Origin of the sequence: Geobacillus sp. LEMMY01 (assembly GCF_002042905.1) — a bacterium.
Classification (GTDB): Bacteria; Bacillota; Bacilli; order Bacillales; family Anoxybacillaceae; genus Geobacillus; species Geobacillus proteiniphilus.
Map to the genome: position 1 here is coordinate 1 of NZ_MVKA01000018.1, position 47,557 is coordinate 47,557.

At 52.3% G+C, this 47,557-nt stretch carries 53 protein-coding genes, 1 tRNA gene and 1 pseudogene; 11 read left to right on the plus strand and 44 right to left on the minus strand.

Annotated elements, in window-relative coordinates; genetic code table 11:
* Both B1A75_RS10115 and B1A75_RS10120 read left to right on the plus strand, forming a co-directional pair.
* Nucleotides 1-286, plus strand: a 286-nt coding sequence (locus B1A75_RS10115) for a transposase (RefSeq protein ID WP_176202402.1), incomplete at its 5' end; no start/stop codon positions are given.
* Between the two features lie 226 nt (nucleotides 287-512).
* On the plus strand, nucleotides 513-1,970 hold the full coding sequence (locus B1A75_RS10120; protein ID WP_011229486.1) for an IS66-like element ISGka4 family transposase: 1,458 nt from the start codon (nucleotides 513-515) through the stop codon (nucleotides 1,968-1,970).
* Nucleotides 1,971-2,117: 147 nt separating this feature from the next.
* Here the strand turns inward: B1A75_RS10120 and B1A75_RS10125 are convergent, their stop codons facing one another.
* From B1A75_RS10125 to B1A75_RS10200, 16 genes are all read right to left on the minus strand, one after another.
* Nucleotides 2,118-2,471: a hypothetical protein gene (locus B1A75_RS10125; protein WP_254866622.1), complete on the minus strand. Its 354-nt coding sequence runs from the start codon at nucleotides 2,469-2,471 to the stop codon at nucleotides 2,118-2,120.
* Between the two features lie 18 nt (nucleotides 2,472-2,489).
* Nucleotides 2,490-2,987, minus strand: coding sequence for a single-stranded DNA-binding protein (gene ssb, locus B1A75_RS10130; protein ID WP_079936143.1), 498 nt, complete (start codon nucleotides 2,985-2,987; stop codon nucleotides 2,490-2,492).
* 89 nt (nucleotides 2,988-3,076) lie between these two features.
* A complete protein-coding gene (locus tag B1A75_RS10135) occupies nucleotides 3,077-3,535 on the minus strand; it encodes an HNH endonuclease (RefSeq protein ID WP_079936144.1) in 459 nt (152 codons plus the stop codon).
* Nucleotides 3,532-3,960 (minus strand): hypothetical protein, encoded by a 429-nt coding sequence (locus B1A75_RS10140; RefSeq protein WP_079936145.1) that lies wholly within the window; start codon nucleotides 3,958-3,960, stop codon nucleotides 3,532-3,534. Before B1A75_RS10140 ends, B1A75_RS10135 begins: the two co-directional genes overlap by 4 nt.
* 4 nt (nucleotides 3,961-3,964) lie before the next feature.
* Nucleotides 3,965-5,215 carry a replicative DNA helicase gene (locus B1A75_RS10145; RefSeq protein WP_079936146.1) on the minus strand — a complete coding sequence of 417 codons (1,251 nt, stop codon included), beginning with the start codon at nucleotides 5,213-5,215 and terminating at the stop codon, nucleotides 3,965-3,967.
* Nucleotides 5,212-5,475, minus strand: coding sequence for a replicative helicase loader/inhibitor (locus tag B1A75_RS10150; RefSeq protein WP_079936147.1), 264 nt, complete (start codon nucleotides 5,473-5,475; stop codon nucleotides 5,212-5,214). Before B1A75_RS10150 ends, B1A75_RS10145 begins: the two co-directional genes overlap by 4 nt.
* An 18-nt stretch (nucleotides 5,476-5,493) precedes the next feature.
* Entirely contained in the window at nucleotides 5,494-6,417 is a 924-nt protein-coding gene (locus B1A75_RS10155) for a DnaD domain protein (RefSeq protein WP_079936148.1), read from the minus strand.
* A 14-nt stretch (nucleotides 6,418-6,431) separates the two neighbouring features.
* Nucleotides 6,432-6,656, minus strand: coding sequence for a hypothetical protein (locus B1A75_RS10160; protein WP_079936149.1), 225 nt, complete (start codon nucleotides 6,654-6,656; stop codon nucleotides 6,432-6,434).
* A gap of 19 nt (nucleotides 6,657-6,675) precedes the next feature.
* Nucleotides 6,676-6,831 carry a hypothetical protein gene (locus B1A75_RS19900; protein ID WP_176202403.1) on the minus strand — a complete coding sequence of 52 codons (156 nt, stop codon included), beginning with the start codon at nucleotides 6,829-6,831 and terminating at the stop codon, nucleotides 6,676-6,678.
* The gene (locus B1A75_RS10165) at nucleotides 6,828-7,526 is read right to left on the minus strand and encodes an ERF family protein (RefSeq protein ID WP_079936150.1); all 699 of its coding nucleotides are present in this window, start codon (nucleotides 7,524-7,526) and stop codon (nucleotides 6,828-6,830) included. Before B1A75_RS10165 ends, B1A75_RS19900 begins: the two co-directional genes overlap by 4 nt.
* The gene (locus tag B1A75_RS10170) at nucleotides 7,523-7,999 is read right to left on the minus strand and encodes a siphovirus Gp157 family protein (protein WP_079936151.1); all 477 of its coding nucleotides are present in this window, start codon (nucleotides 7,997-7,999) and stop codon (nucleotides 7,523-7,525) included. Before B1A75_RS10170 ends, B1A75_RS10165 begins: the two co-directional genes overlap by 4 nt.
* A gap of 24 nt (nucleotides 8,000-8,023) precedes the next feature.
* Nucleotides 8,024-8,218, minus strand: coding sequence for a hypothetical protein (locus tag B1A75_RS10175; protein WP_008881991.1), 195 nt, complete (start codon nucleotides 8,216-8,218; stop codon nucleotides 8,024-8,026).
* 692 nt (nucleotides 8,219-8,910) lie between these two features.
* Complete coding sequence (locus tag B1A75_RS10185) at nucleotides 8,911-9,198, minus strand: hypothetical protein (RefSeq protein ID WP_079936153.1); 288 nt, start codon at nucleotides 9,196-9,198, stop codon at nucleotides 8,911-8,913.
* Nucleotides 9,170-9,439, minus strand: a complete 270-nt coding sequence (locus tag B1A75_RS10190; protein WP_303048389.1) for a DUF771 domain-containing protein — start codon at nucleotides 9,437-9,439, stop codon at nucleotides 9,170-9,172. The genes B1A75_RS10185 and B1A75_RS10190 overlap by 29 nt, the downstream gene beginning before the upstream one ends.
* A 13-nt stretch (nucleotides 9,440-9,452) precedes the next feature.
* Nucleotides 9,453-10,187 (minus strand): phage antirepressor KilAC domain-containing protein, encoded by a 735-nt coding sequence (locus tag B1A75_RS10195; protein ID WP_176202404.1) that lies wholly within the window; start codon nucleotides 10,185-10,187, stop codon nucleotides 9,453-9,455.
* Between the two features lie 14 nt (nucleotides 10,188-10,201).
* Complete coding sequence (locus B1A75_RS10200) at nucleotides 10,202-10,438, minus strand: helix-turn-helix transcriptional regulator (protein WP_015985936.1); 237 nt, start codon at nucleotides 10,436-10,438, stop codon at nucleotides 10,202-10,204.
* A 143-nt stretch (nucleotides 10,439-10,581) separates the two neighbouring features.
* Here B1A75_RS10200 and B1A75_RS10205 point away from each other — a divergent pair, with 143 nt between their 5' ends.
* Genes B1A75_RS10205 through B1A75_RS10215 form a run of 3 tightly spaced genes read left to right on the plus strand, consistent with a single transcriptional unit; the run spans nucleotide 10,582 to nucleotide 12,689 of the window.
* Nucleotides 10,582-11,052 carry a helix-turn-helix domain-containing protein gene (locus B1A75_RS10205; protein WP_079936154.1) on the plus strand — a complete coding sequence of 157 codons (471 nt, stop codon included), beginning with the start codon at nucleotides 10,582-10,584 and terminating at the stop codon, nucleotides 11,050-11,052.
* A gap of 20 nt (nucleotides 11,053-11,072) precedes the next feature.
* A complete protein-coding gene (locus B1A75_RS10210) occupies nucleotides 11,073-11,513 on the plus strand; it encodes an ImmA/IrrE family metallo-endopeptidase (protein WP_079936155.1) in 441 nt (146 codons plus the stop codon).
* A gap of 42 nt (nucleotides 11,514-11,555) precedes the next feature.
* On the plus strand, nucleotides 11,556-12,689 hold the full coding sequence (locus B1A75_RS10215; protein ID WP_079936156.1) for a tyrosine-type recombinase/integrase: 1,134 nt from the start codon (nucleotides 11,556-11,558) through the stop codon (nucleotides 12,687-12,689).
* 135 nt (nucleotides 12,690-12,824) lie between these two features.
* On the opposite strand, the gene B1A75_RS10220 is transcribed toward B1A75_RS10215, so the two are convergent.
* Nucleotides 12,825-12,896, minus strand: a tRNA-Arg gene (locus tag B1A75_RS10220).
* 316 nt (nucleotides 12,897-13,212) lie between these two features.
* On the opposite strand from B1A75_RS10220, the gene clpP reads away from it, so the two are divergent.
* Nucleotides 13,213-13,803, plus strand: a complete 591-nt coding sequence (gene clpP / locus B1A75_RS10230; RefSeq protein WP_011232532.1) for an ATP-dependent Clp endopeptidase proteolytic subunit ClpP — start codon at nucleotides 13,213-13,215, stop codon at nucleotides 13,801-13,803.
* Nucleotides 13,804-13,929: 126 nt separating this feature from the next.
* Here clpP and B1A75_RS10235 read toward each other — a convergent pair whose 3' ends face one another.
* The 15 genes from B1A75_RS10235 to B1A75_RS10305 form a co-directional block, all read right to left on the minus strand.
* A complete protein-coding gene (locus B1A75_RS10235) occupies nucleotides 13,930-14,187 on the minus strand; it encodes an HPr family phosphocarrier protein (RefSeq protein ID WP_011232533.1) in 258 nt (85 codons plus the stop codon).
* A gap of 14 nt (nucleotides 14,188-14,201) precedes the next feature.
* Nucleotides 14,202-15,164, minus strand: coding sequence for a DNA-binding protein WhiA (whiA, locus tag B1A75_RS10240; RefSeq protein WP_074044611.1), 963 nt, complete (start codon nucleotides 15,162-15,164; stop codon nucleotides 14,202-14,204).
* Nucleotides 15,165-15,283: 119 nt separating this feature from the next.
* Complete coding sequence (locus B1A75_RS10245) at nucleotides 15,284-16,237, minus strand: gluconeogenesis factor YvcK family protein (protein ID WP_074044610.1); 954 nt, start codon at nucleotides 16,235-16,237, stop codon at nucleotides 15,284-15,286.
* On the minus strand, nucleotides 16,234-17,130 hold the full coding sequence (gene rapZ / locus B1A75_RS10250; protein ID WP_074044609.1) for an RNase adapter RapZ: 897 nt from the start codon (nucleotides 17,128-17,130) through the stop codon (nucleotides 16,234-16,236). The genes B1A75_RS10245 and rapZ overlap by 4 nt, the downstream gene beginning before the upstream one ends.
* 18 nt (nucleotides 17,131-17,148) lie before the next feature.
* Nucleotides 17,149-17,625: an NUDIX hydrolase gene (locus B1A75_RS10255; RefSeq protein WP_074044608.1), complete on the minus strand. Its 477-nt coding sequence runs from the start codon at nucleotides 17,623-17,625 to the stop codon at nucleotides 17,149-17,151.
* A 292-nt stretch (nucleotides 17,626-17,917) separates the two neighbouring features.
* Complete coding sequence (trxB, locus tag B1A75_RS10260) at nucleotides 17,918-18,874, minus strand: thioredoxin-disulfide reductase (RefSeq protein WP_074044607.1); 957 nt, start codon at nucleotides 18,872-18,874, stop codon at nucleotides 17,918-17,920.
* Nucleotides 18,875-18,949: 75 nt separating this feature from the next.
* Nucleotides 18,950-20,422, minus strand: coding sequence for a tetratricopeptide repeat protein (locus B1A75_RS10265; protein ID WP_074044606.1), 1,473 nt, complete (start codon nucleotides 20,420-20,422; stop codon nucleotides 18,950-18,952).
* A gap of 152 nt (nucleotides 20,423-20,574) precedes the next feature.
* Complete coding sequence (gene hisIE, locus B1A75_RS10270; protein ID WP_074044605.1) at nucleotides 20,575-21,222, minus strand: bifunctional phosphoribosyl-AMP cyclohydrolase/phosphoribosyl-ATP diphosphatase HisIE; 648 nt, start codon at nucleotides 21,220-21,222, stop codon at nucleotides 20,575-20,577.
* Nucleotides 21,219-21,977, minus strand: a complete 759-nt coding sequence (hisF, locus tag B1A75_RS10275; protein WP_074044604.1) for an imidazole glycerol phosphate synthase subunit HisF — start codon at nucleotides 21,975-21,977, stop codon at nucleotides 21,219-21,221. Before hisF ends, hisIE begins: the two co-directional genes overlap by 4 nt.
* Nucleotides 21,974-22,711: a 1-(5-phosphoribosyl)-5-[(5-phosphoribosylamino)methylideneamino]imidazole-4-carboxamide isomerase gene (hisA, locus tag B1A75_RS10280; protein WP_079936157.1), complete on the minus strand. Its 738-nt coding sequence runs from the start codon at nucleotides 22,709-22,711 to the stop codon at nucleotides 21,974-21,976. Before hisA ends, hisF begins: the two co-directional genes overlap by 4 nt.
* Entirely contained in the window at nucleotides 22,711-23,352 is a 642-nt protein-coding gene (gene hisH, locus B1A75_RS10285; protein WP_079936163.1) for an imidazole glycerol phosphate synthase subunit HisH, read from the minus strand. The genes hisA and hisH overlap by 1 nt, the downstream gene beginning before the upstream one ends.
* 181 nt (nucleotides 23,353-23,533) lie before the next feature.
* Nucleotides 23,534-24,121 carry an imidazoleglycerol-phosphate dehydratase HisB gene (gene hisB / locus B1A75_RS10290; protein ID WP_074043143.1) on the minus strand — a complete coding sequence of 196 codons (588 nt, stop codon included), beginning with the start codon at nucleotides 24,119-24,121 and terminating at the stop codon, nucleotides 23,534-23,536.
* A gap of 3 nt (nucleotides 24,122-24,124) precedes the next feature.
* Entirely contained in the window at nucleotides 24,125-25,399 is a 1,275-nt protein-coding gene (hisD, locus tag B1A75_RS10295) for a histidinol dehydrogenase (protein WP_074043075.1), read from the minus strand.
* 153 nt (nucleotides 25,400-25,552) lie between these two features.
* Nucleotides 25,553-26,176, minus strand: coding sequence for an ATP phosphoribosyltransferase (hisG, locus tag B1A75_RS10300; RefSeq protein WP_074043076.1), 624 nt, complete (start codon nucleotides 26,174-26,176; stop codon nucleotides 25,553-25,555).
* Between the two features lie 178 nt (nucleotides 26,177-26,354).
* On the minus strand, nucleotides 26,355-27,539 hold the full coding sequence (locus tag B1A75_RS10305) for an ATP phosphoribosyltransferase regulatory subunit (RefSeq protein ID WP_074043077.1): 1,185 nt from the start codon (nucleotides 27,537-27,539) through the stop codon (nucleotides 26,355-26,357).
* A gap of 1,245 nt (nucleotides 27,540-28,784) precedes the next feature.
* On the opposite strand from B1A75_RS10305, the gene B1A75_RS10320 reads away from it, so the two are divergent.
* Nucleotides 28,785-29,354, plus strand: a complete 570-nt coding sequence (locus B1A75_RS10320) for a type II toxin-antitoxin system PemK/MazF family toxin (RefSeq protein WP_074043078.1) — start codon at nucleotides 28,785-28,787, stop codon at nucleotides 29,352-29,354.
* 617 nt (nucleotides 29,355-29,971) lie between these two features.
* On the opposite strand, the gene B1A75_RS10330 is transcribed toward B1A75_RS10320, so the two are convergent.
* From B1A75_RS10330 to B1A75_RS10390, 12 genes are all read right to left on the minus strand, one after another.
* A complete protein-coding gene (locus B1A75_RS10330; RefSeq protein ID WP_074043079.1) occupies nucleotides 29,972-30,670 on the minus strand; it encodes a hypothetical protein in 699 nt (232 codons plus the stop codon).
* Nucleotides 30,671-31,841: 1,171 nt separating this feature from the next.
* The gene (locus B1A75_RS10340) at nucleotides 31,842-32,339 is read right to left on the minus strand and encodes an acyltransferase (protein WP_079936164.1); all 498 of its coding nucleotides are present in this window, start codon (nucleotides 32,337-32,339) and stop codon (nucleotides 31,842-31,844) included.
* A 20-nt stretch (nucleotides 32,340-32,359) separates the two neighbouring features.
* Nucleotides 32,360-33,004 (minus strand): pyrophosphatase PpaX, encoded by a 645-nt coding sequence (ppaX, locus tag B1A75_RS10345; RefSeq protein ID WP_074043080.1) that lies wholly within the window; start codon nucleotides 33,002-33,004, stop codon nucleotides 32,360-32,362.
* A complete protein-coding gene (locus tag B1A75_RS10350) occupies nucleotides 33,001-33,939 on the minus strand; it encodes a nucleoside recognition domain-containing protein (protein ID WP_074043081.1) in 939 nt (312 codons plus the stop codon). Before B1A75_RS10350 ends, ppaX begins: the two co-directional genes overlap by 4 nt.
* Nucleotides 33,940-34,050: 111 nt before the next feature.
* On the minus strand, nucleotides 34,051-34,863 hold the full coding sequence (gene lgt / locus B1A75_RS10355; RefSeq protein ID WP_074043082.1) for a prolipoprotein diacylglyceryl transferase: 813 nt from the start codon (nucleotides 34,861-34,863) through the stop codon (nucleotides 34,051-34,053).
* Nucleotides 34,864-34,931: 68 nt separating this feature from the next.
* On the minus strand, nucleotides 34,932-35,867 hold the full coding sequence (hprK, locus tag B1A75_RS10360; protein WP_033004901.1) for an HPr(Ser) kinase/phosphatase: 936 nt from the start codon (nucleotides 35,865-35,867) through the stop codon (nucleotides 34,932-34,934).
* 155 nt (nucleotides 35,868-36,022) lie between these two features.
* Nucleotides 36,023-36,385 (minus strand): phage holin family protein, encoded by a 363-nt coding sequence (locus tag B1A75_RS10365; protein ID WP_011232553.1) that lies wholly within the window; start codon nucleotides 36,383-36,385, stop codon nucleotides 36,023-36,025.
* A gap of 111 nt (nucleotides 36,386-36,496) precedes the next feature.
* Nucleotides 36,497-36,823, minus strand: coding sequence for a magnetosome magnetite crystal formation protein family (locus B1A75_RS10370; protein WP_074043083.1), 327 nt, complete (start codon nucleotides 36,821-36,823; stop codon nucleotides 36,497-36,499).
* A 128-nt stretch (nucleotides 36,824-36,951) separates the two neighbouring features.
* Nucleotides 36,952-39,810, minus strand: coding sequence for an excinuclease ABC subunit UvrA (gene uvrA / locus B1A75_RS10375; protein WP_074043145.1), 2,859 nt, complete (start codon nucleotides 39,808-39,810; stop codon nucleotides 36,952-36,954).
* A 16-nt stretch (nucleotides 39,811-39,826) separates the two neighbouring features.
* Nucleotides 39,827-41,803 carry an excinuclease ABC subunit UvrB gene (gene uvrB, locus B1A75_RS10380; RefSeq protein ID WP_074043084.1) on the minus strand — a complete coding sequence of 659 codons (1,977 nt, stop codon included), beginning with the start codon at nucleotides 41,801-41,803 and terminating at the stop codon, nucleotides 39,827-39,829.
* Nucleotides 41,804-42,052: 249 nt separating this feature from the next.
* The gene (locus B1A75_RS10385; protein WP_062898922.1) at nucleotides 42,053-42,277 is read right to left on the minus strand and encodes a CsbA family protein; all 225 of its coding nucleotides are present in this window, start codon (nucleotides 42,275-42,277) and stop codon (nucleotides 42,053-42,055) included.
* 13 nt (nucleotides 42,278-42,290) lie between these two features.
* Nucleotides 42,291-43,463, minus strand: coding sequence for a PDZ domain-containing protein (locus B1A75_RS10390; RefSeq protein WP_062898923.1), 1,173 nt, complete (start codon nucleotides 43,461-43,463; stop codon nucleotides 42,291-42,293).
* Nucleotides 43,464-43,681: 218 nt separating this feature from the next.
* Between B1A75_RS10390 and B1A75_RS10395 the strand changes: the two genes are divergently transcribed.
* The 4 genes and pseudogenes from B1A75_RS10395 to B1A75_RS19350 all read left to right on the plus strand — a co-directional run.
* Nucleotides 43,682-44,200, plus strand: coding sequence for a MerR family transcriptional regulator (locus tag B1A75_RS10395; RefSeq protein ID WP_079936159.1), 519 nt, complete (start codon nucleotides 43,682-43,684; stop codon nucleotides 44,198-44,200).
* 168 nt (nucleotides 44,201-44,368) lie between these two features.
* On the plus strand, nucleotides 44,369-46,042 hold the full coding sequence (locus B1A75_RS10400) for a DUF6044 family protein (protein WP_074043086.1): 1,674 nt from the start codon (nucleotides 44,369-44,371) through the stop codon (nucleotides 46,040-46,042).
* A gap of 16 nt (nucleotides 46,043-46,058) precedes the next feature.
* Complete coding sequence (locus B1A75_RS10405) at nucleotides 46,059-47,051, plus strand: glycosyltransferase family 2 protein (RefSeq protein WP_074043087.1); 993 nt, start codon at nucleotides 46,059-46,061, stop codon at nucleotides 47,049-47,051.
* Between the two features lie 335 nt (nucleotides 47,052-47,386).
* Nucleotides 47,387-47,557, plus strand: a pseudogene (locus B1A75_RS19350) (IS4-like element ISGka3 family transposase); the annotation flags it as partial.

Here is a 47,557-nt window from a genome sequence, read left to right on the forward strand (position 1 = left end):
GTTCGCCGAAGGGAAGGAATKTCATGGGCTGGACCGGGCCCGAAGCCGGGGCCTGGACGCCATGGAAGAACAGGCGCTGTTGACCGCCGTCGTGCAAAATCTGAAGCGATTGTGCCGGTTTCGAAAAAAACGAGGGGGGACCGGCTCTTTGGCGTGCGCAAAAACGGAATTTGGAGCAGGAAGTCCTGCTCGTCTTCCCGTCCTTTGGCGCCAAATGGCGGGGAGAATGGTCTCCAAAATTCGACATGAGGGAAGTCTATGCCCCATTAATTCACCGGCCTTCTAGAATCTTTGGAGGAGGTTCCAGCCCTAGAGCCGCAAAGAATTGAACCTGTTTGGCCGTCAGTTCGGTTCGTTGATCATGGCCTCCGTTTTTGGAAGAAAAATGTCCAAGCAAGAGATGCTCGCATGTAACTATTCAGCCCGTACATAGAAAAAATTTACGAGAGCCGGTTTGTTCGTACCTTCCTTGTCTATACTAATTACCATCATAGACATGGGAGGTGAACACAATGGCAAATGTTGCTTTTGGCTTCCAAGAAGCGGTCTTCACACTCGAAAGCATGGTGGCAAACATCGAACGTCAAGCACAGACCATCGAAAAACTCATCAACGAAAATAAACAGTTAAGACAAGAAAACCAGCAATTGAAAGCACGTATTGCAGAATTAGAAGCCCGTACGAAAAAAAACAGTACGAATAGTCATTTACCGCCGTCCTCTGACCGGTTTGGGGCGAAATCTCCTTCTCGCCAACCGTCGGAGAAACGGCCGGGAGGACAGCCAGGGCACCAAGGAACGACGCTCCGCCAAGCACCGAATCCTGACCATCGAGTCCTTCACCGTGTGACCCAATGCAAAGGATGTGGTCACTCTTTAGAACATGTCGATCCACTTCAAGTAGACATTCGCCAAGTGTTCGACCTCCCAGTGGTTCGCATGGAAGTCACTCAACATGAGCGGGAAATCAAGCGTTGTCCGGAATGCCGACTTGTCCAGCAGGCGGAGTTCCCTTTCTATGTCACCAATCATGTACAATATGGACCGGTCATCACTTCACTCCTGTTATACTGGAATCACGCGCAGTTGATTCCGTGCGAACGGATTACGGAGATGGTGAAAACATTATTTCATCATCCCATTAGTGCCGGAACGGTCGTGAACATGACGAGACGGTGGCAGCCTGTGTTAGAAGCAGCGATCGAAGAAATCGAAGCCGCGCTGCTCACCTCGAGCACGCTGCACGTCGATGAAACGAGCCTGCGTGTGAAGGGAACGAAACAATGGGTGCACGTCGCTTCCACTTCCAAGGAAACCCGATACGGGATTCATCGCTCGCGTGGCAAACAAGCGACGGATGACATCGGGATTTTGCCACGGTACAAAGGAACGATGGTACATGATGCGTATTCCGTATACCCGATGTATACGCAGGCGAGCCATGCCCTTTGCCACGCCCATCATCTCCGGGAGCTTCGGGAATATACCGAACTTTACCAGCACTCTTGGTCGAACAAGATGGCCGAAGCACTGTTGGAGATGAAACAGGCAGTGGAGAAAGCGGGCGGAGCCTTGCCGGAAGAGAAAGTCCGGTATTGGGAAGCGGTGTACGACGAGCTTCTTTCGAATGGACGCCGGGAACTCGATGAACGTTGCCGACAAGGCAGCCATCTAGGTGTCCGCAAAGCGGAAAATTTCATCCGGCGCCTAGAAAAGCGCAAGCAAGAAGCGCTTCTCTTCCTGCGAAAGAAAGAAGTGCCGTTTGACAATAACCAAGCCGAACGCGATTTACGGATGGTGAAAGTCAAACAAAAAATCTCTGGAACGTTTCGTCAGGAAGACGATGCCGAGGCTTTCTGTGTCATCCGCAGCGTCGTTTCCACCCTGCAAAAACACGGAAAGCCGGTGTGGGAATCGTTGCAAAGACTTCTAAGCGGAGAGCCTCTTCAAACGATTCTCCATTCCTCCTAGGGCATTTTCGATACTGGGAATGCCCTATTGGTGCTGGATTCTGAAAATCTCGCTAGTACTGGGCTGAATAGATACTTTCCATGATCTCTTCGACGGGGTATTCTCTTTTCAACCATTTCAAAGCGTGTTCTTGACGCGTCGACAATCTCACTTTCTCCATTTTTGTTCCTCCTTTTCTCTCTCGTTTCTCATCATGATCAGTTGATCGAACCATTCTTGGTCGCCAGTATCCAATGCGATATTCACCATGTCGTCGATATTCTCCCTCGTCAGTTCCCATTGATCCACAGGCGCCAATTGCCGGAGCAACATTTGTTTTCTTTTCCGAACGGGCTTTTCGTCGTGGTTAAGAGTAAACTGAACCATTCCCACGGGCGGCCTAACCCATTCGACGTAGCCCAACCATCCACAGTACGCACTATTTACGCTGACACAATACACCCAATCTCCCGGTTTTATCGATGTTTCACCATCGAGCCACTTTTTATCCGTCTCCTTCACCCTCTACCATCCCTTTCGTCAAAACGGTAAATCGTCATCGTTCATTTCGATCGGCTCCCCGTTATCAGCAAAAGGATCGTTAAACCATCCCTGTTCCTCTGGCGGCTTCATAAACGCTTCTCTCGCTCTCCCAGAGGCGTTTTTCTCTTGTTCGGGTGTCTCCCTATTCCCTTTCTGTTTCGCGTCCGAATTCGAAGCGTTGCGCGGCTCCAAAAACGTCGCTATATCCACCACGACCTGCGTATAATACGTCCTCCGTCCGTTCCGTTCATAGCTGCCCGTTTCCAATCGCCCGTCAATCCCGACCATGCTCCCTTTTCTCAAATAGTTTGCGATGTTCTCCGCCTGTTTTCGCCACGCGACGCAACGAATGAAATCAGCTTCCCGCACTCCATTTTGATTCGCAAACGGGCGTGTGACGGCCAGTGTAAATGTGACAACAGCCACTCCACTTGGTGTATATCGAAACTGCGGATCGTCCGTCAGCCGTCCTGTCAAAATGACGCGGTTAATCATGTCAATCCCTCGCTTTCTATTTCTCGGCAAACACAACATACGTAAACTTTTTTGGCCGGCTCTCTACGGTTTTAATCTCGATCAAACACTCACCATCCACCGATTTCTTTTCCTGCACAATGACGTACCATTTCTTCATTTTCTTCCCCTTTCATAAAGTTCTCGAAATTTTCCTTTAGCGGCTCTTTAATTAGCCCGTTTTCATACAAGTCGTATTCATCCGCCCAGTACCATTTCCCGAACATGTCTTCCCTCATCGCCATCAGCCTTTCCGCCAACGCTCGATTCTGATGGACAGCCCGATGGCAGCGGTAGTACAAAGGAGCAAGGTTTCTCCACTTCCCCCTTCCGCCTTGGGAGCGGAAACGGACATGGTGCGCCTCGATGCGCGGATCGCCGCACATCACGCAACGACAGCCAAACATTTCGATCATGCGGTTGTACTCGGTTTTGCTGATGCTTCCTCTCGTTTTTGGAGAAGGTGCTTTCCGTTTTCTTCGCTTCTCCGGCACTTTCTTGGGAACGGCACGCCATTCCTTGAAACTCACTCCCTCACCTCCTTTTGATAAAATCCGGCCAGTGACGGAAACGAATTCTTCGCCCTTGCCATCTCTCGAAAAGTCGTGAAACGATTGCCCATCGACATAGGGAAATCGATCGGATATTGAAAACAGTTTTTCGGTTCTATGCCGTATTTGTGCCGAACAAACGACTTTGCTTCTTCTTCATTTACGGCGAACACAAAGGCGAATCGCCCCTTCCCAACTTTCAATGAAAACACGCGAATTTCGCACACCTTCAAAGGGTTTTCCTCAACAAGACGTGTGATGGCGCGTGTGTCTTCTTCAGTCACGCTTTCCATAGCCGCTTCGAGTTCATCCATCGTGCTGTTGCGCCGTAGCCGTCCTGCGGACAAAAAGTAGTGAAGCGTATAGATAAGAGAAGCGGTTTCGTCACGAATGGCTTCTTTCATCAGTTCATGGACGGTATAAATCTTGGATCACCCCCGTGTTCCGGTTGTACGAAACCCGAACCGTCCCAACCGCCCCGTTGCGGCTCTTGGCCACAATGACTTCCGCTACGCGGGGATCAGCTTCGGCGTTGTAATAGTTGTCGCGGTATAGAAAGATCACCACGTCCGCGTCCTGCTCGATGCTTCCCGACTCTCGAATGTCCGACATCAACGGTCGCTTGTCGCTTCGCTTCTCTACATCTCGCGACAGTTGCGCCAGTGTGATGATCGGGCAACTGAATTCTTTTGCCGTCTCCTTGATCGCTCTGGAAATCTCGGTGACTTGCAAGTGCATGTTCCCGCCGTAGTACCGCTCTGGCCGTATCAACGTGAGATAGTCAATGAACACGACAGGCTTCCTGTCCGGAAATCGATTGATGGACTTTCTGATTTTCGAGCGAATGTCCGCGATGCTCTGTCCGGCGCCGTCAAAGATTTGCATGCGCGTTTCGGATGCCTTCCCAATGACTTCGATCCACATGCGCTTCTGTTCTTCCGACAAGTCGTGATACGGATTTCGCAATTTCATTCGATTGAATCCGCCAATCGAACCGATGAGCCGGTCGCGTATTTTGTCGGCCGCCATTTCAAGCGAAAACACGATAGGCAAGTACCCGTGCCATCCGACGCTCTTCGCGAAATGGATCATGAAGTCGGTCTTCCCCATGGACGGTCGCGCTGCCAAAATGATCGAATCGCCATCGTTGAAACCGTTCAGCATTTTGTCAAGTTCGCTAATGCCCGACGGCGCACCCATTTTCCGCTCGGTCGGCGTCCACGGCGCTTCGGCCACCTCATGCAACAAATCGCTGATGTCATGATGGTCGGTGATCCTCCCTTCGTTTAAACGAGTCAGCGCGGTTGTGATCTTGTCAATATCCCAATTTTCCTGCGCCGCCACAACAAGAATCCGCCGCTTCTCACGCTCTTTCCATTCGTCAAGAACCAACGCCTCGTATTGGTCGAATTTCGTTTCGTTTGCAAATGCGGATACCTCGTTGAGATAGGAGAGGCCGCCAAAGTCAGCCACATCTTCTGTCGTGGAAAGCGTCACAATATCCGGTTCGTCTCCTTGCTGTGCGATCCGCTTCATGGCGGCGAACAGCTTCCGGTGCTTCGGATCGCTGAAATGCGTTTCGGTCAGAACCGTTTCTTTGAGCAGGTAGGGACATTCAAGAAATGTCCCTAACACTGCTTTTTCTGCCTCGACACTCATTGTGTCCAGTCCTCTCCGGCGTTCATGTTGTGAACATACAGCTCATAATAAGCCGGCCGTTCCTCTCTATGGCAAAGTTCGGCGATCGTAGGCGGATAGGTATTTTCCTTGGCATGTCGCTTTGCGTTGGACAGCACCAAGTCGAACGGTTCGTCCGCCAACAAGTCGTACCAAATGTCTACTTTCTCTTTCGATACCTCGAAGTTTGAATAGACGAATGAAATGAGCTTCATGACGTGCTTCACTTGCTCTCTTGTCATGCCGGTTCTCCCCTTTGGCTAGAGTTCGTCCCAGTTGATCTCGGTTGGCGATTGCCGGCGGCGCTGCGCCTGTTTCCTCTTTTGCTCGAACATTTCGTTGTACTCTTTTACGTCCTCAAGAGTGAACAGCCCCATGAATTCGAAGTTTCGTAGAATGCTAGAAATGTAGCGTGCCGGATTCCGCGGCATTTGTTTCCGCGCCAATCGGATCGCTTCGACGATGATCTCTTCCGGTTCTTGAAATTGTCCACTTTCGATTATTTGTTCAAACTCCTGTTGCAAGATAGAAGGGGGCAGATAACCAAATGCTTTCTCGAATTCGGTAACAGGATTGCATTTGGTTTTTTCTTCTCTCGAAGTATCGTTTATCAATTCGCGCTTATCATCATCTATATTTGTAGTAGTCTTTGTAGTAATCTCTGTATTTGTCTGACGCTCTATCGCATAGGGTGTGACGTTAGAACGTAATACCTTATCCGTTGAAACGTCAGAACCTATTTCATCTGTCGTCATATCCTCTACTCCGTATGTGAATTCTGATAGTTTTTCCGGATTCAGCTCTATGAAAAGCACGTTAGTCAGTGTCATTCCATCTACATGGATGTTTCGGAATTCTCGTCGGATCAAACCTTTATCTTCTAACCGCTTTATAGCATCCTTCACCTGCCTTTTGGTGAAGCCAAACTGTTCAGCGAGGCTATCGTAGCTTCGTTGTAAAAGATCGGCCTTGAAACGTTTTCGAACCTCCTTGATTCGTCCTGTCGCTTCGTCCTTTATGAACATTGGCCGATACCAATATACAATTTCGGATAGAAGAACGATTGCAATCGTATCTGGCTTTCCATTCTCAAAAGTAATGGTGCTAAACCAATTGTGAGGGATTACCGTCCCAGCGAGATTGATTTTTGCTACTTTATCTACAATAGGATGTCCAGTCAGCATGTTGCCATCTCCTTTTATGGCGTCTTATCTTCCTTAACGCAAATCACTATTTGTTTTTCTCTATCTACATCGATCACTTTGAATTCTGGATGAACGATTTGGATGTATCCTCTGGCATAGGCTTCGTATTCCTTTTTCGTTCTAGCCATCCACGTATAGCAAAACGGCAAGGCTACTCGATATTCGAGCCCTTCTTTAAATGCCTTTTGAACCTTCTCTTTCTTCTTTCTTGTGGCCAATCGGTCTCATCTCCGAGTTTCAATGGTTCCCTATAAGAATCAAAGCGAGAATCGCGCCGGAAACAGCGTAGGGAAGCCACCCCAGCTTCGTTTCTCTTAAAATCGCGTCCGTATCCTCATCGGTTTCGAGGAAGCGCCAATACGCTTCCCCGAACCGTTTCATCCATGTTTTCATTCGAACCGCCCCGTTATGATCGAGATCGCTTTGCTTGCTTCCTCGACCGTCCATTCAGACGGTTCTTTGTCAACACCCATCGTTTCTTTGAGTTTTTCGTATAACTTTTCTTTTGGCCAATCGGCGGTTACTCTGCGAGAAATCAGCGTGTCGATGTATTCCAGTTGCTTTTCGCTCGCCTTTTTGGTTTTCCCGTTTTTGTCAAGCTGCCCATTTTGCTTTTCCTTCGTATCTCTCGCGTCGGGATCGTCCTCGTCAGTCGGAACACTGAAAAACTTCATGAGAAAGTATCGTTCCGTGTACGTCAAGGCACTGCCAAACGCTTTTGAAATGTCGTCTTGTTGTCCCATGTACTGCCAAGGGATTTCGATGCGATCGCTCGGATCGTCAGCGTTGATCCATACATATTTCATGTCGCCAGTGACAACAAAGTCTGTTTTTGGCCGTTCGCGTTTATTTTCTCTGTCCCATACGGTATAATTAAAAGTAGAGTGTGTTTGGTTGAGGACGATTGGGACGAGCAACACGCCCAATTCGTCCATTTTTTCTCGAATCTTTTTCAGCACCTGCGTGCCGGATACATAACGATAGCCGTACCCTTGCGAGTCTTTTACGAACACATCGACCGTTTTTCTAATTTCAACGAGTTTCTGATAGATATTGAGCGGTTTTGGTTGTTCAGCTGTTTTCGTCATCGAATTCTCACTCCTTTTTCTCGTTTTAGTTCAACGCCTGGAATTTGCTCTCCGTTTTTGATCCGCTCCAAAATGCCTTTTTTGTCCACCTCGACTTTTTGTTTCAAAAACTCCGCAGGGATCACCGACATATCTACAACATTCACGGACGGCGGATTATCCTGGATGTAAACTGTGATGGTCGGTCGCTTAATTTTTTGAATGCCTGCGTGCTCCAATTGCTCGACTAGATACGATTTCAGCCGTTTCACCTTATTTTCAATTGCTGTTCTTTTCTCGTTTAGTCGCTTTTCTTCTTCTCGAATGGCTTTCGCATCCGCTTCGAGGTTGCGGATCAACTTTGCAATGTTTTCCGCCTTGAGTTCGATTTCATCGCGAATCGCTTCTAATGTATCAACCAACGCCTCTGAATCCATTTCTTCAGCCATATTCAGCAATTCGGCATAGTTGGCTGCTAGTTCGTACAGCTTCATGAGCGCTCTCCCCTTTACAGGTCTTTAGTAATGCTTCAATTCGCCGTGTTCTAAACAAAACGCCATCGCGCAAGAGCGGTCGTAATGTACGAGAAGGCCGTCTGGAAACTCAATGTATCCTTCGCCTTCGACAATGTCGGAGAAGCATCCGGCACATTCGCCGATCACTCTCGGTTCTTCCCATTTCACGTTAAGCGTCATCGGATTTTCCACAGCCATTTATAACAGCCCCTTTCTCTTTAGAAGGTCGATTTGATTTCTGACTGATGGTATTGTACGGTTGAGCATCTCTGACAACGTTCTGACCGGTAAATGAATATTGTCGAGCAGTATCCGTCGTTCTTCCTCTGTCCATTTCTTGATCCTCTTGTCTTTCGGGCGCTGACTGGCATCATTGATAAGCCACTCTCCAAGCGTCCGCATTTCTTTATAGACATCGCATGTTTCGCATTGCTGTACATATCGACTGCTGTTGCGAAGACCTCCATACGGACATTTGCGGCATATGTTTAGAAGTTCCCCTATGCGGACACGTGCTTTTGTTTTATCATCATTCCGCAATGAACCACCCCCTTTCCCCTAATGCCTATATTCAGACGCAGGAGACAGGCAACATTGGCCAAAAACATGAGGCAATTTGGAAAAACAGGACAACATCCCGCGCCTGAGGATAGGCACTAAGGAGTAGTTGGCAAAGAAGGTGAGCCGCCCTCTTTGCCCTTCCCCTTTTTTTCTCTCAAGGTTGAATCGACTCATTCGAGGTTCAAAACTCGTATTTGCTATCCTCCCAACCGCACTCATCGCATTCTGCTTCCCAAACGTACCCTTTTCCCTCAACGATTTCCACTACTTCCCAACGAGCTTCTGCGCCACAACGTGGGCATTCCATATTCATGTTTTTCACCTCCGTTTCACTCGAGTCCGAAGCGTTCCAAAAGCTCTGGGCATGCCTTAATCGCATCACGAATGGTACTCAATCCAACACTGTTGACCCACTCAACACCACGCCGACTGTGAATGCCGATTTCCACGATGAAGTTTTTGCTGATCCCGTTAATGTTGTAGGAGATGTTTCCATTGCCGTAGTCAATCGCTTCTATGCTAAAAATGCTGATGATTCGCTCTTTGTCTATGATGTCATCCGCCAACTTCTTGGTCTCTTCCGGCAACTCATTGAACGAAAGTTTTTTGACTTGCATGAGGATCCCCCTTTTTCAAAAAGATGTCTCGAAAATGCTTTTGAAGAAATTCCTCCATCTTCGATGCAATGAAGCACCAACGTTCACCTTTCCGTTCCGGGTAGTACACGAAGCCACCATTTTCAATGTCGAGCATCGGCTTGTAGCGAGGGTGTAGCAGGATATGCTCCTTCAGCCAATCCTCGCTGTAGCCGGTGTGTTCCTTTAGGTCTTGCATCGACCACCAGACTTTGCTTTTCACTTCGTCTCCCCCTTCACGCCGTTTCTTTCTTCAGCAATAACCGGAACGTCTCTCTTCCTTTTGGCGTGATCAGCGTTTGCACGTCTGCCTTGCCGTTTCGCTCCCACTCTTTCAGCTCGAATAGCTCGGGAACATACGCCGCGTATGGCTTGAGCTTCCCTTTCTGATCGCGATACACAAATTTGTTCTCCAAAAGCCAGTTGATGAAGTACCGTTCCTTGATTTTCAGTTCTTTCGCCGTGTCGCGGAAATTCGTCAGCAAGTTCCGGTCAACCAGCGCATCGAAATACTCCACTTTCGGCTTCATCGCCGCGATCTGTTCGTTTTGTCGCCGCACCGTTTCCAACATGCCGCGGAACATCATTTTCGTTTGTTCGTCCGCGAACGGAAGATACGTATTGATGAACATTTCATCATTCGAGACATAGCCGCCAGTTTTGCGGATGGTTGGAAGGACTTCATCAAACACCCACGATTCAAACTTTTCGGCCTCTGGAAGTTTACTTCGAGCAATTAAACGATAGAGATTTCCTTCGGTGATGAATTTCTTTTGTTGCTCACCACCGGCTGTAGGGGCTGAACGAATCGTTACCCCCTTTTCTTTGCAATGATCCTTGATCGCTTTATGCGGATTGGTGTATCCCAAAATAATTGCTACGTCTGTCGCCGGAAAATAAATCTCGCCGTTTTCCACTAACACTTGCAACTCGCCAAACATTTCATGGTTGAAAGCTCGAATTTCTGTCAATTGCGCAATCCTCCTTACCCGGCTGTTTTTTTCTCTTGTAATTCATGAGTTACAACTTGTGTAAAAAAAATATCCTCTACCTTTTTTCCAAAGAATTGCGCGATAGCATACATCAATTCATACGATGGAGCCCTTTTTAACTTCCCTCTTTCGATTTTGTGTATCGTTTGACGGGTTGTTCCAACGGCCTTTGCTAGCTCTTCTTGAGTAATATCAAAAGACCGGCGAACATCCCTCAAGCAGTTTTTCACTCTATCACCTCCTGTCGATTTTAATTGTAACTCAAGGATTACAATTAGTCAACTATGAATTACAAAGAAATAATTCACTCTATGTAAATTTTGATTTACAATATGTAATGTAAAAGTTACATTTTAGGGAGGAGTTCAGATTAATGAAAAGCCTAGGTGAACTTTTAAGGGAATTACGAGGGAATGCTTCCCTTAGAGAGGCAAGTGAACGTATCGGCATTAGCCATAATTATTTACGGAATTTAGAAAAAGGGATAGATCCGAGAACGAAAACACCCATCAATCCCTCTGCTGAAACATTAAAAAAAATTGCCAAGGCTTATGACTACCCGTATGAAGAACTATTGAAAGTCGCTGGATACCTCGATGATAACGACAAACCCAAGCTCCCCGAACTTACCGAGAAAGACGAGCGCGACATCCAAAAGGAGCTGGAAAAGATCATCAATGGACTCAAGACAGGAAGTGGATTTGCTGCATTCGGCGGAGTGGACATCGACGAACTCGACGCAGAAGATCGGGAACTACTGATCGCATCTCTAGAAAACTCGCTCCGCCTCGCCAAGCGCATCGCAAAGCAAAAATTCACGCCGAAGAAATACCGAAAAGAATAACCATCTCCAGGGGGTTCGCTATGGCTGAAAAGATCAAACAAATTGTAGAGAAGATGATCCGAAAGCACGGCACGAACAACCCCTTTGAGATCGCATCGCAGAAAGGCATAGTGCTGTTATTTGAACCACTAGGCGGGATATACGGGTATCATCATACGTTCCGTCGGATTCAAATCATCCATATTAACGATGAGTTGGACGAGCCTATGAAACGCTTCGTCTGTGCCCATGAACTAGGACATGCGATTCTGCATCCCGAACTTAGCACTTCATTTTTGCGAAAAAACACACTTTTCTGCATGGACAGGGTGGAGCGAGAAGCCAACGAATTTGCGGTGGAATTGCTTCTGTCGGATAATGTGCTGTATACATACCGCGGCACTGACGCAACCATTTATGAGGCCGCCGCGGCGTATGGCATCCCCAAGGAGGTGGTGCATCTAAAAAATTTTGACCACTGAACCAAACATATATTCTACACTTTTGCAAGGGGAGGAGATGACATGGCTAGCATTCAAAAAACCAAGAGCGGCTGGCGCTATCGCGTTTCGTATAAGGAGAATGGGAAATACAAAACGAAAACGAAAGGCGGTTTTCGCACCAAAAAGGAGGCGGAGCTTGCGGCCGCTGAATTGGAGAAACAGCTCCACAAAGGATACGACATCAATGCTGGGGATCAGCTTTTTCCTGAATATATGCGGAATTGGTTCGAGCTGTACAAAAAGGGGAAATACAGCTTGGCGCATGAAAGGAATATTGAGTTATCCGTCGAGTTAGTTGAGAAATATTTCGCCGGAGTTAAACTGAAAGATTTAACGCGCGATATGTACCAAAAGTTCATCAATGAAATCGGCAAAAACCACACAACAGCGACGGTACGAAAGCGACACACGTATATTCGATCATGCCTCCGCGATGCAATTGAGGAAGGGATCATCACCCGTGATCCGACGTATAAAGTTATCATCAAAGGGGAAGTGGAGACAAAATCGGACGAATTGAAGTATCTCAATTTCGACGAAGTGAAAAGGCTTGTAGCAGAAATCAAAAAAGGCATGAAACCCAAATATATGTCCCGATACATCATTTTATTCGCAATCGCTACTGGAGCCCGTTTTTCGGAAATTATGGGGCTTACATGGGATTGCGTCGACTTTAAAAACAAAACGATCACGATCAATAAAACGTGGGATTTCAAGGATAAAAATGACTTTAGCGATACAAAAACATTCGATTCAAAACGAACCATTACGATCGATGACGAGACGTTAAATATGCTCAAAGAACTGCGAAAACATCAAAATGAATTGGCGATGAAAACCGGATTAAGAAACACGAAAAATTTAGTATTCATCAACACAAAGATGGAAATTGTAACGAATAACGCGGTCAATAAAACATTGCGTGCACTGTGCAAAAAAGTCAGGGTTAAACCAATTACTTGTCACGGCCTCCGACATACTCATGCGTCCATGCTTTTGTATAAGGGAGTGAATATCAAATACGTTTCCCGGCGGCTGGGACATAAAGATATTGTGACCACCTTGCAAACGTATTCGCACATTTTAGACGAGATGGAACAAAAAGAGTCCCGTCAAGTTGATCTCGCGATGGAGGAGCTGTATCATGCCAAATAGTCGTGCAAAATTCGTGCAAAATTTTTTCGGATTCTATCGGTTTTTTCGGGATTCCCAAAAAATGAAAAACGACCGCAAACGCGGTCGTATCAAGGGATTTGGGAATCTCAATCCGAACTTGTCGGATAGTTGGAACGCCCTCGGCAGGATTCGAACCCACGCTAAGAGAACCGGAATCTCTCGTGCTATCCACTACACTACGAGGGCATATCGTTTCATTATTTCTCTGTTTCGTTCCGTCGCATGTTCTATTATAGCAGGATCGTGCGAAAATGCAAGAGGAAAAATGCAATAAAAAACAGGAAAAATTGAACCTTTGTTCCTTTCACATCAATGCCACCGCCACAGGCAACTGGTTAAAAAAATAAAAAAGCGGTTATGATGAAAAAAGGGATGTTTGCCGCCAGCCGCGAATATGTTATAAAGGATGGGGAAGGTCGTTTTGTTTGACCTTCATTGACCATGCCTGTATGATTAAAGCGTACATATCGATCCATTAGGATGGAAAAGGAGGCGTTTTTTCATGTATTTGATCCCGACTGTCATCGAACAGACGAACCGCGGGGAACGGGCGTACGACATTTATTCGCGCTTATTGAAAGACCGAATCGTGTTCCTTGGCAGCCCGATCGACGACCAAGTGGCCAACTCGATCGTGTCGCAGCTGTTGTTTTTGGCGGCGGAAGACCCGGACAAAGATATTTCCTTGTACATCAACAGCCCGGGCGGCTCGATCACAGCCGGCTTGGCGATTTACGACACGATGCAGTTCATCAAACCGGATGTTTCAACGATTTGCATCGGCATGGCCGCTTCCATGGGGGCGTTTTTGCTTGCCGCCGGTGCGAAAGGGAAACGGTTCGCCTTGCCCAATAGTGAAATCATGATCCACCAACCGCTCGGCGGCGCCCAAGGGCAAGCGACGGAAATCGAAATTGCGGCGAAGCGCATTTTGTTCTTGCGTGACAAATTGAACCGCATTTTATCGGAAAACACCGGCCAGCCGATCGAAGTGATCGAGCGCGATACGGACCGCGACAACTTTATGACCGCGCAAAAAGCGATGGAATACGGCATCATTGACCGCGTGTTGACGCGCGCTGATGAAAAATAAGGCATGCACACATTGGCAGAACCGCTATAGAGCTGCGTCTGCACCGACATTGACGAAAAAAGGCTGCTTCCGACAAAAACGGAGCAGCCTTTTCCATTCCTTTCCCCGCCAGCCCCACATGCTGCTTTACTTTTCCTTTTGCACATAGGCAGCGAGCTTTTCAATCGCTTCTTGCTCATCCGGACCGTCGGCAATGAGCGTGATCACCGCTCCATGGCCGATGGCGAGGCTCATCAAGCCCATAATGCTTTTCGCGTTGACTCGCTTTCCGTCTTTTTCCAAAAACACATCGGCAGAAAAGCGGTTCGCTTCTTGGACGAACAACGCCGCCGGACGCGCCTGCAGCCCGGTTTTTAATTTCACTTCCACTTGTTTTTCCACCATTCTCCATCTCCCCTTTACAGCGATTTATGGAAATCGACCGGCTTTCCGGCCCGCAGTCGTTCCGCGATCTCATCAATTTTGCGCAGGCGGTGGTTGATGCCGGATTTGCTGATTTTTCCACCGGCAACCATCTCGCCGAGCTCTTTCAGCGTCACGTCTTGATGCTCGATGCGAAGTTTCGCGATTTCCCGCAGCTTGGCCGGCAGCGAATCAAGGCCGATCGTTTCATCAATATAGCGGATGTTCTCCACCTGGCGGAGCGCGGCGCCGATCGTTTTGTTCAAATTCGCGGTCTCGCAATTGACGAGCCGGTTGACCGAGTTGCGCATGTCGCGGACAATGCGAATGTCCTCAAAGCGGAGCAGCGCTTGATGGGCGCCGATAATGTTCAAAAACTCGGCGATTTTTTCCGCCTCTTTTAAATACGTAATAAACCCTTTTTTCCGTTCCAACGTTTTCGCATTTAAAAAAAAGTGGCTGTTCATCAATTCGCATAACGCCCGGTTATGCTCCTCATACAGCGAAAAAATCTCCAAATGGTATGACGACGTCTCCGGGTTGTTGACCGAACCGCCGGCCAAAAATGCGCCGCGCAAATACGAGCGCTTGCAGCATTTTTTCTTGACGAGTTCCGGAGAAATGTCATGGATGAGCGAAAAATCGCCGTTCACAATGTAAAGCTCGCGAAGGAGTGCGGCCGCACCGTCGGTCACGCGGACGATGTAGACGTTGTTTTTTTTCAAGCGCATTTTCTTGCGGACAAACAGCTCGACTGCGACATCATACCCTTTTTTCAGCAGCGTATAAATGCGCCGAGCGATCGCCGCATTTTCCGTCTGGACATCGATGGCCATTCGCCCGCCGGAAAACGACAGTGAACCGTTCATGCGCAAAAGCGCCGACAGCTCCGCCCGCAAGCAGCAAGGCTTCACCTCTAAATGGGTCAATTCCTTTTTCGTTTCCGATGCAAAAGACACGATCGCTCCACCTCCATTCGTTCCCCGCATCCGGCCGGTGGAGGTGCCTGACATTCGGCGCGGCCATCGGAAGCATCGCCGCCCATAATGACGCTTTACGGCCTACTCGGGCCCCGCCTTTAACGGTGAGGGAGAAGCCCGAGAAGAAGGGCGGCGACTTTCGCCGTATTATGGCGAATGACCCCATCCTCGTACGTGACAATATCGTCGCGGATGACTTGCAACGAAAGCCCGCTGCTGTCGTCACGCACCGGCTCGGCCCGCTCCGCCTCGTAGCGGCGGCGGATCGCTTCCGGGATCGCTCCGCTGTTGATGATCACCACATCCAAAAACGGGCCGCCAAGATGAGCATGAAGCGCCTCCACATGGTCGCTCACCGTATAGTGCGGCGTCTCGCCGGCCTGAGTCATAATGTTGCATATATATACTTTTTTCGCCTTCGCCTTGCATACTTCCTGCCCGATTTTCGGTACGAGCAAATTCGGCAAGATGCTTGTGTACAAGCTGCCCGGCCCGATGACGATCAAATCGGCGCGGCGGATGGCATCAACCGTCTCCGGCAGCGGCTCAATATCCTCTGGGGTTAAAAACACCCTCTTAATTTTTTTCCCCGCACTCGGGATTTTTGACTCGCCAGAGACAACGGAACCATCTTCCATCTCCGCGTGCAAGACGACGCTTTTGTTCGCCGCCGGCAGCACTTGGCCGCGCACGTTCAACACTTTGCTCATCTCACGGATCGCCTTGACAAAGTCGCCGGTGATCGATGTGAGCGCCGCCAAAATCAAATTGCCGAGCGAATGGCCGGATAAGCCGTTGCCGTTTTGAAAACGGTGCTGGAACAGCTCGACAATGAGCGGTTCGACGTCAGACAGCGCGGCCAATACGTTGCGGACATCCCCGGGCGGCGGAATGTGCAGCTCATCGCGCAGCCGCCCGGAACTTCCGCCATCATCGGCGACGGTGACAATGGCGGTCAAATCCAACTCATGCTGCTTCAGCCCCCTCAGCAGGACGGGAAGCCCGGTGCCGCCGCCGATGACGACCAGTTTCGCTGCTTGTTCGTTCCTCATCGGTGTATGTCCTTTCTCCTCTCCATGTCCCGGTGCGAGACAACGGTTTTATAGTCAGCCGAAAAATGGCGGGCGATATATTCGGCGAGCGCCACCGAACGGTGCTGGCCGCCCGTGCAGCCGATGGCGATCACCAGCTGGCTTTTTCCTTCGCGCTGGTAATACGGCAGCATAAACGACAACAAGTCGATCAGCTTTTCCAAAAACTTTTGCGTTTCCCCCCACTTGAGCACGTAGGACGATACGTCGTCATCCAACCCGGTTTTCGGACGCATATGTTCAATGTAATGCGGGTTCGGCAAAAAGCGGACGTCAAACACCAAATCTGCATCAATTGGAATGCCGTACTTAAACCCAAACGACATGACGTTGATGGTAAACCCGGATTGAGCGTGCGATGAAAACTGGCGGATGATTTTCTCCCGCAGCTCGCGCGGCTTCAGTCCGGTCGTATCGTAAATGATCTGCGCCCGCCCTTTCAGTTCTTCGAGCAGCTTCCGCTCCAAACGGATTCCTTCAAGCGGGGGCTCGTTCGGCGCAAGCGGATGCGTCCGCCGCGTTTCTTTGTAGCGGGCCACCAACGTCGAATCTTGGGCGTCCAAGAACAACACCTGGGGGATGACCCACGCTTGCTCAGCCAGCTCATCGAGCGCAGCGAACAAATGATCGAAAAAGTCGCGGCTACGCAAATCCATGACAAGGGCGACTTTGTTCATTTTATTCCCGGATTCTTTGACGAGCTCCAAAAATTTCGGCAGCAGCGTCGGCGGCAAGTTGTCAATACAAAAAAAGCCGAGGTCTTCGAAGCTTTGAATCGCCACCGTCTTTCCCGCGCCGGACATGCCGGTGATAATGACGAGCTGAATCGGCTGCAACGCCCCGTTTTGTCCCATCTCCGCCCCTCCTCTCCATCAGCTCGGATCGAGCCGATATGAAAGCAACTCGAATTCCTCTGTATAGACAAACACCCCGTACATGACCCCTTTGCCTTTCAAGGCGTAGTCCAAAATATGGTAGTCGCCAGGGGCCATCGGCAGCGTCGAAAGCGTCTCCACCTGATGCCAAGCGAGCGTCCCTTCTTCGGAAGACGGCACGTTTTCGCCAATGAAGTCGTCGGCGAAAAACGTAAACATCATCCACTCCGACACCGTTTCGTCCCCATTTTTCATCACGATCGTAAAGACGCCTTTCAGCTCCGGATTTTTCAAGTAAATGCCCGTCTCTTCCCGATATTCGCGAATGCACGCTTCTCGCACCGTCTCGCCAAGCTCCATTTTGCCGCCCGGGGCGACCCACCAGCCGCGCTTCGGCTTTTGCAAAAGCAGCACTTGGCCGTCTTTATATAATACGCAGTTTGTCACCCGTTGCAATTTGTTCACCCCAACCATTCCGCAAACACGCACATAATCATCTTTATTTTACCATAAATAGTTAGGCCGCTCCACATTCAAACCGTTGGAAAACACCCCACCGACAGCTTCTCCGATGACTCGGCGGAAAGCCAACCGGCAGAACCAGAGTTGCCAGCAAAAAAGAGACGCGGACAAACGCCCGCGCCGAATCAAGGATCTATATAAAAGGGGGTCAATTACTTACTTATAGCATACGATACTTCTATTGCATTCGTGTTACATCTGGGTTAAATCACCATTACGGTTTTGTTGCGGTTTCGTTACCGACTCAGCTGACCCCTTGCTTATTGAGCTTTTCTTTCAGTTCCTCAACGTAATGCTGGGCGCTTTGCGCGGCGATGCTGCCGTCGCCGGTAGCCGTCACGATTTGCCGGAGCGTTTTTTCCCGCACATCACCGGCGGCGAAAATGCCCGGCACTTTCGTCTCCATCTTTTCGTTCGTGACGATATAGCCGTTTTCATTCGTGATGCCAAGATTGGCAAACGGCTTCGAGAGCGGCACCATCCCGATGTAAATGAAGACGCCGTCGCACGGAAATTCGCGCTCCTCGCCCGTTTGCGTATGCACAAGCGTCACGCTGCCGACTTTTCCATCCTTTTCGTTGATTTGTTTCACCGTATGGTTCCAGATGAAATCAATTTTTTCATTGGCGAACGCCCGGTCTTGCAAAATTTTTTGCGCCCGCAGCTTGTCGCGGCGGTGAACGATCGTCACTTTATTGGCAAACCGCGTCAAATAGACGCCCTCTTCGACCGCCGAGTCGCCGCCGCCGACGACGACCAAATTTTTCCCTTTGAAAAACGCCCCGTCGCACACCGCACAGTACGAAACACCGCGGCCGCCGAGCTCTGCTTCCCCCGGTACGCCGAGTTTTTTATATTCAGCTCCGGTGGCGATGATGACGGCGCGGGCCTTGTACTCTTTGTCGCCGACGATGACCGTTTTGTACGCCTCGCCGTCAATGACTTCCTTCACATCGCCATACGCATACTCCGCGCCGAATTTTTTCGCATGCTCAAACATTTTTGTCGCCAATTCGGGGCCTAAAATCGTCTCAAAGCCAGGATAGTTCTCGACTTCCTCGGTATTGACCATTTGCCCGCCTGGGACGCCGCGCTCGATCATCAGCGTCGACAAGTTGGCGCGCGATGTATACACAGCCGCCGTCAGCCCTGCCGGCCCAGCTCCGGCAATAATGACATCGTAAATTTTTTCGTCTGCCACACCGTCCACTCCTTCGCTCGAGAATCATTCCATTTTCATCGTATAGAAGTCGATTCGTACTGTCTATTGATTTGCTCATGTATATAGCCGGCGCGCTTTTTGCACGTATTTTTGCACCGTCGCCGCCGAAACGCCGTATTTGGCCGCCATCTCTCTTTGCGTCACACGCTCTCCTTGCTGTCGGCGCCAAATGTATTCGATCGCCGCCGCCCACGCGGCCCCGTTCGCAAACGGCTCGCGATCAGCCGACGGATGGACGGCCATCGCGAAGGCGAAGCGGCAGAGCGCTTCCTTTCCCTCATTATGTGCCGAAAGCGCATCGACCATGCGGCCGATGTTCGCCGCCCAAGCGGACGGGCCATCGGTTAAGCCAAACAAAAAGCAGTCGATAAACGGGCGCAGACGGGGATCGGACGGCAAGAGGCGGCATACCGCAAGCGACATCGATGGCTCTTTCGCCTGCGGCGAGCGGCTGAACAAGTACAATCCGTACAGACGGTCGGCCAGCTCGTCGCCCTCCAGCCAAGCCATCAAGCGGATGAGCGCCTCATCCACCGGCGCTGAAACGGTCCATGGCTCCTCACCGCGTTTTTCGGGATGGAGGGTGGTAAGCATCTCCCACATTTGCCGAGCGAGCGGCTCATGGCCAGTATAGTAGGCAGCGCAAGCAAGCCAATAATAAAATGGCCCATCACCGTCAAAGCCTTGTTTATACAAACGGTGCAGCCAACGGAACGCCAAATCGAACCGCCCGACAAGCGCGAACGTCGCCCCGAGCTTGTATTGATGCTCACGAAAAAACGGATACAAACCGGCCAGCGTCTCGCAAAGCGCGGCCGCCTGTTCTTCCTCACGCAAGTAATAGGCGAAGACAAGTGCGTTGCAAAGCGCATGCAAATTGCCGGGATCGCGTTTGAGCACTTCACGCACTTTCTGTTTCGCTTTGTCGACATCGCCGCTGTAAAAATAGGCAAGCGCCAAATTGTTATGCGCCGACCAAACGTCCGGATAGCGCGCGACGAGCGCTTCAAGCGCTTCAATCGCTTCCGCAAACCGCTCCTCCTCAAGCAAACGGCGGGCTCGATCCTCCAGCACCATCAGCTGCTCCTGCTCTTCCGTCCATTCCGGGCCATCGAGCCGAAGCAGCTCAAGCAAGTCAGCGGCATCGTCGGCAAACTCTCCGGCCGGCTCTTGCGCCAAATAACGCTCCGCGTATTGCCTCGCTTCGCGAAACAAGCCGAGACAGGCGAAATTGTTCGCCAAAAAATACAAACAGTCGTACATCGTTTCGTCCAAATCGTGGATAATTTTGAACAGCCATTGATTGGAAAATTGATATTCACCAAGCTCCGACAGCACAAGGGCAAGCTGCAAGGCGAATGAGGCGTCGCGCTCATCCAAACGGACGGCGCGCTCAAAATATTTCCTCGCCTTTTCCAAATCGCCTTGGTCGTATGCTTTCATTCCTTTTTTAAAAAAGTAATCCCCGCTTTGGATGAACGGTACAATCGTCGCTTTTCGTGATGATCGCTTCAGTTGTTTTCCCATTCTGTCCTCCGTCGTCCGTAAAATTCGTCGAACAACAGTATACCATATCGGCGGCGAAAACAGGCAAGAAACTTCAGGAATCCGGTTTTTCCGTGCAAAAAAGGAACGCCGGCGCGATGGCAGACGTTCCTTTTTCTCCCCGAACCATCTTGTTATTTTTTGTCGCCCGCTCCCGCCTTTTGCGCGTGCCGCTCGGCAAGCGTCTCCAACACCGCGTCAAGCGGCAACTTTTGTTCGCGCAACAGCACAAGCAAATGGTACAATAAGTCGGCTGCTTCCCATTTCAATTCCTCGTGGTTTTGGTTTTTGGCGGCGATGATGACTTCCGCCGCTTCTTCGCCGACTTTTTTCAAAATCTTATCGACGCCTTTTTCAAACAAATATGTCGTGTACGACCCTTCCGGCCGTTCGGCGTCGCGCTTGGCGATGATCTGTTCCAACTCGTTCAAAATGGCGAATCGATCGGCAGCCGGCGTGCGCGCCGCGCCGTCCAGCGAGCGGGAAAAGCAGGAATACGACCCGGTATGGCAGGCCGGACCGGCCGGCTCGACGAGAACGAGCAGGGCGTCGGCGTCGCAGTCGTAGCGGATGTCGACAACGCGCTGCACGTTCCCAGATGTCGCCCCTTTATGCCATAGTTCTTGGCGCGAGCGGCTGTAAAACCATGTTTCTCCGGTCTCCAGCGTTTTTTCAAGCGACTCTTTGTTCATATAGGCGAGCGTGAGCACTTCCTTGCTTTGCGCATCTTGGACGATCGCGGGTACAAGCCCTTTTTCATCAAAGCGAATGTCCGCCGTCATCGCACGTTCACCCCTCTTTCTTTCAAGTACGCTTTCACTTGTCCGACCGACGTTTCTTTGTAATGGAAAATCGATGCCGCGAGCGCCGCGTCTGCTTTCCCCTCTTCAAAAGCTTGAAGGAAATGCTCCGCCTTGCCGGCGCCGCCCGAGGCGATGACCGGAACCGAGACCGCTTCACTCACTTTGCGCGTCAACTCAATATCAAAACCGTTTTTGCCGCCGTCCGCGTCCATGCTCGTCAACAAAATCTCCCCGGCGCCAAGGCGGACCGCTTCCTGCGCCCAAGCGACGACTTCCCAGTCCGTGGCGTTGCGGCCGCCGTGCGTATAGACGCGCCATGAACCAAGCGTTTCATCGTATTTCGCGTCAATGGCGACGACGATGCATTGCGAGCCGAAAAAGTCCGCCCCTTCGGTGATCAAGGTCGGATGGAGCACCGCGGCGGTGTTGAGCGACACTTTGTCGGCCCCGGCGCGCAACATGCGCTTCATGTCATCAAGCGAGTGGATGCCGCCGCCGACCGTAAACGGAATCGCTAGCTGGGCGGCGACGCGCTCGACGACATCCACCATCGTTTTCCGCCCTTCATGGGAAGCGGAAATGTCCAAAAACACAAGCTCGTCCGCCCCTTGCTCATCGTACGCCTTCGCGAGCTCCACCGGATCGCCGGCATCGCGCAGCTGGACAAACTGCACCCCTTTGACGACGCGGCCGTCTTTCACATCGAGACACGGGATGATGCGCTTCGTGATCATCGTTCGTTCACCGCCTTGAGCGCTTCCGTGAGCGTAAACTGATTCGTATAAAGCGCCTTGCCGACGATCGCGCCGCCGATGCCTTGTCCAGCATATTGGCGGAGCGCGCGCAAATCGTCAAGCGAGCTGACGCCGCCAGAAGCGATTACTTCTTTTCCCGTCGCCTCGGCCAATCGGACCGCGGCGGCGATGTTCGGGCCCGACAGCGTGCCATCGGTCGCAATATCGGTGAAAATAAACGTCTCCGCCCCCGCCTCGGCGAGCATCCGCCCGAGCTCTTCCGCTTTCACGTTCGACGTCGCAATCCACCCTTCCGTCGCCACGAAGCCGTCGCGGGCGTCAATGCCAATCACGATGCGGCGGCCGTATTTTTGGAGCATCTTTTTCACAAACGGCGGGTCGGAAATGGCCGCGCTTCCTAAAATGACGCGAGCGACCCCGTTTTCTAAATAATACACGATATCCTCTTCCGTCCGGATGCCGCCGCCCACTTGCACATGGACGGAAAGGCGCCGAGCCGCTTCAATGACAAACCGGTCGTTGACGCGGCGCCCTTCTTTCGCTCCGTCCAAATCGACCATATGAATCCACTCCGCCCCTTGGGCGGCGAATTGCTCGGCCATCGCGACCGGCGAATCGCCGTACACCGTTTCTTTGTTGTAATCGCCTTGCAGCAGGCGGACGCATCGGCCGCCGCGCATATCGATCGCCGGATAAATCGTAAACGCCGCCATCAGCCGTTCCCCCTTCCCGTGACGATGCCGACATAATTGTTCAAGATGCTCATGCCGACCGCGCCGCTTTTTTCCGGATGAAACTGTGTGCCAAACACATAGCCGCGCCCGACGACCGCCGGAACATCAACGTCATATTCACTGCTCGCGAGCACGACGTCCTCATCCCCCGGAACGACATAATACGAATGGACAAAATAGACATGCCCTTCCTCGACGCCATTAAGGAGCGGCGACGGACGATGGAAACGGAGCCGGTTCCAGCCCATGTGCGGCACTTTATATGGCTCGCCGGTTTTCGTGACGCCCGGAAAGCGGACGACGCGGCCGCGAAGCAAGCCAAGCCCTTTTGTCGGCCCATTTTCCTCGCTTTCGTCAAACAATAGCTGCATCCCTAAACAAATGCCGAGCAGCGGCGTGCCGTTTTCAGCCGCCGAACGGATGAAAGCGGCTAGGCCTGTCTCATTTAAAATGTGCATCGCATCGCGAAACGAGCCGACACCGGGCAAAATCAGCCCGCGCGCCTGCTCCAGCTCCTCTTTGTCGCCGCTTAGGACATACGGACAGCCGAGCCGCTCGAGCGCTTTGCTGACGCTGTATAAGTTGCCCATGCCATAGTCGATGATCCCGATCATCGTCATCCCATTCCTTTCTTCGCTGATCCATGCCAATCGATCGTTTTCCCTCATTCACCGAACAACTTGATGACGGCATGCCTTTTATGAACGGCGCTCCTTTCACGCGCGGGCCTCTCCTTGGCGCCCGGCCGCATTCCCTTTGCCCGCGGAACTCTTTCCCCACGGGGGCGCCGCACTAGATCGGCTACAGCATCCCTTTTGTCGACGGAACACCTTTGACGCGCGGGTCGATCATCGTTGCTTCATCCAACGCCCGCCCGAGCGCCTTAAACACCGCTTCGATCATATGGTGCGTATTGCGCCCGTAATGGACGATGACATGCAAGTTCATCCGCGCCTCAAGCGCCAGTTTCCACAAAAACTCATGCACGAGCTCGACATCAAACGCGCCGACTTTCGCTGCCGGAAACTCGCCGCGAAACTCAAAATGCGGGCGATTGCTCAAGTCGATCACAACTTGCGCCAAGGCGTCATCCATCGGCACAAACGCATTGCCATACCGCTTGATCCCTTTTTTGTCGCCAAGCGCTTCCTTGATCGCCTGTCCGAGGCAAATGCCGATGTCTTCAGTCGTATGGTGGTCGTCAATATGCGTGTCGCCTTTGGCCTCAATGCGCAAATCGAACTGGCCGTGCTTGGCGAACAAATCGAGCATATGGGTTAAAAACGGCACGCCCGTTTCCAGTTCCGCCTTCCCTTCGCCATCCAACGAAAGCGATAATTGAATGCTCGTCTCGTTCGTCGTTCTCGCGATCGTCGCTTCCCTTGCCATCATTCATTCCCCTTTCTCGAGCCGCACCTCAATGGCGCGCGCGTGCGCTTCCAGCCCCTCGAGGCGGGCAAAGGCGGCGATTTTTTCTCCATGTTGTTTCAATGCGGCTTCACTGTAAACGATCACGCTTGATTTTTTCACAAACTCATCGACGCCGAGACCGCTTGAAAACCTTGCCGTACCGTTCGTCGGCAGCACGTGGTTCGGCCCGGCGAAATAGTCGCCGACCGGCTCGGAGCTGAAGCGGCCGAAAAACATCGCTCCCGCATGGCGGAGCCGGCCGAGCAGCGCGAGCGGTTCTGCCGTCATCACTTCCAAATGCTCCGGCGCCAGTTCGTTCACAACATCCACCGCTTCCTCAAGCGTCTCGGTGACGTAAATGGCGCCATAGTTCTCAAGCGCCGCTTGGGCAATGTCGCGGCGCGGCAGCGTTTCAAGCTGCCGTTCGACTTCGCTCGCCACCGCCATCGCCAATTTCATCGACGGCGTCACCAAAATGGCCGACGCCCGCACGTCATGCTCGGCTTGCGACAACAAATCCGCCGCAATCTCATCCGGTCGGGCCGTTTCATCGGCGAGCACAACAATTTCGCTCGGCCCAGCGATCATGTCGATCGCCACATGCCCGAACACTTCCCGCTTCGCCAATGCCACATAAATATTGCCCGGCCCGAAAATTTTATCAACCGGCCGAATCGTTTCCGTCCCGTAAGCAAGCGCGGCGATCGCCTGCGCGCCGCCGACTTTGTAAATTTCCGTCACGCCGAGTTCATAGGCGGCGGCCAGCACCCCAACCGGGAGCGTGCCGTCTTTGTTTGGCGGCGAGGTGATGACAATCCGTTTCACCCCCGCCACTTGTGCGGGAATGACGTTCATAAGCACAGACGACGGATAAGCGGCCGTCCCGCCTGGCACGTACAATCCGACCGCATCGAGCGGCGTCACTTTTTGCCCGAGAATCGTGCCGTCTTCTTTCGTCATCAACCATGATTCGCGTTTTTGCCGCTCATGGTAGTCGCGAATGTTCGCCGCCGCTTGGCGAATGATCTCAAGCATCTCCGCGCTCATCACCGCATGCGCGCGCTTCATTTCCTCTTCCGTCACCTTGAGCGAATCCAAGCGGACGCCGTCAAACCGTTCTGTATATTCTTTGAGCGCCGCATCGCCGCGGGCGCGCACGTTGGCGATGATATCAAGCACCGCGCGCCGCTGCTCCTCCGTTCCGCTTTCAATCGTGCGCCGCAGCGAAACGCCGCCTCGGATCCGTTCGATTTTCATCGTTCGCTCCCCTTTCTGTGACGTCCATCGGTTTTCGTCCATTGGCAACCTGCTATTTTCCAACGGCGTTGTCAACGCCGCTCCGCCATTCCCGAATCTCCACCAACCCATTCTTCGGAAACCGCCCATTTCCGCTCTGTCACACCTTTTTTCCTACGGCTGGGGAATGACCGCCGCCAATCGGTCGACCAACCGTTCAATGTCCCCGCCGTTTAGCCGGTAGCTCGCCGGGTTGACGATCAGGCGCGACGTCACCTCGGCGATCCGTTCAAGCTCGACAAGCCCGTTTTCTTTCAACGTCCGCCCCGTGGAAACGATGTCCACGATCCGGTCGGCAAGGCCGATCAGCGGGGCGAGTTCAATGGATCCGTTCAGGCGGATGATTTCGACTTGCTCGCCTTGCTCGCGAAAATACGTTGACGCGATGTTCGGGTATTTCGTCGCCACCCTTGGTGCGATTTCGTTCATCTTGGCGCCGGGCAGCCCGGCGACCGCCAAATGGCAGCGGCTGATTTGCAAATCGAGCAGTTCATACACATCCCGTTCTTCTTCCATCAGCACGTCCTTGCCGGCAATGCCCAAATCCGCGACCCCATGCTCGACATAGGTGACGACATCCATCGGTTTCGCCAAAATAAAGCGCATCTGTTCCTCCGCCACCTCGATCACGAGCTTGCGCGACTCGGTAAATTCCGGCGGCAGCTGGTAATCGGCCTGGCGGAGAAGTTCGAGCGCTTCGTCAAAAATGCGCCCTTTTGGCATGGCAATCGTCAGCATCATTCTTCCTCCTTGCTCCTCATCATGTCAAATGCGGCGCTGGGCCTCGAGTACACCGCATGCTCTCCACCGCCATGGGCAGCCTCTCCCGTCCGTTCTTCGCATCCGCTCTGTCCCGCCAATCGCTGCCGTTTTCAACAGCGTCGATGACCAACCGGCGGCCCCTTCTCTGTTATGTTCACTGCCCATCGCGCCCGCTGCGGCCAAGCAAATACACGATCGACCGATAGCGCTGGCTGTAGGCGTCAATATCGCGAATGCCGGCGATATGCTGCAAGACGACGCGCTTGCCTTCCGCCCGTTTCGCTTCGGCCAATTCCACCGCTTCCGCCAGCCGCTCTTGGCTGAACACGATGCATTCGATGTCGCCGCGCACATCCGTTTCCCCGATCGCCTCGATCAAACGGTCGACGCGCAAGCCAAACCCTGTCGCCGGCGCCGGGCGGGAAAACTTCCCAAGCAAATCATCATACCGGCCGCCGTTGCCGATCGGGAATCCCACTTGCTCGGCGTACACTTCAAATAAAATGCCGGTGTAATAGCTCATATGGCTCACGAGCGCCATATCGAGCTTCACCGCTTCGGCCACCCCGTACGTCCTAAGCGCCGCCATGAGCGCCTCCAGCTCATCGGCCGCCCGCCGTCCTTCGTCGCTTGTGACGAGCGTTTTCGCCTTTTCCATCACTTCCGTTCCGCCGCGCAACGCAAGCAAATCCAACAGCCGCTTTTGATCGATCGACGAAAGCGGCCACGACTTCACATGTTCGCGGTAGCCGACGTAATTTTTTTCATACAAAAAGCGGCGGAGCGCGCTCGCCCGCTCTTCATTCCCTAAAATCTCCAAAAACAGTGCGTTCACATACCCAATATGACCGACCGCCACGGAAAACCGGCCCAGCCCTACGCGCTTCAACAACGCCACCATTAAGCTAATGACCTCGGCGTCGGCGGTCACCGTGCCGTCGCCGATCAGCTCGACGCCAATCTGTTCGAACTCCGCCGGCCGCCCCCCTTCGCGCTGCTGGGCGCGGAACACATTGGCGTTGTACGCCAACCGGAGCGGATTGCCGTCTTCATACAACCGCGACGCCGCCACCCGGGCGATCGGCGCCGTCATATCAGGTCGGAGCACGAGCGTATGCCCTTGCTGATCGAGGAGCTTAAACAGCCGATGATCGGCAATCGCCGACGCCGCCCCGACCGTTTCATAATATTCCAACGTCGGCGTTTCGATAAACTCGTACCCCCAGCGCTCAATTTCTTCCGCCATCACCGAGCGCACTTGTTTTTTCAACTCATATAAAAACGGCAGCGTATCGCGCATGCCTAACGGTTTTTCAAACATGAACAGCTTTTTTGCCATGTCCCCACGCCCTTTATCAAAATGCTTTAGTTTGCTAATATGGTAGAGAAGTGAAGTTATTAGTAGTTTACTCCTTTGCGGCCACAGCGTCAAGGGGGGAATGCTTCACAAATAACAAAACGGACAAGATCGCTTCAAAAAAGGAAGCGCTTGTCCATTTCGTTCCATGTCGCATAGGCGATTATCCACACTAATGGAATAAATCCCTAACAAAGTAGAGTACTTATTTAGATTTTCAATCCAGTAGCTATTCCCTTTTGTATCGGTAAAATGGGCAGTAAAATTTGGTCGGTAAGATGAGCCGCCAGCTATATTCACGACCCAACGCACAACCTCGTTTCTATTGTAAGTCAGTTGATTAGTGCTTAAATCCACTTCTAAAGGATAAAACGCAGGAAATACATTTGCTGCCACTGTTTTGTTCGTTCCTATCATTATGCTCACACTTAAAAACCAGTATAGTAACAAAGCCGCGTAATTTGTTCATAGAATGACCACCCTAGTTAATAGCTTAAGCTAGGATTATAAATGGATGTAGACGCCGTCGTATACTCTTCATTGCCGAAACTAACATTTGCAACGATCTCCGCACCCCTTGGCAGCCCAATAGAGATTCCTAGATCCGCAGCCCATGTGTCATGCCCGTACCAAGCCTTAAAGGCAGAATAAGTTGTTGATTTGATTTTTGACTCGTCATTGCCAATTAAATACACATACGTCGTTCCTTTCGCGTCATACGCCGTACTGGTTAAATCATATAGAAAACCTACGCCCGACAGACGATCTTCATCAGTCGCATTATAAATGTTCTTTGTGTCCCAATCTTTTTATCACTTTTTCTGGAAATCTTCATTTTTCCAAACAAAACCCTGCCCCCATTCAATTGGAAGGCGGTTCATTCGTGCGGACTGTTGTCGATCCCACAACAGATGGTGCTCAATAATGAATATTTTGTCTCTTTAATGAATTCGATGTTTCAGTGCTATAATTGTTGGTAAGTGAAAATATTGAAAAAAATTTCTAGATGTCATGGAACTTAAGCATACTTTAAAAATCATGATAGCCGAATCCGACATAAACAACATGGCTGCGATCGCCAAGCATTTGTGACATTTCGTTCATCTATTAATAACAACTCGTTAAGGGCTGTCGACTTTATAAAGGTTTGCGGATTGATGGGGGATGGAATTGCGGTTAGAGATACAAAGTCTCAATGATCGTTTTAACGGAGAGAGGAGAGAAACCATGTTAAAAAAGTTGCATGAGAATAAAGATTTGGTAAGAGCAATGAATAGACAGCTAATGGAACTGCAAAAAATCATTGAGAATATGGACGAAAAGCGGGGAAGAATATTTATTGAGTGGCTTGAAACACAAAACAAATATCTCGTCTGGGAAGAAACATTTGACCCATCTTACCTAAGAGCTTATAAGCGGTCAGAAATCGTTTTAGCGCATTTTGGCTTTAATGTTGGCGCTGAATTCGGCGGCATGCACTATGCTGTTGTCATTCGCGATAGTTCAAAAAACAATCCCGTCGTCAACGTCGTTCCTTTATCTTCGTTAGACGAAAACGAAACAGAACAGGATGTACATAAAGACTCGGTCTTTTTAGGTACGATTGAGGGACTGAACGAAAAAAAGGCAGTGGCCATTCCAAACCAAATGCGCCCTATAAGCAAAATTCGCATTTTCAAACCCAAAAAAGCAAAAGACGGCGTTTTCAAATTAACAAGCGAACAAATGGACTTGATTGACGAAAAAATCCGTAGGATGTACACTAAACTTAGAAAAGATCCAGAAAACCGTTCTTGACACTTCTGTCAAAATGCTTTATTATTTTCTTTGCATGAGATTCGGAAAACAAGCATACGATAAATAATGCCCTTTGAGTTCCTTGAACTCAAGTGCGGCCAAAAATATTTTTCAACTGACCGCCGCATGCGCGGTCCAAAAGGAAAAGCCGCCCCATTTACGGGGCGGCTTTTTACGTGTTTCGCTGACTTTGCATCTTGTGAACTCTCTCTTATCCACCTTCACCGAAAGTTGTTATTCCCATTCTCACCTAAACAGGTTAGACATGAAAAGCCCAATATCGTTTATCATATAGGCATGTACATGCGACGAGCCACACGCAAAAACAAAGACGGAACGACCGTAGCGTATCTCCAGCTTGCTCACAACGAATAGGATCCGAAGGCCAAATGGACGAAAGCGAAGGTGATGGGGATGGGAGGAATTTTGTTTGCCTAGTGATCGTCGAACTCAGGTAAACAATTCCCTCACTTTTTCTGGCCCCTCATTTTTCCAAACAAAAACCCGCCCCCGTTCAATCGGAAGGCGGTTTGTTCGTGCGGACGATGCGCATCGGGCAGCCGGCGGCCATCGCTCCGGGCGGGACGTCTTGATGGACGACGGTGCCAAGAATGCCGCTAACGGCAAGAAACCACTTGCATGTACAAAACTCGATGGTCATCAGCATCGACCGTGATGAACAACGAATCAAACATGTGGCTCAAAAGACGGATCGCTTCCAAGTCTTTTAACTCATCTCTGAACGTCCAACCTTGTGGAAATACCGTGAACACACCTTCTGTTTGGCCAAACGTATGTTGAATGAACGAAATGCAGCGCATGGTGTCGGGATCGATGTGCGTCAGCGGCTTGATTTCGCTCCTTCGTACTTCATAGTGGACCTGGTTTCTCCTGTGCAAATGGACATATCGATGTTCCAGCAATTCCGGTTGTCCAAGGAAATAGAGCTGCCTCACCATGGTGGCAATCATCCCTCTTTTTAACATTGTTTGGAAACGGTGTTTCGAATCCTTTCTTATATGTCGGAGCTGCAAGCGATGGAGTTGATCGTCGATATATACGCCAGAAACGTTATGAAAATGAACCGCAATCTCACGGAAAGCAATGTCCTCCATCTCTCGGTTTGGAATGGGGATAACCGTGACCAATTCAGGCACATCATACAGCACATGCTCGGCAAGGAAAAACTGGGCAAGCGTAGAAAAGGGAGGCTTATCACTGTCCAACTCGATCGGCTGCAGTCGAAATGACTCTTCGTTTCGGTTCGGGTCGATTTGCGGTGGTTGGAAAAACGAACGTTGATACCACTTCATCATAATATTTACATCCTTTTTACGAAATATAGATCCTTTAAAGGCTAGACTCAAGATACCCCATATTTAATTCTAAAAAATCAAAGATCGTTCATAGTTTTAGACAAAATCATTTATTCAAGTTCCTAAAATTATTTTATAATGAAAGTCCTAGATGCAAGGTTGGTAACTCTGTATGCTCCTTTTAGTCCATACACAGTCCCCCATAATTCGGAATAATAAGTACCTGGTCCCACATACATTTCCACTTGACTATATGTCCCCCAGTAAATAAAGTCTCTCTCTCACTATCTACATATATTCCACCAGGTTTATAAATATAAACTGTTGTGGATATGGAGCTAATCACATCGTTAACCAACGTATATTTTGTATTACAAACAGCAACCCCATGACCTCCGTCTCTACAAGTAACGGTCGCACTTCCATATGAACTCGCCTTGTTAGAAATATTTGCATTGGACGACTGAGTTATAAACACTGGGATCAATTCGTACACTGTGGTCACAGAAGATACGTGCGAACTTTCCGGAGTAGAAACAGTAGTAATATTCCCATCACTAGCAGATACTATTGGGGTGCAAAAAAGATTAGATAGTCCAAATAAAAACAAAAACATAAAAACCACTATGTTTTTTACCATCGCATATCTCCTTTCCGTGAAAATGCGCGAACCTTGATGGGCCATTTTCCTGCTCAGATGAAGAGCAAAATTTGCTCATGTGGGATGTTTCTCTAATTGAAAGAGAGTTGGGATGATCCACCTTTTTCGTTAAATCACCGGTCTTCTAGGAGGCAAAATCATGATGGGGTCAGAACATATCATCATGGGAAGAATCCGCTTTTTCTCCAATGAATGAAAGCCGCTCACCTCATATCCTCACATCCTTTCAATCCATTCATTTACTTTAAACTCATATTTCGCAACCTTTGCATAATATACAAAAAAACAACCCGGATATTCGCATAAAAATAATTTTTTATACAAAAATTGTAAAATAATTAATTTTTATTCGGTCAAATCGGGCTTATTTCGAATTTTTATTCAGGGTGCGAAATGTGAGTTTAAACATAATATCTATTTGAATTGTAAAAAAAAAAAAAGAATAATATGTCAACACTTTCCATAACTTTGTCTGACCCCTCATTTTTCCAAACAAAAACCCGCCCCCATTCAATTGGAAGGCGGTTCGTTCGTGCGAACGATGCGCATCGGGCAACCCGCGGCCATCGCCCCGGGCGGGACGTCTTTATGGACGACGGTGCCGGCGGCGACCACGGCGCGGTCGCCGATCACCACACCGGGCAAAATGGTCGAGTTCGCGCCGATCATCACCTCATCGCCGATCACCACATCGCCGAGGCGGTATTCGTCCACTAAATATTCGTGGGCGAGAATCGTCGTGTTGTAGCCGATGACGCAGTTGCGGCCGATGCGGATTTTTTCCGGGAAGAGAATATCCGGCATGACCATAAAGGCGAGCGCCGTTTGCTCGCCGATTTTCATGCCGAGAAACGTGCGGTACAGCCAGTTTTTCAGCGGCAAAAACGGCGTGTAGCGCCCGATTTGAATGATGATGACGTTTTTCAGCACTTTCCAAAACGATACGGTGCGGTACAATTGCCAGAGCGAGTTCGCTCCTTGGACAGGGTATTTTGTCGTTCGTCTCACCGGGAGAACGATTCCTCCTTTCATTCGTTGATGCCAACAATGGCCAACAAATCGCTCATTTTTTCCAGCATATAGTCCGGTTCATATTGTTCCAAATGGCCGCGGCCTTTAATCGCCCAGGCGACGCCGGCCGTTTTTACGCCGGCGTTTTTGCCAGCCAAAATGTCGTGGTAGTTGTCCCCGACCATGAGCGCTTCCGAAGGCGTTGACTGCAACGCCTCGAGCGCTTTATAAATGGGCTCGGGGTCCGGCTTTGGCCGCGTGACATCATCTAGGCCGATGACGCACGAGAAAAACGGTTCAAGCCGCGTTTTTCTTAACCCCATCAGGGCAGTGTCATGCATTTTCGTCGTCACGACGCCGAGGCGGAAGCCGTGGCGGTGGAGCGTTTCGATCGTTTCATACACCGTGTCAAACTCGCGGATCAATTCGTCATGGCGGGCATGGTTGAACGCACGGTACGCCGCCACCATCTCTTCGGCTCGTTCTGGATCAAGCGAGCTGAACGTCTCATACAGCGACGGGCCGATAAACGGCAGAACGTCCTGGCGCTTGTAGCGGCCCGGGTAGTATGTTTCCAGCGTATGCAAAAACGACTGGATGATGAGTTCGTTCGTATCAATCAATGTGCCGTCAAGGTCAAACAAAATGGTGCGAATCGTCATGAAGCGGCTTCCTTTCTAGTCGGATGTTCAAAGCGGCGCCAAACGAACGCCACCGCCATGGTCAACAGCACCGCCGTAATCAAACGGATCAAAAGCAGCGGCCATACGGGAATGCCAAGCGGGACGAAAATGAGCGTATCTTCGACGACTGCGTGGCATGACACGAGAAAAATGAACGCCAGCGTCAAATCGCGCTTCGAGACGCCGTCTTCTTTCGCCGCCTGAATCATCACCCCCGCCCCATAAGCGAGGCCGAACACAAAGCCGGCCGCGAGCGTGAGCGATGTGTTCGGGCTCATGCCAAGCATCTTGGTCGCCGGCGCCATCCAGCGTGAAACCGTCTCGATCCAGTGGCGTTCTTTTAAAATTTGAATGACCGTCATGAGCGGAATGACGATGATCACGAGTTGCACAATGCCGGTGATCGCCTTTTTCAGCGCGGCTAAAGCAACCGCCCCCCAGCCGGACGGAGGAGCGGCTTCGTGCGTGACAAACCCATATTGGGCGATCTCCTGCCCCCCGTCCCATAGATGGGCGATCAACAGTCCCGACACAACGGCCAGTCCGACGCGCACGACGATCATGAGCCAGACGCTCATCCCGGTGCGCGAAGCGACGGATGACTCGACGATCAAGTTATGAGAAAAGGAAAGCATGACAGCTAGAATGAGCACTTCTTTCACTGTAAACTCGATCGTCAGCATCGCCCCGATCGCCGCATACAGCCCGAGCAAGTTGCCGAGCACAAGCGGCACGGCCGCATCGCCTGATAAGCCGAACCATTTCATGAACGGGGTGACAAAGTCAATGAGCCACGAAAACAGCGGCGTCGGCTGCAACAGCGCCAAAAGAAGCGTCACCGGAAAAATGATTTTGCCAAGCGCCCATGACGTCTTCAGCCCGGCGAGCACGCCGCGCTGCAACGTTCCTGCCATGTTCTCCTCTCTCCTTTGCTTGCCTTCATACCGCGGTGCGGCCGAGCAATGATTCTCTTGATACCACACACAGCATCCTTTTTCTCATTTGTCTCGAACCAACCTAAGCCACTATTCATCTTGATACCGCGCGTCCGCCCAGCCTTTCGCCCGGCGCACGATCCAAAGCGCTACGGACAAAACAATGAGCGTCACGGACATCACTTGCGCCGCTCGCAGACTGCCGGCCAGCATCAAGCTGTCGGTGCGCATCCCTTCAATCCAAAAGCGGCCGACGGAATACCAAATCAAATACGACAAAAACAGCTCGCCGCGCCGCAAGTTCACACGCCGCAGCCAAAGCAAAAGACAAAAACCGGCCAAATTCCAAAGCGATTCGTACAAAAACGTCGGATGCCAATAGCGCCCGTCAATGTACATTTGGTTGATGATCCAATCCGGCAAATGCAAATTTTCAAGAAACTGGCGCGACACCGGGCCGCCGTGCGCCTCTTGGTTCATAAAATTGCCCCAGCGCCCGATCGCCTGGCCTAAAATGATGCTTGGCGCGGCAATATCGGCGAGCTTCCAAAACGACAGCCCGCGCGTGCGGGCGAACACCGCGCCCGTCGCCACCGCCCCGATCAAACCGCCGTGAATGGCGAGGCCGCCTTGCCAAACTTTTGGAATCTCGGACAAATGCTTTGAATAATAGTGCCATTCAAACAGCACGTAGTACGCTCGCGCGCAGACAATGGCGATCGGCACGGCAAATAACACGAGATCGACAAACGTCTCTTTCGGCAAGCCGCGCCGCACCCCTTCGCGCGTCGCCAGCCATAGCCCAATCAACACACCGGTGCCGATAATGACCCCATACCAATAAATCGTAATGGGGCCAAGGTGCAAAAACACGCGGTCGAGCGGCTGAATCGTCGATTCCATCGTTTCCACCTCCTATGCTTCATGCAAAACCGAACCCATTCCTCCGACTACAGAAACACGACTGCCCATCAATCGTAATCGTGCGCGCCGTCTTCGATGGCGTCGCTCAGTCGCGCCGAAAACTCCTCAGCCGCGTTGACGCCCATCCGCTTCAGCCGGAAGTTCATCGCCGCCACTTCGACGATGACCGCCAAGTTGCGCCCTGGGCGGACCGGAATCGTTAATTTCGGCAATTCGGTATCCAAAATTTTCACTTTCTCTTCTTCCAACCCGAGCCGGTCGTACTGCTTCTCCGGATCCCAAAGCTCCAAGTCGACGACGAGCGAAATGCGCTTATGCGTCCGCACTGCCCCTGCGCCGAACAGCGTCATCATATTAATAATGCCGAGGCCGCGAATCTCAAGCAGATGCTCGATCAGCTCCGGCGCGCTGCCGACGAGCGTATCTTCATCTTCTTGGCGGATTTCCACACAGTCGTCGGCGACCAACCGATGGCCGCGTTTGACGAGCTCCAGCGCTGTTTCGCTTTTGCCGACGCCGCTTTTGCCAGTGATCAACACCCCGACGCCGTACACATCGACAAGCACCCCGTGCACCGCGGTGGTGGGGGCGAGCTTGCTTTCCAAATAGTTCGTCAATCGGCTTGACAAGCGGGTCGTTTTCATCGTCGAGCGCATGACCGGCACCGACTGGCGCTCAGACGCTTCGATCAGCTCCGGCGGCACTTCCAATCCGCGCGAGACGATGATCCCTGGCGTAATGTCGGTGCAAAGCCGCTCCATCCGCGACTTTTTTTCTTCCGGCGTCAACGTTTCGTAAAACGACAGCTCCGTCCGTCCGAGCAGCTGCAGGCGCTCCGCCGGGTAATAGGCGAAATAGCCGGCCATTTCAATCCCAGGCCGCGACAAGTCGCTCGTCGTAATCGGGCGGTAAATGCCCTCCGCGCCGCTGACGAGCTCGAGCTGGAACTGTTCAATGATGTCTTTCGTCCGCACTTTTGGCATACGTGGCCCTTTCTCCCCTTTCTTCATCTTTTTCCATTGTAACACGTTTCGTTCCGCCGTTGAATGGAAAACATTCGGGGGAAACAAAACAGGGACGGCTCACCCCGTCCCGATCAAGCAGAACCCATCGAAACAAACCAATCATGCCGCCCCCGTTACGACCGGTTGCGCAACGGCTCGATAATCGCTTTTTGCACGAGCAGGTGGAAAAACGACAAGACGATCGAGGCGAGCAGCGCCGTGCCAAAGCCGCCGATTTGAAACGCATCGCCCATCAGTCCTGCGGTCATCATGAGCGTGATGGCGTTAATGACAAACAAAAACAAACCGAGCGTCAACACCGTCACCGGCAGCGTCAACAAGATGAGCACTGGGCGAACGACGGCGTTGAGCACCGCCAAAATCACGCTCGCTAGAAACGCGGCGCCGATGCCGCTGAAGTGAATATCGTCAAAATAGCCGTCAATCGCCATCAGCAGCACGGTATTGATAAACACACCGATCAGCCAATTGAGCATCACATCACCATCTTTTCTGTAATCTTCCGCCTTGAAACGCCATCCTCGACATATCTTGCCTCGAACCGATGGCAATCAGTCATCGTTTTCTTTCAGCGGTGCTGTTGTTTTCTATTTTAACACTTGAATCCCCTTAATGACATTCCAAATCACAACAACGAGGTTCACCGCCCCAGCAACGAGAAAACCAAGCCATACGAGCCCGCCGCCAAAAAGAAGCGATTCCTCGCCCCAATGGCCGAACAGCACCGGCGACGCGGCCAACGCAATGAACAAGAGAATCGTGATGGCCGGAATCAAATGCGACACGAGCGACCGCTTGGCATGGTGTTTGACTTCAAGATCTTCGACAACAAAATAGACGACGATCGGCAAAATGAACGGCGCAAAAAAGACGCTGAAATAACAAAGCGCGGACAACACTTTGTTCGTCGACAATCGGCAATCCCCTTTCCAAGTTTCCTTTACCTGTATATACGACGGCCGCTAGGAAAAGTTTCCTGCCGACGGCAAAAAAAGGCGGCGGCCGCCGGTGCCCCAAGCGGCGGATAAAGCCGCAAAGGCCTTTACACCTTTGCCGCTTCATATCGCTCCTGCATGCGCGCCCGGTCGCGCTCGAGAATCGGTTTCAAGTAGCGCCCGGTGTAGGACGCTTCCACCTCCGCCACCTCTTCCGGCGTGCCGACGGCGACAATTTGCCCGCCGCGGTCGCCGCCTTCCGGACCTAAGTCAATGATGTAATCGGCCGTTTTAATGACGTCCAAGTTATGTTCAATGACAAGCACCGTATCGCCGTTGTCGACGAGCCGGTGGAGCACGTGAAGCAGCCGGGCGATGTCATCGACATGAAGCCCGGTCGTCGGCTCGTCCAAAATGTAGAGCGTCCGGCCGTTTGAGCGGCGGTGCAATTCGGCGGCGAGCTTGACGCGCTGCGCCTCGCCGCCCGAGAGCGTCGTCGCCGGCTGGCCGAGCTTCATATAGCCGAGGCCGACGTCATAGAGCGTCTCGAGCTTGCGTTTGATTTTCGGGATCGAAGCGAAAAAGTCGAGCGCATCTTCGACCGTCATGTCCAGCACCTCGGCGATGTTTTTCCCTTTGTACGTCACCTCGAGCGTCTCGCGGTTGTACCGTTTGCCGTGGCACACTTCGCACGGGACGTACACGTCCGGCAAAAAGTGCATTTCAATTTTGATGATGCCATCGCCATGGCACGCCTCGCAGCGTCCACCTTTGACATTGAAGCTGAACCGCCCTTTTTTGTAGCCGCGCACTTTCGCTTCGTTCGTCGCCGCAAACACCTCGCGGATATCATCAAACACCCCGGTGTACGTCGCCGGGTTCGATCTTGGCGTGCGGCCGATCGGCGACTGGTCGATGTCAATGACTTTATCGAGATGCTCAAGCCCACGAATGTCGCGGTGCTCGCCCGGCTTCGCCTTCGCCCGGTGCAACTTTTGCGCCAGCGCCTTATACAGCACTTCGTTGACGAGTGTGCTTTTGCCCGAGCCCGACACCCCGGTGACGGCGACAAACGTGCCGAGCGGAATTTTGACGGATACATTTTTTAAGTTATGCTCGCGCGCGCCGACCACCTCAAGCCAACGTCCGTCCGGACGGCGACGCTCGGCCGGAATCGGGATGAATTTTTTCCCCGATAAATACTGGCCGGTGAGCGAGTTCGGGTCGTTCATCACTTCTTCCGGCGTGCCGGCGGCGACGACCTCGCCGCCGTGGATGCCCGCCCCCGGACCAATGTCAATCAAATAGTCCGCGGCCAGCATGGTATCCTCGTCGTGCTCCACCACAATGAGCGTATTGCCGAGGTCGCGCATGCTTTTCAACGTCGCGATCAGCCGGTCGTTGTCGCGCTGATGAAGCCCGATCGACGGCTCGTCGAGCACGTACAACACCCCCGTCAGCCGCGAGCCGATCTGCGTCGCCAAGCGGATGCGCTGCGCCTCGCCGCCGGAGAGCGTTCCTGCCGAGCGGCTGAGCGTCAAATAGTCGAGGCCGACGTTTTGCAAAAAGCCGAGCCGGTCGCGAATTTCGCGCAAAATAAGGCGGGCGATTTGCGCCTCTTTTTCGGTCAACTCGAGCCCGTCAAAAAAGGCGAGCGCCTCAGTCACCGACATGGCCGCCACTTCGCCGATATGTTTGCCGCCGACAAGGACGGCGAGGCTTTCTTTTTTCAACCGGTGTCCTTGGCATGTCGGACATGGTTGTTCCGCCATATACTTTTCCATCTGCTCGCGGATGTAGTCCGAGCTCGTCTCGCGATAGCGACGCTCGACGTTCGGAATGACGCCTTCAAATGCGATGTATTGTTCGCGCACTTGACCAAAATCGTTCGTATAGCGGAAATAAATCGGCTCACCGCCGCTGCCGTACAAAATTTTATCCAGCTGCTCTTTCGGCAAGTCTCTGACCGGCACGTCCATCGGGATGCCGTAATGGCGGCACACGGCTTCGAGCAGCTGCGGGTAATATTGCGAGCTTTGCGGCTCCCACGGAGCGATGGCGTGTTCTTTTAACGTCAGCTCATCGTTCGGGATGACCAAATCCGGATCCACTTCGAGCTTCGCCCCGAGCCCGTCGCAGTCCGGGCAGGCGCCGAACGGACTGTTGAACGAAAACAGACGCGGTTCAAGCTCCCCGATCGAAAAGCCGCAGTACGGGCAGGCATGCTTTTCGCTGAACAGCAGCTCCCCCTCGCCAATCACATCGACGACGACTTTGCCGTCAGCGAGCTTCAGCGCCGTCTCAAGCGAATCGGCAAGCCTGGCGGCGATGCCGTCTTTGATGATGATGCGGTCGACGACGACATCAATCGAATGTTTTTTGTTTTTTTCGAGCTCAATGTCTTCGGTCAACTCGCGCATCTCGCCGTCAATGCGGACGCGCACATACCCTTGCTTGCGGATGTCTTCGAGCGTCTTGGCGTGCGTTCCTTTTCTCCCCGAGACGATTGGGGCGAGAATTTGCATTTTCGTCCGCTCCGGGTAAGAGAGCAGCCGGTCGACCATTTGCTCGATCGTCTGCGATTGGATTTCAATGCCGTGCGTCGGGCAGAACGGACGGCCGATGCGGGCGAATAGCAGCCGCAAATAATCGTAAATTTCCGTCACCGTGCCGACGGTTGAGCGCGGGTTGCGGCTCGTCGTTTTTTGATCGATCGAAATGGCCGGCGACAATCCTTCAATCGCATCGACGTCCGGTTTTTCCATCTGCCCTAAAAACTGGCGGGCATAAGCCGACAGCGATTCGACATAGCGCCGCTGGCCTTCCGCGTAAATCGTATCAAACGCCAACGACGACTTCCCCGACCCGGACAGCCCGGTCAAGACGACGAGCTTGCCGCGCGGGATTTCGACGTCAATGTTTTTCAAGTTGTGGGCGCGCGCCCCTTTGACGATAATTTTATCCATTCCGTTCACCCGGCCATCACCCTTCCGCTTTCAATTCGAAAATGATATCGCGCAGCTGGGCGGCCCGCTCGAAGTCGAGCGCTTTGGCCGCCTCTTTCATTTCCGCTTCGAGCTTTTGAATCAGCTCTTCCCGTTCCTGTTTCGTCATCGTCGCCGCCGGCTTCGCTTCGTACGTTCCCGTCTCCTCCGCCGCGTACGTCGCGCGGATGACATCACGAATGTCCTTTTGAACGGTGCGCGGCACGATGCCGTGCTTTCGGTTGTACTCTTCTTGAATCGCGCGGCGCCGCTTCGTCTCTTGAATGGCGATTTCCATCGATTTCGTGATCGTATCGGCGTACATGATCACATGGCCGTTCGCGTTGCGCGCCGCCCGGCCGATCGTCTGAATGAGCGAGCGCTCCGAGCGCAAAAATCCTTCTTTGTCGGCATCCAAAATGGCGACAAGTGACACTTCCGGAATGTCGAGCCCCTCGCGAAGCAAGTTGATGCCGACCAGCACATCGTATTTGCCGAGCCGCAAATCGCGGATAATTTCAATGCGCTCGAGCGTCTTAATTTCCGAATGCAAATACGCCACCTTGATCCCCGCTTCTTTCAAATAATCGGTCAAATCTTCCGCCATTTTTTTCGTCAGCGTCGTCACCAACGTCCGCTCGTTTCGCTCGACGCGCTCGCGAATTTCGCCGATCAAATCGTCGATTTGCCCCCTTGTCGGGCGGACGTCGATCGTTGGGTCGAGAAGCCCCGTCGGACGGATGATTTGTTCGACAACGCCCGGGCTGTGCTCGAGCTCGTACGGCCCTGGCGTAGCCGAGACGTAAATAATTTGATTGATTTTTTGCTCGAACTCTTCAAACGTGAGCGGCCGGTTGTCAAGCGCCGACGGCAGGCGGAAGCCGTGGTCGACGAGCACTTGCTTGCGCGCCCGGTCGCCGTTGTACATGCCGCGCAGCTGCGGCAAGGTGACGTGCGACTCATCAATGATGATCAAAAAATCGTCCGGAAAATAGTCAAGCAATGTATACGGCGTCGAGCCCGGGGGCCGCAGCGCCAAATGGCGCGAGTAGTTTTCGATGCCGGAACAAAAGCCCATCTCGCGCATCATTTCAAGGTCATAGCGCGTCCGCTGCTCAAGCCGCTGCGCCTCGAGAAGTTTCCCTTGCGCGCGCAGTTCGGCCAGCCGCTCCTCAAGCTCTTGTTCGATGTTTTGAATGGCCAGCCGCATTTTCTCCTCGCGCGTCACGAAGTGGGACGCCGGGAAAATGGCGACATGCTCGCGCTCGCCGAGCACCTCGCCGGTTAAGGCGTCCACCTCGCGGATGCGCTCGATTTCATCGCCGAAAAACTCAACGCGAATGCAATGCTCATCGCGCGACGCGGGGAAAATTTCGACAACATCGCCGCGGACGCGGAACGTGCCGCGCCGAAAATCGATGTCATTGCGGTCGTATTGGATGTCGACAAGCCGCCGAAGCAACGCGTTGCGCTCGATCTCCATCCCAACGCGCAGCGATACGACCAGTTCGCGGTACTCTTCCGGCGACCCTAAACCGTAAATGCACGACACGCTGGCAACGATAATCACGTCCCGGCGCTCAAACAAGGCTGATGTCGCCGAGTGCCGCAATTTGTCGATTTCATCGTTGATTTTCGCGTCTTTTTCAATGTACGTATCCGTCTGCGGCACGTACGCTTCCGGCTGATAGTAATCGTAATAGCTGACAAAATATTCGACGGCGTTGTGCGGGAAAAACTCTTTCAGCTCGCTGTACAATTGGCCAGCGAGCGTTTTGTTGTGGGCGATGACGAGCGTCGGTTTGTTTACTTGGGCGATCACGTTCGAGATCGTAAACGTTTTGCCCGTCCCCGTCGCCCCAAGCAGCGTTTGATGCTTCACCCCGCGGCGCAGGCCGTCAACGAGCTTGGCAATCGCCTGGGGCTGATCGCCTTGCGGTTGGTAAGACGATACTAATTGAAAACGGTCCTCCACCGTCGCTCCCCCTTCTCCATACCATCTTTCCCCATTGTATCACATCGCTATGATCAATGCATCAAAAATGCGAACTCATATTCGTACCAATCCACTCAGCGTTTTCCATCGCTTCGCACCGAAAAACGCGAAAAAGCGGACCCATTCATACCCAAGGTCCGCGTCTTCGCTCCGTTCCATTTCGACAATCCGAGGTTCAGCCGGCGATGCCTTTTTCCAAAAACAGACGGTTGAACCGACAGCGCCGCTTCATTTTTGCTTCAGATGGTCGAGCATGCGGCCGGCCCAAAGAAAGCCGGCGATCGTCGATGCGATGTCAGCAACGATTTCATGCAGCTCGTCCGTATAGCCTTTAAAGTAGGAAGCGACAAGCAGCGCAACGGTCAACAGCACAGCGATGTACCGATTGTACGTCACCCGCGCAAACAACAGCACCAATAGGCACGGAATGATGAGTGCCGCCAAAAACCACATGGTCCATTCTCCTTTACGAAACAGCTTCAGACGCTGATGCGTGCCGATCACGGACGAACAGCAGCCCGAGTTCATGATGCTCATCCTCATAGAGCGCCCCTTGGACGAAGCGGACTTCGCCGTTATGTCCGACGACATCCAACTTGCAGAACGCGCGGTTGCGCTGGAGCGCCTCGTAAAACTCGGTTTCACTCCGCACCGGGACGCCGTTTGTTTTGATGATGACTTCCCCGATGCCTAGCCCCATTTTTTCCGCTTTCGAGCCGGGAAGCACGCCGACAATCACCAAGCCGTGCGGATGGCGGGCAAAGCGGGGCGGGCGGGCGCGGTCGGCGCGATGCCCGGAAAGCGCGATCCATTCGCGGCCGATGATGGCCATAGCCCCCGCCGCAACCGCCAGCGGTGGATACCATATGCCGGAAGCGGCCAATAGGGCGACAACGAACGCCAGCCGAACAACAAGCCGCCCCTCCGCGCGCGCCGCTTCCGCCGGCAGCATGTGCTGCCGGCGCTGGGAAAAGCCGAGAAGAAACGGCACGAGCCAAAACGAATAGCCGTCTCCCGTCGAAACGAGCGGCCACCAGGAAGCCGGCGGCAGCGCGCCGCCTGATACTGGCAGCACAACCGGCACAAACCAAAGGCGCTGCGCCCATTGCAGGCCGACCGTCATCCCCCGCTTGCTTTTCGCAAGCTGCGGCGAGGCCGCCTCGTTTCGCGTGCGGATGATAAGCCATCCTTCCGAAAGCAGCAGCAACGCAAGCCACACCGCCAAAGCCGGCGCCGCCGCCATGCCCTCCGGCAGCCAGCCGGCCAACATCCCGCTTCGTTCCGCCAAACCGAACACGAGAAGCGCGCCGCCAACCGTATAAGCAGGCGACAACAAACGCGCTTCCATCGTCAAACTAAAGAGCACCGTCAGCACCGTCACCGTCCAAACCGCTTCCTGCGGCACCGCGATCCCGATGCCGACGGCCGCCGCCGACAACACCGCTCCAGCCATCCATCCCTTCGTCCAAAGCCCGCGCCACTCTTGCCATAGGCTGTAGACGCGCACATGAAAATCGCGGCGCTCCCGCTTCACCCGCCGCCAACCGACGGCCAAAGCGAGCGCGGCGCCATAATAAAGAAGCGGCTGCCGCCAAACCGACGCGACGCCCTCAAGCCATTCCAGCCACCATGTTGCCATCCGCTTCACCCCTTGCGTCGTTCATCATTCTTTATCTTCTATTCTACCAAATGGCATGGCCAATTCCCATGCCCACAGCCATCTTTTTTCGCCAATGGCGAATCTTCGCTGTTTTCCACTTTCTTTGCCGAATCAACACTAGTTTTGTCGGCCGGGAAGGATTTTCAAAGATGCAGAGGAAAAAGTATAAACAAGACGAAACAAGGAGGAGTGAAACGATGGAATTGAAAACGTCCGACGTCGCTGCTCGCCTTGGTGTATCGCCGAAAACGATCCAGCGCTGGGTGCGCAAATACGACATTACGCTGCGGAAAAACGAGGCCGGCCACTACTTGTTTGATGAAAAAACAGTCGCCTTGCTCGAACGGGTCAAATTTGAACAAGGCGCCGCCATGGAAGCGCCTCCGACGCCGAAACGCCCTCCGACGCCGCCGCGGAACAACGTTCCCATTGACGCCTTATTTGGATCGATCGAACCCGAAATCGCCCGCGTCTCCTCGCGCTTGGACCAGCTCGAACAGCAACTGGAGCAAAAAGCAGATGACGTCGTCTCCATTCAACTGTTGCATCACCGCCAAGAAATGGAAGAAATCGCCGCCCGCCTCACTGCGTTGGAGCAGCTTGTCGCCCGCCTTGAACAGCAGCTGAATACCCGTCCCCCTGCTCCCCATGAACCGCCGGAAGAGCCGAAACAGAAACGGCGCGGCCTTGGGCGGGTGATGGGGTTGTTTGCCTAACGGTTCCATCCCCCCTGCTTGACGCAGGGTGTTTTTTTGGTTGCTTCTTTCCCCTTTTTTTCTCCCCTTCACCACTTCTTTACGATTTTTTTATTCTTTTTTAATCGCAGCGGTTTATAATGGATCATGTTGTGCAATCTTCCCGTACGGGAAAGGAGGGCGCGCGAGATGGAACAAAAGGAACGAAAAGCGGTCGCCATCGCGTTCATCGTATTGGCTCTATACCTTTCTCCGCTGTACATTTTAGGCGAACACGCCCATATTCGCGTGCACGACAATATGGATTCGAACATCGCCTGGTATCGCGTGCTCGTTCGCAGCGGCCAACTATTTGGCCCAATCGATGCCGTCATCCCGCAAGTGATCAACGGGTTGCCGCGCAACGCCTTCGGCACCGAATTCAGCGGCATCGTTTGGCTGCACGCTTTGTTTCCCTCCATGGTGGCGTACGCACTCAGCCAGACGATCACGAGGGTATTCGCCTTTTTGGGCATGTATTGGCTGCTCAGGCGCCACTTTTTGCCTTCACCGGAATCATGGCTCATTCGCGTCGGGGCGGCGCTTGCTTTTGCGCTGACGCCGTTTTGGCCGTCCGGCATGTTAAGCACGCTCGGCATGCCGCTGGCGCTTTGGGCGTTTCTGTCGATCCGCAACGGAGAAGCGACATGGAAAGAATGGCTTGCGATCATCTTGCTTCCGTTTTACGCCAGCTTTGTGCTCGGATTTTTCTTTTTCCTCGCCGCGATGGCGGCGGTGTGGCTGTTCGACGGCGTTGTCCGCAAGCAGTGGAACAAGCGGTTTTTCGCCGCGATCGCCCTGATGACAAGCTTGTTTTTGGCCATCGAGTACCGCCTCGTGTACTCGCTTGTCTTCAGCGGCGAACCGACGAGCCGGAACGAGTTCCTCTCCTCGCGGCTCAGCTTCGTCCACTGCCTTCGTTTAACGTTGAAAAACTATGTGCTCGGCCATACGCATGTGATGACCGTTCATGGACCGATCATCTTGCCGGTGCTTTGGGCGGCGTTTTTTCTCGTTTTGCGCCGCCGTCAGCGCGGGCCATTGGAGCGGCGCTTCCTTTTGCTGTTTTGGTTGAACATCGCCTTATCGGCTTGGTATGCGTTTTGGTTTTACAAAGGGTGGCAGCCGCTGAAAGAACGGATTTCGCTTTTGAATACGTTCAATTTCGCCCGCTTCCATTTTTTGCGGCCGATGGTCATTTACGTCGATTTTGCCTTGGCCTTGCAAATCCTAGCCAAGGACCGGGCGGCATGGCGGCGCCTCGTGCCGACCGCTTTGGCGCTGCAGCTGCTTTTGCTTGGCGGGTTCAACGAGGAAATCCGCTATCGCCTCGCTGGCACGCCGTCGTTCGAGCAGTTTTATTCAGAACATTTATTTACAGAAATCAAGCAATACATCGGCAAGCCTGTATCGTCCTACCGCGTCGCCAGCGTTGGGATTCACCCGGCCATCGCCCAATATAACGGGTTTTATACGCTCGATACGTACAACAATTTTTACCCGTTATCGTATAAGCGGAAGTTTCGCCGCATCATTGCCAAAGAATTGGACAAAAGCCCTGTGCTGAAAGACTATTTCGACCATTGGGGCAACCGTGTCTATTTGTTTTCGGCAGAGCTCGGGAAACATTACATGTTCACGAAACGCTCGCATAAAGTCATTCGTCATTTCGAGATCGACACAAAGGCGTTCAAACAGCTTGGCGGCAAGTACATTTTTTCCTCCGTCCCGATCATGAACGCCCGCGACATCCATCTCCGCTTCTTGCAGGCGTTCACCGATCGACAGTCAGTCTGGAAAATTTATGTATACGAAGTGGAGTGAAAGGGAGGCAAGAAACATGGTGGACAAACCATTGTTAGCCATCGTCGTCCCATGCTACAACGAAGAAGAAGTGTTGCCGGAAACGGTCCGGCGGCTGACCGCTTTGCTTGAGCAGCTGCTCGAAGAAGGAGCGGTCGCCATCGGCAGCCATATCGTTTTTGTCGACGACGGCAGCCGCGACCGGACATGGGCGCTCATTGAAGAAGAAAGCGAGCGCAACCCGTTTGTCTCCGGTGTGAAACTCGCTCGCAACGTCGGCCATCAGCGGGCGCTGCTCGCTGGGCTCGAAACCGTTCGCGCGTACGCCGATTGTGCCGTGTCCATTGACGCCGATTTGCAAGACGATGTGGAGGCGATCCGCGAATTTGTGCAAAAATACCGCGAAGGGTATGACATCGTGTATGGCGTGCGGCGGAGCCGAAAGACAGACACGTGGTTCAAGCGTACGACCGCCCAAGCCTTTTATCGGTTCATGCAGGCGCTCGGAATTAAGCTGATTTACAACCACGCCGATTTCCGTCTGATGAGCAAGCGGGCGCTCGATGAACTGAGCCGTTACACGGAAGTCAATCTCTTTTTGCGCGGGTTGATTCCGCTCGTCGGCTTCCGCTCGACGTGCGTCTTTTACGACCGGCATGAGCGGTGGGCTGGACAGTCGAAATACCCGCTCAAAAAGATGCTCGCCTTCGCCTTTGACGGCATCACGTCCTTGAGCGTCGCACCGATTCGCGCCATTACGCTCATCGGTTTTTTGGCCTTTCTCATCAGCGGTGCGGCCGGGCTGTACGCCCTGATCGTCAAATGGCTTGGACACGCCGAATCGGGCTGGACGTCGCTCATGATTTCCGTTTGGTTCATCGGCGGGCTGGTGCTCATGAGCCTCGGCCTCATCGGTGAATACATCGGCAAAATTTATCAAGAGGTGAAACGGCGGCCGCGGTTTGCGATCGAAAAAACCGTGCAGCTGCCGCTTCCGTCAGAAAGGGAGAAAACGCCGGCCCGCTTGTAGGAAGGCATAGGTGATCCAAAACCGAAAAGGTCGGACGGATCAATCGGATCCGCTTGAACATCCCCTGCTTTCACTTGCGGCCTGGCAACAGCAGCCTCCTTCGATTCGAGATGTTAAAAAGAAAGGGTGCCCCAAAAGGATCGGGACACCCTTTCTTATTACCGTATATAGGCATAAAGCTATCACTAAGAAACAATATGTTGTGTTTTGTTTAAGGGGTTTTGACCTTTTGGGTCAGCCCCCATAGCCATCAAGTTAAGAAAACAGGAATAAATATATGCCTGATTTGACCATCCTTTTGAAGACCTCATAATGTCTTAGAAAGGGTGGTTTTTTTGAAGACGTCCTTATCTCTCCGAGAAGAATGGCATTGTTTTTTAGACGGATTAAGAAGCGTGTTATCGTGCGAAGAACTTGAACATATGGCCCGAGATCATCAATTTATTCAACGAAAGGGGAAATTACGCGCCCATGATTTTGTGGCACTTTGCACATTTCTCCAGGAA

What these genes read in the sequence shown, in the direction of transcription:
- B1A75_RS10255 (WP_074044608.1), bottom strand. Translation starts at nt 17,625, where the DNA reads ATGGTTGGGGTGAACAAATTGCAACGGGTGACAAACTGCGTATTATAT.
- ppaX (WP_074043080.1), bottom strand. Translation starts at nt 33,004, where the DNA reads ATGACGATTCGCACCATTTTGTTTGACCTTGACGGCACATTGATTGAT.
- B1A75_RS10145 (WP_079936146.1), bottom strand. Translation starts at nt 5,215, where the DNA reads ATGAGTGTCGAGGCAGAAAAAGCAGTGTTAGGGACATTTCTTGAATGT.
- hprK (WP_033004901.1), bottom strand. Translation starts at nt 35,867, where the DNA reads ATGCCAAAAGTGCGGACGAAAGACATCATTGAACAGTTCCAGCTCGAG.
- hisIE (WP_074044605.1), bottom strand. Translation starts at nt 21,222, where the DNA reads ATGACGGCGGACATTCGCTTTGATGAAAAAGGGCTTGTACCCGCGATC.
- B1A75_RS10150 (WP_079936147.1), bottom strand. Translation starts at nt 5,475, where the DNA reads ATGACAAGAGAGCAAGTGAAGCACGTCATGAAGCTCATTTCATTCGTC.
- hisB (WP_074043143.1), bottom strand. Translation starts at nt 24,121, where the DNA reads ATGGCAAGGGAAGCGACGATCGCGAGAACGACGAACGAGACGAGCATT.
- B1A75_RS10120 (WP_011229486.1), top strand. Translation starts at nt 513, where the DNA reads ATGGCAAATGTTGCTTTTGGCTTCCAAGAAGCGGTCTTCACACTCGAA.
- B1A75_RS10235 (WP_011232533.1), bottom strand. Translation starts at nt 14,187, where the DNA reads ATGGTGGAAAAACAAGTGGAAGTGAAATTAAAAACCGGGCTGCAGGCG.
- B1A75_RS10205 (WP_079936154.1), top strand. Translation starts at nt 10,582, where the DNA reads ATGAAAAGCCTAGGTGAACTTTTAAGGGAATTACGAGGGAATGCTTCC.
- uvrA (WP_074043145.1), bottom strand. Translation starts at nt 39,810, where the DNA reads ATGGATAAAATTATCGTCAAAGGGGCGCGCGCCCACAACTTGAAAAAC.
- hisF (WP_074044604.1), bottom strand. Translation starts at nt 21,977, where the DNA reads ATGATCACGAAGCGCATCATCCCGTGTCTCGATGTGAAAGACGGCCGC.
- B1A75_RS10245 (WP_074044610.1), bottom strand. Translation starts at nt 16,237, where the DNA reads ATGAGGAACGAACAAGCAGCGAAACTGGTCGTCATCGGCGGCGGCACC.
- rapZ (WP_074044609.1), bottom strand. Translation starts at nt 17,130, where the DNA reads ATGGGACAAAACGGGGCGTTGCAGCCGATTCAGCTCGTCATTATCACC.
- B1A75_RS10165 (WP_079936150.1), bottom strand. Translation starts at nt 7,526, where the DNA reads ATGACGAAAACAGCTGAACAACCAAAACCGCTCAATATCTATCAGAAA.
- B1A75_RS10320 (WP_074043078.1), top strand. Translation starts at nt 28,785, where the DNA reads ATGTTAAAAAAGTTGCATGAGAATAAAGATTTGGTAAGAGCAATGAAT.
- B1A75_RS10405 (WP_074043087.1), top strand. Translation starts at nt 46,059, where the DNA reads ATGGTGGACAAACCATTGTTAGCCATCGTCGTCCCATGCTACAACGAA.
- B1A75_RS10400 (WP_074043086.1), top strand. Translation starts at nt 44,369, where the DNA reads ATGGAACAAAAGGAACGAAAAGCGGTCGCCATCGCGTTCATCGTATTG.
- hisH (WP_079936163.1), bottom strand. Translation starts at nt 23,352, where the DNA reads ATGACGATGATCGGGATCATCGACTATGGCATGGGCAACTTATACAGC.
- B1A75_RS10185 (WP_079936153.1), bottom strand. Translation starts at nt 9,198, where the DNA reads ATGCAAGTCAAAAAACTTTCGTTCAATGAGTTGCCGGAAGAGACCAAG.
- hisD (WP_074043075.1), bottom strand. Translation starts at nt 25,399, where the DNA reads ATGAAAATCGAACGGATCCGAGGCGGCGTTTCGCTGCGGCGCACGATT.
- ssb (WP_079936143.1), bottom strand. Translation starts at nt 2,987, where the DNA reads ATGATTAACCGCGTCATTTTGACAGGACGGCTGACGGACGATCCGCAG.
- B1A75_RS10210 (WP_079936155.1), top strand. Translation starts at nt 11,073, where the DNA reads ATGGCTGAAAAGATCAAACAAATTGTAGAGAAGATGATCCGAAAGCAC.
- B1A75_RS10390 (WP_062898923.1), bottom strand. Translation starts at nt 43,463, where the DNA reads ATGGCAACATGGTGGCTGGAATGGCTTGAGGGCGTCGCGTCGGTTTGG.
- B1A75_RS10365 (WP_011232553.1), bottom strand. Translation starts at nt 36,385, where the DNA reads ATGCTCAATTGGCTGATCGGTGTGTTTATCAATACCGTGCTGCTGATG.
- clpP (WP_011232532.1), top strand. Translation starts at nt 13,213, where the DNA reads ATGTATTTGATCCCGACTGTCATCGAACAGACGAACCGCGGGGAACGG.
- B1A75_RS19900 (WP_176202403.1), bottom strand. Translation starts at nt 6,831, where the DNA reads ATGAAAACATGGATGAAACGGTTCGGGGAAGCGTATTGGCGCTTCCTC.
- B1A75_RS10350 (WP_074043081.1), bottom strand. Translation starts at nt 33,939, where the DNA reads ATGGCAGGAACGTTGCAGCGCGGCGTGCTCGCCGGGCTGAAGACGTCA.
- B1A75_RS10170 (WP_079936151.1), bottom strand. Translation starts at nt 7,999, where the DNA reads ATGAAGCTGTACGAACTAGCAGCCAACTATGCCGAATTGCTGAATATG.
- B1A75_RS10395 (WP_079936159.1), top strand. Translation starts at nt 43,682, where the DNA reads ATGGAATTGAAAACGTCCGACGTCGCTGCTCGCCTTGGTGTATCGCCG.
- B1A75_RS10140 (WP_079936145.1), bottom strand. Translation starts at nt 3,960, where the DNA reads ATGAAAGAAGCCATTCGTGACGAAACCGCTTCTCTTATCTATACGCTT.
- B1A75_RS10265 (WP_074044606.1), bottom strand. Translation starts at nt 20,422, where the DNA reads ATGGGAAAACAACTGAAGCGATCATCACGAAAAGCGACGATTGTACCG.
- B1A75_RS10385 (WP_062898922.1), bottom strand. Translation starts at nt 42,277, where the DNA reads ATGTGGTTTTTGGCGGCACTCATCATTCCGTGCCTATTGGTGCTGTTG.
- B1A75_RS10175 (WP_008881991.1), bottom strand. Translation starts at nt 8,218, where the DNA reads ATGGCTGTGGAAAATCCGATGACGCTTAACGTGAAATGGGAAGAACCG.
- B1A75_RS10155 (WP_079936148.1), bottom strand. Translation starts at nt 6,417, where the DNA reads ATGCTGACTGGACATCCTATTGTAGATAAAGTAGCAAAAATCAATCTC.
- hisA (WP_079936157.1), bottom strand. Translation starts at nt 22,711, where the DNA reads ATGGCGGCGTTTACGATTTATCCGGCGATCGATATGCGCGGCGGCCGA.
- B1A75_RS10305 (WP_074043077.1), bottom strand. Translation starts at nt 27,539, where the DNA reads ATGGCAAAAAAGCTGTTCATGTTTGAAAAACCGTTAGGCATGCGCGAT.
- hisG (WP_074043076.1), bottom strand. Translation starts at nt 26,176, where the DNA reads ATGCTGACGATTGCCATGCCAAAAGGGCGCATTTTTGACGAAGCGCTC.
- B1A75_RS10215 (WP_079936156.1), top strand. Translation starts at nt 11,556, where the DNA reads ATGGCTAGCATTCAAAAAACCAAGAGCGGCTGGCGCTATCGCGTTTCG.
- lgt (WP_074043082.1), bottom strand. Translation starts at nt 34,863, where the DNA reads ATGGAATCGACGATTCAGCCGCTCGACCGCGTGTTTTTGCACCTTGGC.
- B1A75_RS10330 (WP_074043079.1), bottom strand. Translation starts at nt 30,670, where the DNA reads ATGATGAAGTGGTATCAACGTTCGTTTTTCCAACCACCGCAAATCGAC.